The 46692-nt window shown below is 46.5% G+C and carries 37 protein-coding genes; 16 read left to right on the top strand and 21 right to left on the bottom strand.

Annotated features, from left to right (window positions below; all coding sequences use genetic code 11):
• Nucleotides 1-270: 270 nt before the first annotated feature.
• The 8 genes from QT987_RS21645 to ribE form a co-directional block, all read right to left on the bottom strand.
• Nucleotides 271-1602, bottom strand: coding sequence for a glycosyltransferase family 4 protein (locus QT987_RS21645; protein WP_333244174.1), 1332 nt, complete (start codon nucleotides 1600-1602; stop codon nucleotides 271-273).
• 5 nt (nucleotides 1603-1607) lie between these two features.
• The gene (locus QT987_RS21640) at nucleotides 1608-2378 is read right to left on the bottom strand and encodes a class I SAM-dependent methyltransferase (RefSeq protein ID WP_333244171.1); all 771 of its coding nucleotides are present in this window, start codon (nucleotides 2376-2378) and stop codon (nucleotides 1608-1610) included.
• Nucleotides 2379-2400: 22 nt separating this feature from the next.
• Entirely contained in the window at nucleotides 2401-3684 is a 1284-nt protein-coding gene (locus QT987_RS21635; RefSeq protein WP_333244168.1) for a glycosyltransferase, read from the bottom strand.
• Between the two features lie 35 nt (nucleotides 3685-3719).
• Nucleotides 3720-4703 carry a glycosyltransferase gene (locus QT987_RS21630; RefSeq protein ID WP_333244165.1) on the bottom strand — a complete coding sequence of 328 codons (984 nt, stop codon included), beginning with the start codon at nucleotides 4701-4703 and terminating at the stop codon, nucleotides 3720-3722.
• A gap of 60 nt (nucleotides 4704-4763) precedes the next feature.
• On the bottom strand, nucleotides 4764-5987 hold the full coding sequence (locus tag QT987_RS21625) for a glycosyltransferase (protein ID WP_333244162.1): 1224 nt from the start codon (nucleotides 5985-5987) through the stop codon (nucleotides 4764-4766).
• A 33-nt stretch (nucleotides 5988-6020) separates the two neighbouring features.
• Nucleotides 6021-7817: an ABC transporter ATP-binding protein gene (locus QT987_RS21620; protein WP_333244159.1), complete on the bottom strand. Its 1797-nt coding sequence runs from the start codon at nucleotides 7815-7817 to the stop codon at nucleotides 6021-6023.
• A gap of 43 nt (nucleotides 7818-7860) precedes the next feature.
• Complete coding sequence (locus QT987_RS21615; RefSeq protein ID WP_333244156.1) at nucleotides 7861-9006, bottom strand: glycosyltransferase family 2 protein; 1146 nt, start codon at nucleotides 9004-9006, stop codon at nucleotides 7861-7863.
• A gap of 291 nt (nucleotides 9007-9297) precedes the next feature.
• Entirely contained in the window at nucleotides 9298-10011 is a 714-nt protein-coding gene (gene ribE, locus QT987_RS21610) for a riboflavin synthase (protein WP_333244153.1), read from the bottom strand.
• 242 nt (nucleotides 10012-10253) lie between these two features.
• Here ribE and QT987_RS21605 point away from each other — a divergent pair, with 242 nt between their 5' ends.
• The 5 genes from QT987_RS21605 (at nucleotide 10254) to QT987_RS21585 (ending at nucleotide 17455) form a co-directional block, all read left to right on the top strand.
• Nucleotides 10254-10760 carry a bifunctional nuclease family protein gene (locus QT987_RS21605; protein ID WP_015176672.1) on the top strand — a complete coding sequence of 169 codons (507 nt, stop codon included), beginning with the start codon at nucleotides 10254-10256 and terminating at the stop codon, nucleotides 10758-10760.
• Between the two features lie 5 nt (nucleotides 10761-10765).
• Nucleotides 10766-11896: an aldo/keto reductase gene (locus QT987_RS21600; protein ID WP_333244150.1), complete on the top strand. Its 1131-nt coding sequence runs from the start codon at nucleotides 10766-10768 to the stop codon at nucleotides 11894-11896.
• Between the two features lie 559 nt (nucleotides 11897-12455).
• Nucleotides 12456-15683: a PAS domain-containing protein gene (locus QT987_RS21595; RefSeq protein ID WP_333244146.1), complete on the top strand. Its 3228-nt coding sequence runs from the start codon at nucleotides 12456-12458 to the stop codon at nucleotides 15681-15683.
• Between the two features lie 300 nt (nucleotides 15684-15983).
• Nucleotides 15984-16514, top strand: coding sequence for a hypothetical protein (locus QT987_RS21590; protein WP_333244143.1), 531 nt, complete (start codon nucleotides 15984-15986; stop codon nucleotides 16512-16514).
• A 104-nt stretch (nucleotides 16515-16618) separates the two neighbouring features.
• Complete coding sequence (locus QT987_RS21585; protein WP_333244140.1) at nucleotides 16619-17455, top strand: YwqG family protein; 837 nt, start codon at nucleotides 16619-16621, stop codon at nucleotides 17453-17455.
• Nucleotides 17456-17715: 260 nt separating this feature from the next.
• Here the strand turns inward: QT987_RS21585 and QT987_RS21580 are convergent, their stop codons facing one another.
• Nucleotides 17716-18825, bottom strand: a complete 1110-nt coding sequence (locus tag QT987_RS21580; protein ID WP_333244137.1) for an extracellular solute-binding protein — start codon at nucleotides 18823-18825, stop codon at nucleotides 17716-17718.
• A complete protein-coding gene (locus QT987_RS30010; protein ID WP_445299723.1) occupies nucleotides 18822-19028 on the bottom strand; it encodes a phycobiliprotein lyase in 207 nt (68 codons plus the stop codon). The genes QT987_RS21580 and QT987_RS30010 overlap by 4 nt, the downstream gene beginning before the upstream one ends.
• A gap of 54 nt (nucleotides 19029-19082) precedes the next feature.
• On the opposite strand from QT987_RS30010, the gene QT987_RS21570 reads away from it, so the two are divergent.
• Together QT987_RS21570 and QT987_RS21565 are read left to right on the top strand one after the other, a co-directional pair.
• Nucleotides 19083-19241: a hypothetical protein gene (locus tag QT987_RS21570; protein WP_333244134.1), complete on the top strand. Its 159-nt coding sequence runs from the start codon at nucleotides 19083-19085 to the stop codon at nucleotides 19239-19241.
• A 468-nt stretch (nucleotides 19242-19709) separates the two neighbouring features.
• Nucleotides 19710-20108, top strand: coding sequence for a hypothetical protein (locus QT987_RS21565; RefSeq protein ID WP_333244132.1), 399 nt, complete (start codon nucleotides 19710-19712; stop codon nucleotides 20106-20108).
• 280 nt (nucleotides 20109-20388) lie between these two features.
• Here the strand turns inward: QT987_RS21565 and cobT are convergent, their stop codons facing one another.
• The 6 genes from cobT to QT987_RS21535 form a co-directional block, all read right to left on the bottom strand.
• The gene (gene cobT / locus QT987_RS21560; RefSeq protein WP_333244129.1) at nucleotides 20389-21495 is read right to left on the bottom strand and encodes a nicotinate mononucleotide-dependent phosphoribosyltransferase CobT; all 1107 of its coding nucleotides are present in this window, start codon (nucleotides 21493-21495) and stop codon (nucleotides 20389-20391) included.
• A 211-nt stretch (nucleotides 21496-21706) separates the two neighbouring features.
• On the bottom strand, nucleotides 21707-22918 hold the full coding sequence (locus QT987_RS21555) for a transposase (protein ID WP_333244126.1): 1212 nt from the start codon (nucleotides 22916-22918) through the stop codon (nucleotides 21707-21709).
• Nucleotides 22919-23106: 188 nt separating this feature from the next.
• On the bottom strand, nucleotides 23107-23868 hold the full coding sequence (locus tag QT987_RS21550; protein WP_333244123.1) for a DUF2232 domain-containing protein: 762 nt from the start codon (nucleotides 23866-23868) through the stop codon (nucleotides 23107-23109).
• A gap of 179 nt (nucleotides 23869-24047) precedes the next feature.
• Complete coding sequence (locus tag QT987_RS21545) at nucleotides 24048-24545, bottom strand: universal stress protein (protein WP_333244120.1); 498 nt, start codon at nucleotides 24543-24545, stop codon at nucleotides 24048-24050.
• Between the two features lie 90 nt (nucleotides 24546-24635).
• The gene (locus QT987_RS21540) at nucleotides 24636-25349 is read right to left on the bottom strand and encodes a Crp/Fnr family transcriptional regulator (protein ID WP_190663937.1); all 714 of its coding nucleotides are present in this window, start codon (nucleotides 25347-25349) and stop codon (nucleotides 24636-24638) included.
• Nucleotides 25350-25953: 604 nt separating this feature from the next.
• Nucleotides 25954-26274 (bottom strand): hypothetical protein, encoded by a 321-nt coding sequence (locus QT987_RS21535; protein WP_333244118.1) that lies wholly within the window; start codon nucleotides 26272-26274, stop codon nucleotides 25954-25956.
• Between the two features lie 186 nt (nucleotides 26275-26460).
• On the opposite strand from QT987_RS21535, the gene QT987_RS21530 reads away from it, so the two are divergent.
• The 9 genes from QT987_RS21530 (at nucleotide 26461) to pgsA (ending at nucleotide 41323) form a co-directional block, all read left to right on the top strand.
• Nucleotides 26461-27651 carry a transposase gene (locus QT987_RS21530; RefSeq protein WP_333244115.1) on the top strand — a complete coding sequence of 397 codons (1191 nt, stop codon included), beginning with the start codon at nucleotides 26461-26463 and terminating at the stop codon, nucleotides 27649-27651.
• Between the two features lie 267 nt (nucleotides 27652-27918).
• Nucleotides 27919-32259: a hypothetical protein gene (locus tag QT987_RS21525; RefSeq protein WP_333244112.1), complete on the top strand. Its 4341-nt coding sequence runs from the start codon at nucleotides 27919-27921 to the stop codon at nucleotides 32257-32259.
• Nucleotides 32260-32533: 274 nt separating this feature from the next.
• Entirely contained in the window at nucleotides 32534-33244 is a 711-nt protein-coding gene (locus QT987_RS21520) for a sugar transferase (protein ID WP_333244109.1), read from the top strand.
• Between the two features lie 83 nt (nucleotides 33245-33327).
• Complete coding sequence (locus QT987_RS21515) at nucleotides 33328-34173, top strand: ADP-ribosylglycohydrolase family protein (RefSeq protein ID WP_333244106.1); 846 nt, start codon at nucleotides 33328-33330, stop codon at nucleotides 34171-34173.
• 361 nt (nucleotides 34174-34534) lie between these two features.
• Nucleotides 34535-34678, top strand: a complete 144-nt coding sequence (locus QT987_RS21510) for a hypothetical protein (protein ID WP_333244103.1) — start codon at nucleotides 34535-34537, stop codon at nucleotides 34676-34678.
• A 653-nt stretch (nucleotides 34679-35331) separates the two neighbouring features.
• The gene (locus QT987_RS21505) at nucleotides 35332-37044 is read left to right on the top strand and encodes a pentapeptide repeat-containing protein (protein ID WP_333244100.1); all 1713 of its coding nucleotides are present in this window, start codon (nucleotides 35332-35334) and stop codon (nucleotides 37042-37044) included.
• A gap of 159 nt (nucleotides 37045-37203) precedes the next feature.
• A complete protein-coding gene (locus QT987_RS21500) occupies nucleotides 37204-38298 on the top strand; it encodes an RNA-guided endonuclease TnpB family protein (RefSeq protein ID WP_333244097.1) in 1095 nt (364 codons plus the stop codon).
• Nucleotides 38299-38703: 405 nt separating this feature from the next.
• Complete coding sequence (locus tag QT987_RS21495; protein ID WP_333244094.1) at nucleotides 38704-40065, top strand: calcium-binding protein; 1362 nt, start codon at nucleotides 38704-38706, stop codon at nucleotides 40063-40065.
• A 739-nt stretch (nucleotides 40066-40804) separates the two neighbouring features.
• Nucleotides 40805-41323, top strand: a complete 519-nt coding sequence (gene pgsA / locus QT987_RS21490) for a CDP-diacylglycerol--glycerol-3-phosphate 3-phosphatidyltransferase (RefSeq protein WP_333150896.1) — start codon at nucleotides 40805-40807, stop codon at nucleotides 41321-41323.
• 61 nt (nucleotides 41324-41384) lie between these two features.
• On the opposite strand, the gene QT987_RS21485 is transcribed toward pgsA, so the two are convergent.
• The 5 genes from QT987_RS21485 to QT987_RS21465 form a co-directional block, all read right to left on the bottom strand.
• Nucleotides 41385-41594 (bottom strand): type II toxin-antitoxin system HicB family antitoxin, encoded by a 210-nt coding sequence (locus tag QT987_RS21485; RefSeq protein ID WP_333150893.1) that lies wholly within the window; start codon nucleotides 41592-41594, stop codon nucleotides 41385-41387.
• On the bottom strand, nucleotides 41581-41847 hold the full coding sequence (locus QT987_RS21480; RefSeq protein WP_333244090.1) for a type II toxin-antitoxin system HicA family toxin: 267 nt from the start codon (nucleotides 41845-41847) through the stop codon (nucleotides 41581-41583). The genes QT987_RS21485 and QT987_RS21480 overlap by 14 nt, the downstream gene beginning before the upstream one ends.
• A gap of 114 nt (nucleotides 41848-41961) precedes the next feature.
• Nucleotides 41962-43707 carry a diflavin flavoprotein gene (locus tag QT987_RS21475; RefSeq protein ID WP_333244088.1) on the bottom strand — a complete coding sequence of 582 codons (1746 nt, stop codon included), beginning with the start codon at nucleotides 43705-43707 and terminating at the stop codon, nucleotides 41962-41964.
• Nucleotides 43700-44329 carry a hypothetical protein gene (locus QT987_RS21470; RefSeq protein ID WP_333244085.1) on the bottom strand — a complete coding sequence of 210 codons (630 nt, stop codon included), beginning with the start codon at nucleotides 44327-44329 and terminating at the stop codon, nucleotides 43700-43702. The genes QT987_RS21475 and QT987_RS21470 overlap by 8 nt, the downstream gene beginning before the upstream one ends.
• Before the next feature lie 345 nt (nucleotides 44330-44674).
• Entirely contained in the window at nucleotides 44675-46402 is a 1728-nt protein-coding gene (locus tag QT987_RS21465) for a diflavin flavoprotein (RefSeq protein ID WP_333244082.1), read from the bottom strand.
• Between the last annotated feature and the right edge of the window lie 290 nt (nucleotides 46403-46692).

Raw genomic sequence — 46692 nt, 5'->3', positions numbered from 1 at the left:
CTAAGAAACTAACTTACTATTTTAATTGATATGGTGGTATGGGCGTCCCGCCCTTCAAAAATGGTCGGGCTGCACGCCCATCCCACAAAATTGTGGAAGTTATTTAATTCTCATTCCTTAGTTGAAAGAATGAATATATTAAAAAAAATCGTCAAGTTAAATTTATTAGGTCTCCGATAATTGGCAAAAAAAATGATAATAAAACCACAAAAATTAGGCGGAGATAAATTTTTAGGGCTGGGATTTTTCAAGCATTCCCAGTGCTGCGAGTCAGATATGCGGAATGTGCGCTAAAGAGCGATCGCACAAAAACTGTCGCAGTTGCACACCGATCGCCTCCAGAGAAAAATGAGTTTCCACCCGAATGCGAGCGCGCTTGCCCAACTCCCGCCCCCACACCCGATCGTCTAAAACCCGACCGAGCCCCCCCGCCAAAGCGGTTGCATCCTCACGGCGCACAACGATCCCGCCGTCAGCTTCGCCCCCCTCGAAAATATCAGGCACTCCAGGCGCGTCAGCAGCCACAACGGGCAACCCGCAAGCCATCGCCTCCAGCGGTGCCACCGGAAACCCCTCATGCCGAGAAGGCAAAGTATAAACGTCAGCAGCCGAGAGGTACTGTCGCATCAAAGCGCGATCGCGCACATATTTATTCACCCAAACAATGCCCGAAAGCTGCATCTGAGCGATTCGCTGGCTCAACTCCTCCGCGTCGCTACCAGTCCCCACCAGCAACAGCCGCAAATCTCGGCCTGGGCGATCGCGACAGATCCCTTCCCAAGCTTCCAGCAAAATATCTAACCCCTTGCGGCGGATGTCAATCCGCCCGTGACAGGCGACAATTTCAGCGTCACCGGGAAAACCCAGCAGTTGTCGAGCTTCCCCGCGATCCATAGGCTGCCACAGTTCCAAATCCAGCGGGTTAAAAATGCGGGCAATCTTGGCAGGAGGCACGCCATAGCGACTTTGCACGCGCTGTACCTCGGTTTGCGAAGCAATAATTAAACCCGCGCTCGCTTTGAGGGCGATCGGGCGCGACAAACCTTCCCAAGGACTAACCTGAAAATCGCCCCCCTGAAACGTGGCAAAAACAGGCAGCCCCATCCGCCACCCCAACCAAGTGCAAGCGTCGAAGCGCGGGTACTCGTATTCTTGGCAGAGAATCGCTTGGCAGTTTTCCCGTCGCAGTTCTGCCGCCAGCAACCCCAGCGGTGTAGCCAGATAAGGAGTAACGCTTTTCACCCCTGCCAACATCAGACGGCCCAGGCCTCGAACCTCTCCAAACATATCCTGAACCGTCCACCCTTGAGGGTTAACCATCTGGCGACGGACAGCTTGGTAAAGTTGAGGTGCGGGCAGGGTGCAGATTGTTGCACCTGTGTCTTTGTGGGTGTAGCGCACGGGTTCAGCCACGCTACCAGAGATGCAGAATAACACTGTCCGCACCCCTGCCCGTCGCAGCGCCTCAATGTAGCCAAACATCCAGCCCCCCGTCATTTCGTTGCAGAAAGCTTCAAAGGAAACCCCGATGGTATCTAAAAAATCTTCGATTAAATCGCCCCAGTGCAGGAGAGCGATCGTTGGTTCTGGTTGGAAATTCATAAATTTTATGGCTTCTGCCAAGCTGATGCTGTTTCCGTTCCCAGGGAATCAGGTTTGTGCCACCAATAGCTCGTCCACGTTACAGGACTCAGGGCAGTACAGAATAATAAGCGCATGAGGGCAGGCAAGCGAGAGAAGGCAAAATCATGGCAGACTACTGTCAGGGGATTGATAAAAGTAGCAGAACTCTGGTAAGGCAAACCGATTAATCCTGTCAGTTCATCGATCGTATAGCCGCGCCGAACGTGACCCCATTCTGCCATCACCTCTGCTTCAGGCGGACAGAGCGGTTTCATCACGCCGTAGTAGGGAAAGCGCCAGTTTTCATTGGGACTGCTCACTAATAAAAAACCCTTGGGTTTAAGAACTCGCAGCGCTTCAGATACAGCTTTTTGGTGGTCGGGAATGTGTTCGAGAACGTCGAACATCGTCACTGCATCAAAGGACTCATTTTCAAACGGTAAATTGGTCGCGTCGCCACAGATGAAGCGTACTTTTTCCTGCCGATTGCAAGGAACATTTGCATATTTAGGATCGAGGTCAATGTTAGTAATTTGCGCTTGCGGATAAAGTAAAGACGTTAAGCCTCCTTGACCTCCTCCTACTTCTAAAATTTCTTTAAAGGGCATATCTGGCGAAATGCGGTGAATTGCCCGCATCTTTTCTCGGTAAAAGAATCCCAGGGTCAAGGGCTGACCGAAAGGGTTGCGGGCTAAGAAATTGCCCAGCTTTTCTTTATGTGTTTCCGATTTCTTGGTCTCAACAACTGTTGCCATAATCTTCCTATAATTGGAAAAACTATTGATCCTTATTTACACGATTTTTGAGGTAAAAGCTGACTCCCGCAAAGCAACCTAATACCTCTGCCAATAGCGTTCTATTAATCCCTTTAAATCCGGTCAAAAGACCGATTAAAAATCGTTTCACATAATAGAGAGGTAAAATGATGAATAAGCGAAGCAAGTTCCCCCAGTGCTTGTAGCGCCCGAACTGAATCAAAAGGGCCGCGATGTGACCCCGCATATATTGGTACATCTGATGTTTCAAGCTATCGAGATCGCCCCGGTGATAGTGATAAACAACAGGGGTCGGATCGTAGTAGCAAATCCACCCTTCCGCCAGCACTCTATACCATAGCTCTGAATCTTCACTGCACCCAGATGCCCCTGCACCCAAGCGTTCGTCAAAGTCTCCTAGTAACTCAAAAGCTTCACGCCGAAAAGCCATATTTGCTCCTGCACCAATGCGCCAAACGGGAACCCCTAGGTGTTTCGTATCCTTAAAAAATTCAGCGTCAAAAGTCAGAGATCGGTATCCCCAACCAAAGCCAGTATCACCTTTTTGGAATATTAATTGGGCTTCTGTTTCGAGTTCAGCAGGCAGGACGAGGCCGGTTACAGCGATGATCTTGGGTTCGCGGAAGCTTTGTGCAATCCTGGCCACCCAGTCAGGGTGAACGATCACATCGTCATCGGTAAACGCAATAATGTCGCCTGTACAGTGGCGGATGCCAGTATTGCGGGCGACGCTTAAACCAGGGCGAGGTTCTAATACATATTTGACTCCAGGGATCTCAGCCACCAGTTGGCGGGTAGCGTCTGAACTCGGAGCATTATCAATCACGATGAGCTCGTGAGCAGGTTGGGATAAATTTTGCAGGGATTGCAAACATCGCGCCAATTGTTCTGGCCGATTTCGAGTGCCGATTACGACAGAAACAGATGCGCTGCTAGTCTGGTTCAAGCGTTCCTGCAGCTTGGCCAGGGGTTGCTCTAAGGCAGTCAGGGCATCAAACTCAGGGGACTGGTGCCACGCCCGATTTTTTTTGTAAACTTCTGGCAAAGGCGCTTTAAAACCTTGCTCTAGCAGGTGGCTGCCGACTGCAGGCGCGATCGCCAGCGCCGCTAGATTCGCTAGTTGTGAAGCCGAGATTGGCAACTGATCCTCTAAAATCTCCCGTTCGCCAAGGGGGATATTATGCCACCAAAACACTACATATATTCCGGCGTAGTTGGAAATCAAGGGCAATTCAGGAATATTTTCGCTCAATTCGACATTGAGAACTTTCCAAGGCTTGCTCACAGAAATTACCTCAAGAAATATTATTTATGAGCTGTTTAGCCAGCTAATTTTGCACGCCCCAATATCAAGCTGCGTTCTTCTGGGCTCATGCGAACCACACGGCTAATTCCGGCCCACTTACCACGGACAAAACTCCCATTTATCTCCACTTCCGCTGGATTCATCCGCCCCAAAGCTGCTCTTAAAGATTGAATCAGGACATTTTGGGAAGCTTTCACCGCATCGATAATAAATTTCAACAGCCAATCTCGATAAGAACCAGACCAGAGAAGAGAATCGCCCAAAACTTGAGAGGTTCCTAGACCATAGTTAATGTCGATCAAGTATTTTTGAGAAGTACGCCTAGCCGGAATAAAGTGTCTTAACTGACAGTCGGGAGTGTACCACAGGTCGTATCCTGCTCCGTAAATCCGCAAAGCAATTTCCACATCTCCCCCTGATATGAGCTTAGTTCCGATGCGATCTTGAAGTAACGGTTTATCTATCCAGCCAGTATGAGCGAGGGCTGCTCTATTCAGAACTAATCCTGCTCCCACTAAACAAGATTTTTTTTGGGGTTCTGTACCGTGTTCTTGTTGTGCGAAGGAGTACCCATAATTCAATACATATTTGGCTGGTAGAGTTTCCCAATCTAAAATTACTCGACCGCCAAAAGCCCCGCAGTCGGGATGAGCCGCTGCAAATCTAACAGCTTGTTCCACCCAATTTTCTGCCAGGAAGCAATCGTCATCTACAAAAGCAATCCAATCAGCAGTTGTATTTTTAACGCCACAGTGGCGGGCATAGGTTAATCCTTGCTGTGTTTCTGATACTGTAGAAAGCTGGGGAATTTGCCCCAAAACTCGATATTTTTCGACAATTTTCTGCGTATTATCGGTGCAATTATTGTCAACTACTAAAACTCTCCACTCTAGGTTGGGTGACACTCTTTGTTGGGAAAGAGCTGAGAGAGCTTTGTCTAAAACTGGAGCATTGTTATAAGTACAAATTACGATATCAATCGGCGGAAGCTTACTCATATTTAACTATTCTTCCCTGCGTTCAATAGGAAACAGATTTCGGAAAAAACTCTCCTAATTTTAGGCAAATTGCTGCCTAATTTTTTCAATTAGTTTTAAAGAGCGGGGATATTCCCCAAACAGACCTACAACACCGCCCCACAACTCGGCTAGAATCATGGACGGAGGCAATACATGGCACCCTCTGACACTTTTTTGTAACTGATTTAACTGATTGGCAAACCACCAGGCTACAAGCGAGCGCAATTTCGAGCGTTGGCTCGGATCGGTCTGATAAGATTTTACGACAAAAGCCATAAAACCTAAACCCCACGTCCAATACTGGCGGCGCAATTTTTCATATTCCCGGCGGTGTTGGTGAAACACCAGATAGCGAGGCTCATAGACGAGGGGATAGCCAGCGCGAACAACTCGATAAAACATATCTAAATCGCCACCGCCGGGGAGAGGCGCACCTGTATCGAGTGCATCATCAAATCCCCCTAATTTCAGTAGAACATCTCGGCGAAATGCCATATTGCAACCAGCTCCAAATATGCCAGCCCCACAGGGGTATAAGGGATTATAGGGCAAGATTTGACCATAACGAATTTTTTCAAAACCGCGTCGAAAGCCTCCTCTGCTTTCAAATAAAATTTGGGCTTCAGTCACTAACTCATAAGGCAGCACTAACCCTGTAAAACCGCCAGCATCAGGATTTTCTGCCCAAGCTTCCCTCAAGCCTTTGAGCCATTGGCGATCGGGCGTGACATCATCGTCAAGAAAGGCTAATAGTTCGCCATTTGCTTCCTGCAGGGCGCGATTGCGAGCGAAGTCTAAACCTGGTTTTGGTTCCCTGGCATAGCGAACTCCTGGTAGAGAGTCTACCAATTTCTTCGTTCTTTCATCTGAAGGTGCATTATCAACTACTAACACTTCAAAGTAAAGCTTTTCACCCGAAATAGGTGTTTGCAACTTGAGTAAATGTTGCAGGCACCGCGCCAAGTTGTCCGGCCGATCTTTCGTACAAATTGCTACTGTCAGCGGCGGAAAGGGATCGCCATTTTCGGCAGGAGTTAGCTCTTCTCTAATCGATTCCTGAAGTAACTTAATGCCAACCTCCCGTTCAATGATTTTAGCTAAATCTTCAGGAGAAAGGACGGTCTTGGGAGGAAGAGGCTGCATGATCAAACCAACAGCTTTATCTTTGCGCCGCACAACTAAGGCAATTCCTGTATCCTCCTCAGAAATTATCAGATTTGGGAGGGGCTGTGTCACTTCAATGTCAAGGATGGGATAAGGCATAAATAATTCACCAACTTACTCTTAGTTTTTTACTTAGTTTTGTACGTTACGGTGTTGCAAGTGATAAAGCTTGGCGAAGAGGCCGTCGAGTTTCAGCAAATACTGGAGGTTGCCTTGTTCGATCGCCCTGCCATTTTCCATCACAATAATTTTATCCGCATTTTCTATCGTCGATAAGCGGTGAGCAATGACAATGACGGTACGATCCTGGCTGAGGGTATTGAGGGCATCCTGAATCAAGTTTTCGGCAATACTATCCAGAGCATTCGTTGCTTCATCCAGAATTAGAATATCTGGGTTGCGGACAATCGCCCGAGCGAGGGCAATGCGCTGCCTTTGCCCGCCAGAAAGGCGAACGCCGCGATCGCCCACTTTCGTGTCATACCCTTGCGGCAGTTGGCTGATAAAATCGTGAGCATTGGCAAGTTTTGCCGCCTCAAAAATTTCTGCCTCGGTTGCTTCTAAACGCCCGTAGGCGATATTATCCCTCACCGTCCCGCTAAAGATATGGACATCTTGGCTGACAATCGCAATTCGTTTCCGCCAGTCCATTAAATTCAGTTCTTTTAATGAGCAGTCGTCAACATAAATTCCTCCTGACGTTGGCTCGTAAAAGCGGCAGAGGAGGCTGATGATCGTAGATTTTCCCGCACCCGATGGCCCCACTAAAGCAGTCGTTTGGCCGCGTTTTAACTCGACGGAGACAGCCTCTATTGCCGGCCGATCTTCAGGATTGTAAGTTAAGGAAACTGACTCAAAATAGATCGCCTGCTTCAGCTTGTCAAAGGGAACGGTACCAGAGCGGATGTAAGGTTTATCCGAAGTGTCTAAAAAAGACATCACCACTTCAGCAGAACAGGCAGTAGAGACTAAACCTAACCTCGCGATATCTAGTTGTTGCACCTGCGGTTGCAAGCGGTAGAGGATGAATAAAAAAGTCAGCAGCGTTGGCATAGCTGACTGGTTTTGCAGGAGGGCGATCGCCAAAATTGCTAGCAGGAGGAGTGCGGAAAAAACTTCATAGAGCGGATTGATGAGCCCTCCCAGCATATCGAGTTGCAAAAAGGTGTTTCGCACCTGCTGGGAAGCGCGATCGAAGCGTTCTTGCTCGTAAGATTCCCGTCCAAAGGAGCGGATGGTTTTCATCCCCCCTAATCCCTCCCACATTCGGACAGCGAGCTGAGAATTGGCGTCTACCGCTTGCTGTGCCAGATGTTTGACTCGGCGTGTCACCAACTGGATGAACTGTGAGATGAGGAAGAGCGCTATACTGATAATTAAGGTGAGTTGCCAAGAGATGAGCAGTAACAGCGTCGCCAGGACAGTAATCGTACAAGCAGACGTAATCAAGTTAACAAACAAACTCAAAGCTTTGCTAGTCTGCCAACTCTCTGTTGCCAAAATATTCATAATCTTTCCCGATTCGCTGCGCTCTAAGAAAGAGTAGCTAACGGTTAAAGTTTGGTTAAAAATTTGGCAGCGTAATCGGTTGCTAATTCGCGAATTTAACCAAGCAAAAAGTAGAGAATTACTATAGACAATCAGGTTTTTGATGAGGATGCTGACTAAAATACAAAATGGGATGATTAAGGCGCGGTAGCCAGCAGGAACACCAGCGAATATCTGGTTCAGAGAATCAATGAAAGAATTGCCAGTTACAGCCTGAGTTTGTTCTTGCTGTAAAGTTTGCAAAAAGGGAATGAATAAGCTAATGCCAAAGCCGTCGGAAAGGGAAGCAAGCATACCCAAGGAAATCATTGCCGGGATTGCCCAAGGATAAAGCTTGAGGAGGGGTAGCAGAGTTCTAATAGCCTGAATTTCTTTTTTCATAAGACAACTCTGCCTTTGTCGGTGGCGTGGCGCTAATTTTTACTTAAGGGAGCGTGTCAATATTTGGTTGATTTCGCTGGACAAGGAGGGAAATTGACTGGTGAAAAATGTTCCCTATCGTTACCATGAATTCGATCTTTTTGCGCCGGAGCTCTACCAACACCTCCCGGCCCATCGGTTGGTTCTCAGAGTATGGCGTATCTTCTACTCTCACAGGTGCATCTAGAGCATCCTGATGTTTCCCAGACTGGGATAATAGGTTTAGAAGGCTCTTTCCCAATACTATGTAAAAGCCAGAACGTAATAAGGGTGAGATGCACTCAGTTTTTAAAGCTTGGAATAACCAAAAGAGCGCGGTGCGATCGCGGCCGTTGCGGCTGCTTTGGTTCGCTAAGTACAGCAAAAAATTACTGGTAGATAATCGGTGCAGGAAATCGGGAATTTCGGGATGCCGTTGCTTGGCCGCTTGCAGCATCAAAGATTGAGAATTCGCCATTGTCGTATAGTTGGTAGACATAGTGTTATACATTCTGCGATAGCCAATGGAAAATTCCGGCACGGCTCGAAATTGATAAAGCTCTGCTATCCGCAGGTATAAGTCCCAGTCTTCACAGCCTTGAGCATTCCTTTCCTTCAATGTCTTGTCATAAACCCCCACCTTTTCCAAACAACTGCGACGGATCATAGAAGCACTCGCGTTTCCTATAAAGTTGTGGCAGATTAGGGTGGCGTACACGTCACCTTCAATTCTAAAAGACCGGAATCCTCCTGTTAGCAATCCTTTTTCATCTAAGTCCACTGTCCACGAATAGACTACCCCTACTTCTTCCCCTCCCTCCAACATAGATTCAACTTGTTTTTCTATGTTTTCAGGATACCAAATATCATCGGCATCAATGGGGGCAATATATTCTCCTCTGGATTTCTGAATTCCTAAGTTTCGAGCAACAGCGACTCCAGAATTTGGCTGTTTCAGAAGCTGGACGCGAGAATCTTTTTGGCCAAATTTTTCGACAATTTCAGGGGTTCGATCTTGGGAACCGTCATCGACTACTAAAACTTCAATTGCTGGATAAGTTTGAGCTAAAACTGATTTCAGAGTTTCTTCAATAAATGGCTCAGCGTTGTATGCAGGGATAATGACTGAGACGAGAGGTAAATTGGGAGATTTTTGAGAATCTGGCTGCATTGCTTTTTAACAAGATTTTTCAATTTTTTTTCTTTGTAGATTGGCATATCTACCTTACACTCGTCGCAGTCAGGACTTACACAGTCGCTGGAAGAGATAGCCGAGAAACCCCTAATAAAAATTGTACCGCCTTCTCTGTTCAACGTCAATGGTATATAGCACGTATCAATGAGTTGTGCAAAGCAAGAGAATGGTGATAGACTACAACTAAAAGTTATATTCTAAATGATAAAAAGATGCTAGTCGGCCCACAGCTACTTCGTTCAGCAATGATTTTTATTGTTTCATTGATTACATAAATCCGTGTTCTGCTAAGAATTCGGGTGTAATTGTTCCTAAACTGTTGATTGCGGAATCTTCTTCCCAAGGTTCGGGATGGGATTTTGAGCCGCTGCGGAGAAATTTGGCGACATATTTGCCCAGAATATCTGCTTCTAAGTTTACTAAACTTCCTGGTTGCAAATAGCTGAGGTTTGTCTCACCAAAACTGTGGGGAATGACAGCAACTTCAAACCAATTACCGTCAGCATCGCAATCTGCCACGGTTAAGCTGATGCCGTTGACGGCGATGCTGCCCTTGGAAACGATGTAAGGTGCGATTTGACGTTGCCATCCCGAATTTGCTGCTGGTGGGGCAGTAAAGCGCATCTCCCAAGCGTTGGCGGTTTGGGTTGATGTTGCTAAAGTGCCGATCGCATCTACGTGCCCCGTCACAAAATGTCCCCCCAATTTGCTACCGGCGCGCAGGGAGGTTTCTAGGTTCACCAAAGCATCGGGGAATGATCCCAGAGTAGTGCGGCGGAGGGTTTCTGGGGAAGCGACGGCGACAAAACCTTGCGGCAGAACTTCCACTACCGTCAAACAGACTCCATCCACGGCTACGCTGTCCCCAATGGCTAAATCTTGTAAAATCTGGTAGGAGTTGTTTGATGTGCAGGAAATTTGGAAATAATCGTTGCCTAGCGACTTCAGTTTTCCGAGAGATTGAATTAGTCCTGTAAACATAAGTATTTTTCCTTAGTCGATCGCTTATTTACATGAAACCACAGGCACAAACCAGACGCAGGAGGTTTTGCTGTCCCCCTCTCCCCCGGAGTCTATCGAAAATCTAAAATCTAAAATCTAAAATCGATAGTCCCAGATCAGTTGCAGATTCAGGCGAAGATCGAGTCATACTGGATTTAGGTGATCTTTATGTCCAAGTTCTCTACTGCCTTACAGTTTCTTAATTCTATGAGGCCGATCGAATGATTGAAATGAAAGTCGCTGGAATTGCCTTAGATGCAGCCACGCGCAGTCCTATTGTCCTATTGAGAGACGCTACTGAGCGACGGGCTTTGCCTATTTATATCGGTCAGGAGCAAGCAAAGGCTATTATTAGCGCGATCGAAGGCCACAAGCCTCCTCGACCCTTAACTCACGATCTGATGGTCAATTTCTTAGAGGCATGGAGTCTTACCTTGGAGCGTATAGTTATTCACTCGCTGCAAGATAACACGTTTTATGCCGTCCTGATCGTCCGTCAGGGAGAAGTTAAAAAAGAGATCGATGCCCGACCTAGCGACGCGATCGCCCTAGCCCTGCGAACGAACTGCCCCATCTGGGTGATGGAAGAAGTCGTCGCCGATGCTTCGATACCGGTCGATCGAGATGCTGATGAGGCAGAACGCCGGGCCTTCCGGGAATTTATCTCAAACCTCCGTCCAGAGGATTTGATTAAGAGAAGCGGCTTGGGCCCGGGCGAAACTTCCTAAACTTTATGCGCTATCGACGGTTTGGCAAAACGGAGTTGCACCTGTCTGTATTTTCCTTGGGAACCATGCGCTATTTGGCTTCTGAGGAAACTGCCTGTCAGACTGTACAACAGGCCCTGTCTCAGGGAATCAATCACCTGGAAACGGCGGCGGGTTACGGTTGCAGCGAGGAATATCTCGGTGCGGCCCTGTCGGCTGGTTTGTCTGTCCATCGATCGCGCTTCCACGTCACTACAAAAATTTCCCCAACCGAGGATGCAGCAGCAATGGAACGCTGCATCGACGCATCCCTCAAACGCCTGAATTTAGACTATATCGATTGTCTGGCAATTCACGGTTTGAATACTTGGGAACATTTGGCGATTGTGCGATCGCCCACAGGCTGCATGGAAGCTGTACGCAAAGCCCTCGCCGATGGGATCATTCGGCACGTCGGCTTTTCCACTCACGGGCCTCTAGATCTGATTTTGGCGGCAATCAATACAGATTTGTTTGAATTTGTCAATCTGCATTACTACTATTTTTTTCAGCGCAACGCCCCGGCAATTGAACTCGCCAAGCACAAAGATATGGGCGTTTTCATCATTTCCCCAGCCGATAAAGGAGGGCAACTCTACACGCCCCCGGAAACTCTCGCACAATTGTGCTCGCCTTTCTCGCCCTTAGAGTTAAACTATCGGTTTTTACTTAGCGATACGAGGATTGGGACTTTGAGTGTGGGCCCTGCAAATGCCACAGAATTAGAGCAACCCCTGAAATATTGCGATCGCGACTTTCCCCTCACCCACGCCGAAATCGCTGCGTTCGATCGGCTAGAATCGGTTATTGCAGCCACTTTGAAAACCGACAAATGCAGCCAGTGCTATGCCTGTTTGCCTTGCCCGGAAAACATCAACATTCCCGAAGTATTGCGACTCCGCAATCTCGCCGTCGGGTGCGACATGACTGACTTTGGCAAATACCGCTACGCCATGTTTGAAAATGCCGGACACTGGTTTCCTGGCAGCAAAGGCAACCGATGCACCGATTGCGGCGAATGTTTACCTCGGTGTCCCGAAGAGTTAGACATCCCAACCCTGCTCAAAGATACTCACCAGCGACTCGGTGGCAAAGCAGGCAGGCGGTTGTGGGATTGAAAAAAATGTGAAGCAGGGAAAAGGCGATCGAGCGTATCTAAGTTTTGCAATAATTACGCTAAACTTTGGTTTAAGTAAATTTAGGATACAGTCGATCGAACAACTACTTAGTTTGGCGAGTCTATGGGCCAGCCTCCCGCAACATGGCAAAAAGCCTTTTTGAGGAGTGCGAGTATCTTGCACAGCCAAGCCTACATCTAAGCGGGAACTCTCCGGCTCGCACTCTTGTCAAAGCACTCATTTGGATGCTCCCAACACACTTTAAATAGGAGCCGACAGTAGATGTAAAAACAACTAAATAAGACAATCTGATTAACACCGAGAAACTGATTTCTTTGAGAATACCCCAGTCATTTTCTTGCTGGGTGGGCGCGGGCGATACCGAATAATTTTATGACGATTGATTAACCCAATTAGATATAAAATCTAAAATCGTTCAACTGAGCGCTCACGCCGAAGTCTTAGCTCTAAAATCTAAAATCTAAAATCTAAAATTGATTGATTGCCTTCCCGATTAATTGATGGCCTGTCATCTACAACCGATCCCGCATTTACTACTATGGCTCATACTCAGTTAAACGACAGCCAGCAAAATTGTCGGCAACAAACTAAAGTTGCGACTTCCGAAAGAAGATTGAAAGCAGCTTTCAAGCCCTGTACCTACAAGTTATCTGTTACCAAAAAACAGCTAATCGGACTGCTGACTTTACAAACAATCTTGCCAGTCGGACTAACGGGAGCAGCACTTTGGCTAACATCGGCAGTTGGAAGCAACGAACTGCAAAATCAAGCTAAATCTGAACTGAGCCTTAGTGAAATTAACTACAATCTCCAACTCAATCGCGCCGCCGATCGTTTGCAAAACTCCTCTGACAGCAAAACGATCGCCCAAATAGCCTTATCTTACAACAGCGGTAAAAAATTATCATATTTGCACAAATCTGTCAATCAAATTCTAGAAAATCAAGTCAAAACAGGGGAAATAGACAGCGCGGCCTTAGTTGGAAAAAACAGGCAGATAATGGTTAGCGTCAACTCTAACCAGAAGGGAAAAAGTTTTAACCTGCAACAAATAGTCGATCGAGTATTCGCTACAAAAAACCCAATTACCGCTACCGAAATCATTGCTAAATCAGAATTTCAGGAACAATTGGGATCTTTGTCGCCCGGAAAGGGCGATCGACCTGTTCTCCTCCACTACGCAGCAATTCCCATAAAAGATCCCAAAAATCAGACAGTGATTGCGGCCTTAGTGTTAGAAAAAATTATCAGCCAAACTTCGGCGGTTGCTAACACCGAAACCCTCAAATTACAGGGCGGCGGATATCAGGCTATCTACGCACCGCTGGCTGACGGCAAATTTGTTTTGGCTTCGCAAACATTTACAAAAAACCAACAGTTACCAGACTTGCTGGCAGAGAAATCGCTGCTGAAATCTGCACTCGCAGCAGGCGGCAAACCAGTCGCCGGAAACGTACAAACAGGCAGTCAAACTTATGCAGTAGCTGCCAAATCCCTTGGCAATTTAGGGGGAAAACCCGCAGCAATTTTAGTGCGATTTATCCCCAAAAGCTCGATCGCAACTTGGTGGGAAAACAACTGGCTGCTGGCCATGTCTGCGACTGCCATTGTTCCCTTCGCCTTGGGAGTTGCCGTCACTCGCCGGATTGCCAAACCCGCTAACTCGGATTTATCAACAGCAGAGGGGAATTGGGCATTTAACTCCAGCGCCGAACTGCCGCAGCAATCGCGGACATTTGATATAATTTATGACAATTTAAATTTCGGCGAATTCCCCGATTTATTTCCCAAAAAATCGAGTTTAGATGGTCAATTAGCCGTAGATTTTCGATATAATAAAAAATTGGCGGGCGCTCGCCCGATCGCAAATCCCCACATCCCGCTCGCTTTCCAACCCCTAGAATTGCCCGAAAACTCCGTCTCAAACCAGTCGCGGCAGGTAAATACAGAAAATACAGAATTAGAAAAAAGCGCGATCGCCTTAAATCTAGTCCAGGAAGCTTGGCAAGACTTAAATCGCCTCAACTTGGAATTGCAGCCAGAAATAGTCGATCGCCAAAACACTCAAAAAGCCCTGCGAAAGAGCGAAGCACTGCTGCAAGCGATTTTAGACAACTCAACAGCAGTAATTTACATCAAAGACCTTGACGGAAAATACCTGCTCACCAACCGCCATTTTGACAATTTGTTCGACATCACCAAAGAGCAAATAACAGGTAAAACTGATGGCGATATTTTTCCCCTAGACTCTTCAGCAGCCTTGCGAGAAAACGACCTGAAAGTTCTCGAATCCTCCTCGCCTCTAACCATCGAAGAAATCATCCCTCAAGACGACGGCCCGCACACTTATATTTCTCTGAAATTTCCCCTCTGCAACTCCAAAGGTAAAGCTTATGCAGTCGGTACAATTTCTACAGATGTGAGCGATCGCAAACTGGCCGAACTCACCCTAGAAAAAGCCAAAGCAGAACTAGAAATAGAAGTCGAACAGCGCACCCTATTCCTCAAACAAGCCAACGAACTCTTGCGGTTTGAACTCGCCGCCAGAGTCCGCGGCGCCATCACAGTCAGACAAATGACGGCTCAAGTAGCCCGACACGCCAGAACAGTTGACGGCATTCTCGGCGCTTCTCTTGACCTAATTTTTCTAGTAGATCGATCGGGAAAATACACCTATGTCAGCCGCACCGCCGCTCAAGCTGCCGGCATGAACCCCAGAGAAATGATTGGCAAAACCTGGCAGGAATTAGGCTGGCCGCCAACAATTATGCAGCGGGTTCACCAAGAATGCGACGGCATATTTGCCACAGCCGAGCCCGTGAAAGGCGAAGTAATTGTCCCCACCGCAAGCTGGGGAACCCGCGACTACGAGTACATTCTCAGCCCGCTTTGTGCGACAGACGGCAGCGTCGAAGCGGTGGTGGCGACACTGCGGGATATCACTGAACGCAAAGACGCTGAGGAAGCATGGCAGTTGGCTAAAGAAGCCGCAGAACTCGCCAACCGCGCCAAGAGTGCTTTTCTGGCAAACATGAGCCACGAGTTACGCACTCCCCTCAACGCGATTATCGGCTACAGCGATATGCTAGCGGAAGATGCCGAAGAGTTAGGCAACTTACAGGTAGTCTCGGATTTAGACAAAATTCGCACTGCTGGCAAACACTTGCTGCGCCTAATTGACGACATTCTCGACATTTCCAAAATTGAAGCTGACAAGATGGAGATTTACCTCGAAAGCTTCGATGTTGGAGGCTTAATCGAGGAGGTGGTAACAACGATCAAACCGCTAATGGATAAAAACGGCAATACTTTGCAAGTATTGAGTTCTGACAATATCGGCGCGATGCACGGCGATTTGATGAAAGTGCGGCAGGTAATGCTGAATTTGCTTAGCAATGCTGCTAAATTTTCTGCTAATGGGACGATCGTGCTTACCGTCGAAAGAATTACCAGTGAAGAATTAAAAAATAAATATCAACCGAGAGTTTCTCAACTGTTAATTTTGGATGCAGAATTTTTAATTTTCCGAGTGACGGACACGGGCATCGGCATGACACCAGAACAGCAAGAGCGACTGTTCCAACCTTTTACTCAAGCCGACAATTCAACTACTCGCAAGTACGGCGGTACTGGTTTGGGATTGACTATCAGCCAGCGTTTCTGTCAGATGATGGGCGGCGATATTGAAGTTTATAGCGAGTTGAATTGCGGTTCTACTTTTACTGCTTGTCTGCCTGCTTCATTGTTTAGGCGATCGGAATTTTAATAATTTTGCAGAAATAAGAGCAAGAAGAGTCGGCGGTTGAAACCGCTACTATACAAACAATGTCCGCCTTCGCGGACTGAAGGATAATAAAATTAACTGGTTCCCAGGCTGGAGCCTGGGAACCTAAATCTAGAGGCTCTGCCTCGCTTGGAAACATGGAGGCAGAGCCTCCGGATCTGCGTTACTAGGCTCCAGCCTAGTAACGAGTAATTTAAAATTATCTGCGTTTATCCGTGTTTATCTGCCTTACATCTGCGGTTTCTGTATCAATGAATGATTTATGCAATCTTGTCTAATAATATGATGAATTACCACAAAATGCGCCAGGAAAATCAAGTTTATCGCCGCAAACACGGCATTTTGACAAAAAGTTTATTTTTGTTCCTGATTGCGGGTTCTGCGTGCCTCGGAGCCTTGCTGTGGGAGCAATCTGCGGCCTTTTCCCAGGAGCCGGTCTGCCCGACTGGCAACGCTGCTAATTTCCCGCCGCCTCCGCTTTCGCAAACCGAAAAAAGCGTGCCGAGTCTGTGGTTAGCTCAAAAACAGTTTGGCGGCAAATTGCTCGATCGCTGGTTTGTCGATCCCGGCAATACTTGGGTAATTCTCATAGTCAATCGCCAACTTTGGAGTTTGCTCGATTATATGGAACGCTATCAGTTTGTTAACCGCTTTGGCACTGTCGCCAACGATTATGGTTACAATGTGCGAGTTTGCAACCGTCAAGGGACAGCTTTGGCAGTTTATTCGTGCAAGGGCGATCGGCTTAACTGTCGGATTGAGTTAGAATCTCTCTCAAATCCCGGTATTCGAGGAAGGGTGAAAGGATTTTAGTAGGGTGCGTCAGCCGCGAGTAATTTTCTGGATAATCGATAAATCAAGAGCTGACGCACCGTGCATTTGAGCTGACAAATGCAGTTTATAATACGTAGTAAAAAATGAAAACAAACCTTGATCTTCCTGCTGAAATAGAACCGTTTCGCCAAGAAATTGAAAGTTCAGAAAAGCCTGTTATCAAAATCACTTACGAACGAAAGGCGACTGATTTCTGGTCAAGCAAATTTGGCGGAGTGCCTTACTTGCCGAAAGGTTACGATTTTCCCAAAGATAGTGATGGAAAATATATGCACCTTTTGGCACAACTCAATTTTGAGGAAATCTTTGCCCAAGTGCCATATTTAGCGCCTTTCCCCAAAAAAGGAATTTTGCAGTTTTATATCGGTGACACAGATTTTTATGGCATGGATTTAGACAAGTTGGACAATCAAAAAGATTTTAAAATATTGTATTTTTCCGAAATTGACACAAATAATTGTCAAACAGATTTTGCTTTTTTGTTGAATCAAGAATTGGAGGGCTTTTCACCTTTAAACTATAAATACGTGAATAATTCGCAAGAATGTTTGGCTTTACAGTTTAATCCTGACAATGAGTGGGTTTGTCGATCAGACTATCAGTTCAAACATTTTTTTGAAGCAGCGAAAAGAGAAAATTTATCGGATTTAATGAGAGCAAATAACTACAAATTAGAAGGCTGGTATCATGCTAATATAGGTAATTATCAGACTAAAATAGGGGGTTATGCCTACTTTACACAAGATGACCCACGTGAGGAGAGTCAGCAATACAAAGACCATAAAGTTTTGCTCTTACAAATGATGAGTGATAATCATATTTGTTGGGGTGATTGTGGAGTAGGCAACTTTTTTATTCGCGCTGAGGACTTGAAAAAATTAGATTTTTCTCAGGTGATTTATAATTACGATTGTCATTAAAATGGTAGCATCCCAGTGGGATGCTACCATTAAACTTTTTCGTTACAGTCCGCAGTAGTAGGGTGCGTCAGCTAAGGTTATTTTTTGAAGTGTTGAGAATTTAAGAGCTGACGCACCTTACAGCTACAACTAAAATGCGTCAGTTTTGATGATTTTCTAAGCGCGTGTGGGCTGGTGACTGACGCACCCTACAATTAAGGTGCGTCAGTTTTGATGATTTTCTCGGCGCTTTTGGGCTGTTGACTGACGCACCCTACATTTTAACTTCTCACTACTTGCCTAGTTTCTTGCCAGAGCGATCGATATTGGGCAATCCCCGCATCCCCAAACGGCAGCAGAAAGTCGCTAGCAGCAAGAATCTTAGCATCCGGCAACAACACAGAATTAGTGCGAACAGCTTCCGGCAAATCTTCGGGTTTCATGCCGACAATTATCGGCGAACTAGCCTTAGCCAGCAAAGATAATTGAGGAGCAACCCGAGGCTGCAAGCAAAAATCAATCCATTTTTCCACTAAAGAAACTGGATTCCCTGATGCTGGTTGTACCCACAAATCTGTCCACAGTGCAGTTCCAGAAACCGGAACTACTAAAGCAATATCTTTTTGAGTTTGCAGCAGCGGCAGCAAGTCCCCAGAAGAACCTACTGCCAACCAAGTATCGCCTAAAATTAATGGTTGCAGGTAAGCGTCAGAACTATAAAGTTTAACTTGTTGGTGCAGATTTGCGAGTTCTTTTTTGAGATTTGGGACTTGATCTAATTGCTGCGTATTGTAAGATTTTCCGAGTTTTTTTAATGTTAAACCGATAACTTCTCTGGCACTGTCTGGCAGAGAAATTCGATCCCGCAATTCGGCTCGCCACAAGTCTTTCCAATCTGTCGGAGTCCACCCCAAAGCCTTAAATTTGTCGGTTCGATAGGCAATTACCGTACTTCCCCAGCGGTAAGGTGCGCCCCAAATTTTACCTTTAGGATCTAATTTCCCGTCATCGTTGCGCCTGACCAGTTGTTGCCATCTTTCGGGCAATTGTTCCCAATTATCAAACTTAGCAGGATCGATCGGCTTAATCAATTTTTGCCTAATTGCCAAAGTCAGCCAGTAATCTCCCAACATCACCAAGTTAGCTTGATTTTTTGATTCGGGAACCCGTTTCCACTCCTGCAACAGGGCGAATAATTCTTTTAATTGTGCTTCTTGCCTTACCTGTAACAGCGGAGACGGTTGTACATCGCGGCTAAATTTGCTTACCAGTTGGGCCGGAATACCGTTTTTGAGCGATCGAATTTTGAGAATCGGCTTCGAGTCGCAGCCTGCCGCCAATTGACTTAAAGTTAGGGTGGCGGCCCCCAATAGCAAAGACCTTCGTTTCACCTGTCAATCCGCTTTTCTAAATATTGACCCATCGTTTTGTGTTCTACAGCCGGGGAAATAATTGTTTGTCGAGTCCGGTAGTTGGCGCCGATTTGTCTTATTTCTTTTTCAAACACAGAGCCATTGTACTCGGTTCTGCTGCGAAGAGAGTCTGTTTGACCGAAACCATCCAGGATACAATCCCCCGAATTTATCTCGCGCAAGTCAATGCTTCAATTCTAAAATCTAAAATCTAAAATCTAAAATCGCGCAATCGATTGGCTCTTGCCCTGATTTTACCTTCTACCTTGTCGATCGAGCTTTCCGATGCCGAAAACTCCCTCAACTTAACGCCTAATTTCTCTGCTGCAAGTTCCTTTGAGCCTGTTGTGCTCGCCAGCCGGGTCGATCGACTGCATCTGTGTTACATTTTTTAATATAACGAAACAACGAGAGCGCTGCCATCTGCCGTTGGATGAGGCTTTTTACACAACCGAAGTAAAAAATCCTTTTTAAATCGGTGACAGCTTAATAACTAAAAAAACTAAAAATCCACTCATCTAAATCCTGAAAGCACGGGCGAGAGCGAAGTCAATCTAATAGGACGCTGTGCGATCCGACTCTCATAAACCAGATTTTTTAACTCTGATTGAAGGTTTGAACGAAGTATGGGGGTTAACCCACCCGGTTCCTGTGTCTAAGACTATCTAAAACCTAAAATCTAAAATCTACAATCGACTCACCAATGGCGATCGATTATCTTCAAGCTGGCTCCCTAAATCTACCGTCAGGATTGGGAACACAACAATTAAGTCAAAAATTAAATAATTTAGTGATAAATCCAAGTTATGTAAAGATTTACCTAAAATGTAAAGATATTAAGTTACGAGCCAAAGGATAATTGTATGGAAGCGCTCCGCCAGCAAGTTACAGTATTGAGCCAACAAGTCGAGGCCCTCTACAAACTCATAGAAAACCTCAATGAAAAGCTCTTGGAGTCGGCCAAGGAGACGAAGCTGACTCAGCAACAGAGAAACGATCGCTCTGGAACGCTAGGAAATGACCAAACCTCGCCCTATCAAAGCTACAGCACTCTTGACGGCCTCCTCGAACACAAAGACATACTGTTAGATGACAGCTACTTCGACAAGAATTCTCAAAGCCTGGAAAAAGAGCTGAGCGCAGAGATTCAAATCCAGCGCTTAACTGCTCAGCTAACAGCAGCTTACAATCGAATTGCCGCCTTGGAAGAACAGTTGCTCTCCAAAAGAATGCACTCGCAACATCTAGGCGGGCCTAATTAAATATTGCTAGCGGGGATCGGGTAGTAATTCAAAAAAAATACAAGTTGCGTTGATTTATGCTCGTCTACTTATAGATTCATTGCATAGAGTTTTTTATCTCCCGCAATTAGCAGGGGGAATACTGCATGAAAGGGAGATATTGTGTAGAAATAGGAAGGCTATTTCTTTGGTGAACAAGATTTTTTTACAAACCGCAGAGGGCGCAGAGGACGCAGAGAGAGAAGAAAGAGAAGAAAGAGAGAAGTTCACAAATCTGGCATCGATTGTTATAACTATCTACTTAATGTTTAATCTCACAGCGCGAGGCTAAAGCTTCAACAGCGTGGAGGAGTTGAGTGGGAGTCCAATTTGCAGTCAAGCCACTGGCGATCGCACACGCTCCCGCACCGACACCTTCCTTAACATAGCCGCGATCGTAAGCTTGCAGTTGCCCGTAGCGAGAGCCCGCAAAACTTAGCTGCGCGGCGAACAGAGGCACACCGCCGATATCATTAGCAAGTCCTACAGTGTCTCCTGTAGGGTCTTCGGCTACCCAGCGCGTAGTCCCCACCGCAACTTGTTCGGGACTCCATAGCAGAGCATATTCACGGGCTAAGGCTTCCATCAAAGCGTACACCGCCAGCATTTGCGTACCCCCGGCCAGAAGCACCCCGCAAGTCTGACTCGCGGCGATCGCCATTGCCGCCACCGCTATTTGCATCGGATCGCCCACCGCCGCTACCAATTCCAGGGGAGTGCTGTTTTGTCCGTTAATTTCCCACTCAGCATTATTGAGTCCCGCTGTCACCGCAGCCAATTTTTGAGCGTGATTGCAGCGAGGATGAGAACTATTAACTTTGCCCGCCGCTGCAATACCCAAACCCATTAACACGCCCAAAGCAGTAGTCGTTCCCCCAACTACGCACTCGCCTAAGATTAAATAACTGCCATTAGTTTGAGCAGCCAATTTAGCTCCCCAAATTAATCCTTGTTCGAGCAAATGTTTGACTGTTTCGAGTTCTAAAGCATTCCCAGAAATCAGACACTTTGCCGGAGTGCCCCCCAAGTCAATTGCAGGTACGGGAGGTGGGAGGGGCAAACCAGCATTAAATAGGTAAAGCGGAAGTTCCAAAGCTTCGACTACAGCGCGAGATATTAGTACCGGCGAGGCACCCGCTTCTAGGGGCGGCAAAGGATATTGGGGCGACGGTTGGGGGCCGTTATACAAAAATTCTGCATCGGCTAAACAAGTAAATTGTCGATCGTGCGGGGTTGCTCCTGCTGCTGAAATCCCCGGAATTAAGCCTGTCGCGGTAAATCCTAACACGCAGGCAAATATCGGTTTTCGTCCTCGATAGCGATCGAGCCACCGCTGCCCCTGTTCAATTTCTGTATAAATACCAATCATAAATTAGTCATTAGTCAGTAGTCATTAGTCATTAGTCAGCAGTCATTAGACCTCTGCAATAATTATTGTGGAACAGGCATCTTCCCTGTTCAAGACTTGTTTTGCAGGAGAGGTCTATTAGTTATTAGTCATTAGTTATTTAGTAGCAATTAGCAATGCCCCATGCCCCATGCCCCATGTCCAATAACTACTCTTCTTGACACTCCCCTGGCTAAAGCCGAGGGGATTCTTGATTCGCAGAATCAACTTGCCGATGCAGAATTACTTCAACATCGGTAGCGGTCAACTCTCCACAAGCGTTCGGATCTAAGATCCAAGTTCCGACGTGCCCCGCCGTACTTAATCCCCGACTTAGGATATTTCTACCTGCGTTGTGATCGCGATCTAATACACATCCACACCGACAAGCGTGAGTTCGCGTTGATAGACTTTTCTTAACAATGGTTCCGCAGCTAGAACATTCTTGACTCGTCCCGTGGGCTGGCACGGCAATTGTAATCCTTCCGAATACTTTACCGAAATATTCCATCCACACTCGAAACATATACCAAGATGCGTCGTTAATCGATTTAGCTAAGCAGTGATTCTTCACCATGTTTTTGATTCTCAAATCTTCATAGACTACACAGTCGTTTGACTGGATGACGCATCTTGCTAATTTCACAGCAAAATCTTTACGCTGTCTACTTATTTTGAGGTGGCGTTTTCCTAGAATTACCCTAGCTTTTTTTCTATTTTCTGAACCTTTGACTCGCTTTGAAAGCCGCCTTTGGGCTTTCTTTAGTCGGCGCTCTCCTTTGCCCAGAAAACGCGGATTTTCGACTGTAACACCATTAGAGTCTGTGTAGAACTCTTTGAGCCCCACGTCTAATCCAATAGCATTACCTGTAACTTCAATCTTCTCGGAACGGTCAACTTGAACGCAAAACTGGATGTAGTATCCATCGGCTCGTTTGACTAAGCGTACTCGCTTAATCTGGGTAAGCTGATAAAAATGTAAGTCGCGCGTCCCTTTCAGCTTAAGTTTTCCGATGCCTTTTTTATCGGTAAAAGTGATAGATTTTCGGTCAGTTGCCATCCGCCACCCGGTCGTTTTATATTCGACCGACCGATTGTCTTTCTGAAACTGCGGAAAACCCTTTTTCCCGGTAATTTTATTTTTACAGTTGTCGTAAAATCGGGCGATTGCCGACCACGCTCTTTCTGCGCTTGATTGTCGAGCCATGCTGTTGAGTTCATCGCAAAACGTCCATTCTTTAGCTAAAACAGCACTGTACTTATTCAAGTCATACTTGTTGACTTTTTGGTTTTCCATCCAAAAGCGCAATGCTTTGTTACGGATGAATTGTACTGTTCTAATTGCTTCGTCTACAGCGGCAAATTGCTGCTTTTTTCCGTATGCTTTGAATTCAAAAACTAGCATGACTTCGACCTCATCACGATATGCTTATGCTAACAACATCGGCTTAATATCACTTGAGTTGTTCACAAAGCTTTACACGTAAGTTTCGTATACTATAAAGTTAGTCGTAAAAACTTGGTTCTAACAAAGGAAATGGGAGGCTTTAGCCTCCTTCTGTTTTTCTTCCCCGGACTAAAGTCACGGGGTTTTCATGCTTGATCGTTATAATCGATCAAAACTTCCACCCAGCTTGGTGGGCGCGGAATTGGGTTTCCCAAACGATCTAATAGCAGCAAAGCTACTAAATGCACTACAAATAAATAGACAATATTGTTAACCAAAATCATCCCGGCTGCGATCGCCCCAATTGTGTCCAAACTCGGTACATTAAGCCAGCCCAGCTTCACAAACACCCATTCCACCATCTCTGTTACCTGGGCCGTTACGTAAACCCATAGATCCTGACCCACCAAGGCTGACAGCAGCCAAAACCGAAAAAAGAAGCCGACAGTACCAATGAGAGCACCCACACTAATAGAGAGTGACCAACTCGCTTTGCGCCTCCAAAGTCCTCCCAGTGCAACTCCCATAATTCCAAAAGGCATCACGTATAAAATGCTCCGCGTCGGGCCCATTAGTACCGACAGCAGCAAACCCGATACCAAAGCTGCCATCCAAGCTGCTCGGTTGCCCCAGCGCAAGTAAACCAGGGCGATGGGTATCGGAAAAAAAACCCGCAGCAAAGGCCCCAGCGGAAAGTAATAATTTACCAGCCAAATTAAGCTAGCGGTACTTGCCAAAAAAGCCGTTTCTACCAGCCTTAAAGGCGCTTCCCCAGAGATGTGCTTCCCCGGATCGGGATTTGGGCGATCGCCAGTCATTGCTGAAATATCGGCGGTTTGGGGCTCGTTATTTGTACTGGGTGAACTACCCGAATTAGACGCAGCATCTGCTGACAAAAAATCACTCATCCGATTTTAGATTTTAGATTTTAGATTTTACGGGACTGGCCCCCGATAACGGCTGATTCCCGGTTTCAGTGTTTGGATGCCTCGCCGCCAAATTTAATATTGCTCGCAGAAACCGGGAATCAGCCAGGAGCGCAAGTCTTATTTTCGATCGATTTTTTCAGCAAACATTTTCAGCAGCATTATTTTTCAATTTTGGCTTCCTGGATTACCAAAACCGAACAAGATGCGTGGTGAACGACATAATTGCTGACACTGCCGAGGAAAGCTTCTGCGAACCCCGTGCGGCCGCGCCTCCCCAATACTATTAAATCTGCGCCCCAATTTTCGGCGGCTTCACAGATACAATGCCCCGGATTGCCGTCCTTTTTGCAGTCAAATTCTACCTGCAATCCTTTTTTTGCTGCAGCGTCGCAGTAATTTTTTAGCAAACCCGAAGCGTGTTTTACGTCGCTTTCCAGCCGCAAACGTTGAGCTTGATAAGCTTGATCCATTAACTCGACATTCATGCCCAAATCTACCGGAATTGGCACTGCCGTCTCCCCCATGGTGCTGACAGTAACGCAGTTAAATAGCATCACCTGGGCGCGATCGTTCAGAGCTAATTCTAAAGCTTGCGTGAAGACACGGTGGCCCAGTTCAGAATCATCTAAGGCGGCGAAAATTTTCTTAAAACTCACAGCTTTACCTCCTGCAGGAAATCATTAATATCACTTAGTTAACAGAGAGTGCTTTTGAATTAGATTCAATAAAAGCAAACTCTGATACTTCTAGACTAACAGACGCTCTAAGGCGTGCAGGTCGGGAATGCACAAAACGTCACGTTCGCGCTGAATAGTTCCTTTTTTTTCCAGCTTGCTGAGCACTCGCGTTACTGTTTCGCGAGCCAGCCCGCTGAGGCTGCTTAATTCTCTGTGTGGCAGGTTCGGTATTTCTGTACCTCCTGTTTCCAGGATTTTTTTGCCTTGCCCTTCGGCCAAAAATAAGAGAATATCTGCTACTCGCGAGGTACTGTCGGACTCTCGTAAACGCAGGCGGCGGTTGACTTGTCGCAGGCGACGCGCCATCAGTTGAGCTAGGCGAATGCCTGCTAGAGGCTCGGTATGAATGAGCTGCACAAAATCCTGAGATGGCATATTGCCGATCAGTGTCGGGGCTAGGGTGATCACATCTGTCGATCGCGGTGCTTCTTCGATCGCGGCCATTTCCCCGAATAATTCTCCTTTCCCTAAAATATTCAGTGTTACTTCTTTTCCGTCTAGGTTGTAGGTGCGAATTTTCACCCAACCATCCAATATAAAATACACTGATGTTCCCCAGTCATTTTCGAGTAAAATCACTTGATTTGACGGATGACTTCGGGTAACGATGTGGACAGTTGCTCTCTCGATTACAGGATCGGGTAATCCTGCAAAAAAAGGAGTAGAAACTATCAATTGATTTATATTAGAATTCGGGTCTCGGGTGTTAAAGCGGTCTTCCATGAGGCCATCATTTTAATTTATGCGCTTGAGCTGCGCTGGGCAGTTACAAATAGCTTGCAGCCGAGTCATTCGATTTGAGATTCCAGATTTGAGAAACAAGGATCTAAAATCGGCAATTTTACCTCTAAAGTTTTGCGGTCAAAGGCTCAATATGGTAATTAATAGCCTCAAGCTCTGATTGGGAGCTAGAAACTAAAGAATATACCATAATTTTTTAGATACATACCACTGAGCAAATTTTATTAACAAAATTTTAGCTATGTGGCAAACGACTGAGCCGATCGAATTACCTTTGAAAGCACTTCGCGAAGACAAGCTTAACACTGCTGAGAGATTTGTTGTCACTCGGCCTTGCTTTCGAGAAGGCAGAATCCACGATCGCAAGGGGTGCCACGGCAGACAGATCCCAAATCCAAGCAACTGCCTGGAACCTGGCCAATGTCAGCACGATCGGCAAAATCCACAGCCATTGCGAGCCTAAAGGCTGGCGCTCTTGGCGAGCGAAACCCACCCACTTCCCAGCAAACTTTTCTGCTACCCCAAGATTATTGTACCATTAGTATCTAGCCATGAATACAGATAAAAGGCTATAATAAAAGGTTACTCAAACCAACTGTACGGGGACAATCCCGAATCCCGGCATCCCAACTCGCAAATTGTTTGAGGTTTTTTCCCAGTCGGTGAAAGATCGAGAGAGAGTGGCGCGCCGCCACGCTAGCCAAACTCGGGGTGACGGGTGTGCGATCGGCAGTTGTAGCGGGTGAGGACAAAAGTTTGTGCGATCGCAGCTATCCCGACCAGGAATCGGCCTCGGGCCGGCAAACAGGAAACCACCCGGCAGAGAATTCGATCGCATTTGCAGTTGATAGAAACGGGCATTTGGTGTGGAAGTACCGGCTAACCTATCATAGACAATAGAAGTCATCCAAAGACAAAAGGTTAATTAACACTTGTCACAAAATATTAGTTAATTATTGACTGACTCGCATTCAGATTCTCAAAAAACAGGGTTGAAAACCCCGTCCTAAAAGGACGGCTTTAATTGTAAAGCTTTGTTGCAATACCAAGTGCCCTATGCTGAATTGTGTAGCCTAAGATAGGAGGTAAAACCATGCTAGTTTTCGAGTTTAAGGCCTACGGAAAATCAAATCAGTTCAACGCAGTAGACGAAGCAATTCGTACCGCAAAGTTTGTCCGCAATAGCTGTATAAGGTATTGGATGGACAACAAAAAAGTGGACAAATACGATTTGAATAAATACTGCGCGGTACTGGCGCGTAATTTCCCGTTTGCCGACGAACTCAATTCAATGGCTCGACAAGCCAGTGCAGAACGAGCATGGTCTTCTATCTCCCGATTCTATGATAACTGCAAGAAGGGTATTGCGGGGAAAAAAGGGTATCCACAATTCCAGAAAGATGGTCGCTCAGTTGAGTACAAATCGACGGGGTGGAAACTTGCTAACGATCGAAAATCAATCAACTTTACCGACAAAAAAGAAATTGGGCGGTTAAAACTAAAAGGCACACGCGATCTACATTTTTACCAAATCAGCCAAATAAAAAGGGTGAGATTGGTCAAACGTGCTGATGGCGTGTACGTTCAATTTTGCGTGGATGTTGATAGAAAAGAAAATACAGAACCCTCTGGTACTACGATCGGATTAGATGTGGGTTTAAAAGAATACTACACCGACTCGAACGGAACTACGGTTGAAAATCCTAGATTTCTGAGAAAAGGTGAAAAAGTCCTCAAACACTCTGGGCGTCGTGTATCTAGGAAAATAAAAGGTTCAAAAAACAGGGGCAAAGCTCGGCAGATTCTAGGCAAGCGCCATCTTAAAATAAGTAGGCAACGTAAAGACCATGCAATAAAACTTGCACGGTGCGTAGTTGGGTCAAACGACTTGATAGCCTACGAAGATTTGAGAATCAAAAATATGGTGAAGAATCATTGTCTGGCCAAGTCTATTAACGACGCATCTTGGTATCAATTCCGTATCTGGCTTGAATACTTCGTCCAAGTATTCGAGAAAATCACGGTTGCGGTGAATCCACAATACACCAGCCAAGAATGTTTTAGTTGCGGTGAAATTGTCAAGAAAACGCTATCTACTAGAACCCACGTCTGTAAATGTGGTTGTGTCTTAGATCGTGATGAAAACGCAGCTAGAAACATCCTAAGTCGAGGATTGGGTACGGTAGGGCATACCGGAACTTTTGGCCTTGAGCCAAGCAACGCTTTAGGAGAATTGACCTCTACTTTGGTTGGAGAAATCCTGCCTCAGCAAGTTGGCTCGTAGATTAAAGAATCCCCGCGCGTAAACGCCGGGGAGTGTCAATCTATCTATTGGCATCGCTGCCGCCTGACAATCAAGCATCCAGGATACAAGCCTCCGAAATTATCCGTGGAGAAATAAAAAACCTGTATCCGCTGAAACTTGCCCCCCGAAATTATCCGTGAGGTCAATGCTTCAATCTAAAATCTAAAATCTAAAATCTAAAATCGATTGACTTCAGTCTTTTTTTGGTAAAGTTTCTCCCAAGCCGCATTCCCAGAGGTTCCGCCCTTGAATTCTCAGAAGTACAAAATTCAAGCACTGATTGCTGAGATAGACGAGGTACTCAGCAAGCCCGCACCCCGCTTGCCTTGGACGGGTTCTCTTGATACTGTCCACCAGCGCCAACTTTTAGAGCGAGTTCGCGCTTATCTGGTTTCCTCAGACTCAAAGCTAACGGCCCCAAAGGCCGCGGCCCGCCAAAATGTCCGCCCCGAACCAGTTCCAGTACCCAAAGTGCCTCTGCCCCCCCCTGGCCCCTCAGCAGCAGAGCAAATCATGCTGGCAGTAACCGGAGAAATCAGCCACCTGCGTTCCAGCCTGACAGGGCCGCTCCAAGAAGACATAGAAGCTCTGCGGCAAGAGCAGCAAGCTCTCATTCAAGAAATCAAACAGCTAGAAGCAAAACGGCAGCAGCAACAATCCCTAGCTCAGCAACAAGCCAACCAACAGCAAATCATTGCTGAATTTTTGCAGGTACTGAGTGCCCGCTTGGAAGAAACCTTGACTAGCGATTTCTCCCAAATTCTAAATTCCCTAGAAAATCAGTTATTGCAAAGTATCTCAGCACCATACTCTTTGGGCAGTGCGCCTGATGAAGAATCGGCTATTGACGTAACACTTCACCGACAAACCTCAGAAGAACACCCGCTGCTGACGCCGGCTCAGAGGTTGGAGCAAATGCAACTTTTCCAATCTCATGCTGACAGTCTGCTGATGAGTCTCGATTCGAGGATGGCTATCGTGTTCGAGGCTTTGCAAGCAAATCTGCAAAGCTATCAAGCTTCCTTGAGACAAGAACTCGAAAATATGTACGGTTTGAACCAGCAGAGCGAGGCGATGTTCGCGGCTTTGGTCAACCACTTAGCTGCACAGTTGGGGCGAGAAGCTTCTTCCTACGTTCAACAGCCGATCGATTTAGCAAATAATCTCGAAACCGTCACCCCAACCGCAGCCGATCGATCTCCTGTCGCTCCCGCCCTTTCAAATACTGCAGAGACTCAGACGGGAGACTCGGTGCAGGAAATTCGCACCGGCGAATTCGGAGAACAAGACAGATTTCCCTACGCCGGTACAGAAATTTCTCCGCAATTCAGACAGTTGAGGCGCGACCGCGACCGCATTCAAGCCCCAATTTTGCTCCCGGAGTTGGAAGATAATTTGTTGGGTTCTACACCCGAAATATCTCGATATGCAACTGGGTTGGCTGGCGGTGAATCGGAAAATAGGTTAACAGAAACAAGCGAAGAGATTGAAGATTTGTATGCAAGTTTGTTTGCAGGAGAAGCGGTTCCTGAAGTAGAATTACAAGTCGAAAATTTTCCGGTAGAAAACACTGTTATTGAGACAAAAAGAGAAGGTGAAGAATATCAAGCAACGACGGATAAGGAAACTGCCGAATCCCTAAAAATTACCGAAGAGTTGTTTGTGAATCTGCTAGATGAAGGCGAATCTCTGGAAGAGATTTTAGTAGATGAAGATTCGGATTTTGTAATGGGTAATTCTGTAGAGTCTCTAACTTTAGATAGTGCCGATTTATTTGAACCGCAAGTGGCAAAAGTACCTCAAGTTTCAGCACCACCAGCCTCAACCGCCGAGGTGCAACTTGACGCGGACGATCGAGAAAATCTAGAAACGGGTCAAAACCTCAGCGAGCAGTTCGGCGCTACAGAGCCTCAATCAGCAGCTTTGCCGTTGAGAACGCCTGCCGAAATTAGCCCAAACCTCCCCAGTGCCGAGTCTCATGTGCCAAGTATCGGTGAGGTTCAAACTGGCGAGTCCGGCACTTCGTCGCAGCGACTCGATGAGGAGTACATCCAAGCTTCGCCGGACGAGGATTTGCTGCCGATCGAGGAATTAGAAGATGACCTCGATCGAGCTCTAAATTTGGACAACAACACTCTGGAACTTTTGGAGGCAGACCTCTACAATCTGGAGGAAGTGGAAAATACTAGCTCCCGGCGATCGAATTTCTCAGTCGCTAACAGCTTGGATTTATCGGCGAGTTCCCCCGAAGGCATTGCAAACAATCCCTTTGCCGAGGTGGCAGAGGAAGAACTCGGCACGCTGGAGGATTTGTTCTCCGATGTTTTGGAACTATCCTCGGATGATCAACCTTTTGTTTTGGAAGACGAACTTGAGGATGATTTGTTGGCTGAGGAAGACGACTCGAATTTGACGCTAGACGAGATTTTGGCTAGTTTGACCGAAACCGATCGACCTTTGACTGATTCTCCCCCTCCAGAAACTGCCGAAACTAACGAACTGCGATCGAGTCCTCCAGAAAGTCAAAAAAAAAACCTAATTTCGACAGAGAGTAAAGCAGGAGTTGTTGAGGGGAAAACCGATTTTAGCGAGTTTGCCGAAACACAGCAGCAAGACTCGGCTGGGCATTCTGCAGCAGGTGCGATCGCCCCATCCCGACAACGCCGGAATTCTAGCTGGTATTTGGGCATTGATTTTGGTTCCAGCGGCCTGTCTGCGGCTTTACTCGATCGCACCAGTGGCGAATTGCACCCGATTTACTGGGAAGCATCGCAGGCTGAGGCTTGGCCAGCAGACGCCAGTTGTCGGATTCCCTCGGCTGCGGTGCTGGCCCAAACATCCCCAGGTAGCCCAGGGTCAGAGGTGACAGTCAAGTCGGTGGGATTCCGACCCCAGGCTTTGCCTGCAGGAGAATTTTTACTGGAAAATTTTAAATTGCCTTTAAAGGTGGGCATTCCTTATCAGCGGGAGGCTGCTGGGATGTACGAACCGCTGTTGCAGTGGGATCCCTTGCAGGCTTTTTCGATCGCCTTGCCGCTGCAATGTGTGCGGGCGCTGCTGGCTACTTTGAATCCGAGTTTGCGGGGACAAAAATTTGCCGAATCGGGGGAAATTTTGGATTCTGCACCAAGGGCGAATTTTGCAGGATTGCCAGTTTCTAATTTAATTTGTAGGGCTTCGGGACTGACGCCAGAAACTCTTGATGCTGCGCTTTTAGACTTGCAGGGTGTAATTTTGGGGACTCCGGCCGGCTGGTCGGATGTTTATCGGTTTAATCTGCGGGAGGCTGTTTTGGGCGCGTCTCTAGTGGCTTCGAGTTCGCAAATTTTTGTGGTGGAAGATGCGATCGCCACTTTGCTTGCTGCTGTAACTCCTGTGAAAAATGACATGGAAGTCGAGTCGTCAGCCGTGGATTCTGCTAACGGCACTGAAGAAGCTGCACCGCTGACTGTGAATGCTTCGTCTTTTAGCGGGGGAACTTTGATTTTGAATGCGGGGGCGGCGACGGTGGAATTAGCTTTAGTTGAGTTGCCGTCTAATCTTCAAGATTTAACTCGTGCTGATTTTACTTGCCAGAGTTTTGGTTTTGCTGGCGATGCTTTCGATCAGGATATTATCTGTCAGTTGTTGGCTAAAAATGAAACCTGGGGAATGTCGATCGATTTGCCACGTCCGGGGCATCCTGATTTGCCGAACCGCTATCAATTGCAGCAGCGGTTACAAGGTTCTGCTTTTGGCCTGCAATTGTTAGAAGCGGCAAGGCACATAAAAGTTATTTTGCAACATCAAAAAAGTTTTAGTTTGGATATTGGTCAGCAGCATTGGGATGTGAAGCGCAAAGATTTGGAAAGTCTGGTTTTAGTGCCTTTTGTGCAGCAGTTGAACCGCGAATTAAATGCTTTGCTTAGCCGCGCGGGAATGTCGCCAGCGGGAATTAATCAGGCGATTTGTGCGGGGGGTATGGGTGCTTGGCCTGCGATCGCCCGCTGGTTGCGACAGAAGCTGCCCAATGCGATCGTGGTTCAAGACCAGGAATTGCAGGGCGATCGAGATATTTTTGAGATTCACAATTCTGCCTTAAATTCTGTATCTCAAAGTACAAATTTCCCCCAAAAAATTGGTCGAGTTGCCTGCGGGTTAGCGAGTTTGGCTCTCTATCCTCACATTTTGGATGTGTCGCAGCAGCAGTACAGCGACTTTTTTCTGCTGTGGGAATTAATGAAGGTTTTGGGCGGGGAAACTTTGAGCTTTCAGGAAATTTTGCAGTTGTTGGAGGGCCAAGGCGTGAATACCCGCACCTGCGAACCCCGGATTTTGCGGATTTTGGAAGGAAATTTGCCGGCGGGACTTGTGCCTGCGGAGGAAGATTTCATGCTGCTTGCCGAGGAGTCAAGGCAAAATCCTGATTGGGAAGAAATTTGGGCTGAGCCGCTTTTCTTTGAAGATGTCTCACGCGGTTATCGGTTGAATCTCGAACACGCCTTTGTTGTTCGCAAATATTTAGGCAAACTCGCCTCTAGCAGCCAGCAAAAATTGTTAGAGCCGCTAACACTTGCTTGGGATGTTCGCACCGATATTTATCGCTAAACGGCAAAAAACCCGGTTTCTCAGTATAATCCTCCCTGTCTTCGGGGAAGAGTCCTAGCCGAAACCAGGTTTTTTGGCGTCCCGGACTAACTTTTTTCTGTAAATTTACGTAAGTTTACAGAAACTTTATACGTTTTCATAAAAAATACATAGAAACTTTATAAAAGTGTGATTGCTTTTTAAAGATTGTGCAAAGCTGAGTATTTCAGGTTCTGCAGATTTGGGATGGCTAATAAGATGGACGTAAGAGATCGTTAAAGTTGAGAGAAATCATATGAAATTTCCGATGGGTGTCTCGTCGAAATCATCATTATCAGAAATGCTGTCCTTATTTTTTCAAGAATCTACTTACAATGTCTGTGTATCAAAACAACAGGCTCACCGATCCGTAACGAGCAAGGTAAAACGGTCGATCGATATTTTGGGTGCGCTGCTGGGACTGGCAATTGCTGCTGTGGTGGCGGTGCCGGTGGCTGTGGCGATGCTGTTGGACAATCCGGGCCCGCTGCTGTACAGTCAAGTCCGCTGCAGCTTCAAAGGGCGACATTTCAGAATATGGAAATTTCGATCGATGGTTGTCGGTGCAGAAAATCTCAAACATTTAGTTAGCAACCAAGCCAAGGGTCACATTTTTAAGAATGAAAATGACCCGCGAATTACGCGCGTCGGCCGCTTCTTGCGGAGCACGAGTTTGGACGAGTTGCCTCAATTCTGGAATGTGTTAGTTGGCGACATGAGTTTGGTGGGAACTCGACCGCCAACTCCCGATGAAGTTGCTGCCTATGACGAGTTCCACTGGCAACGTTTAAATGTCAAACCCGGTCTGACTGGGGAGTGGCAAGTCAACGGACGGTCTAGAGTTAAAGACTTTGACGAGATTGTCCGCATGGATCTCGACTATCAGGGCAAGTGGTCTATTGTCTACGACATCACTCTGATTTGCAAAACAATTTTGGTTGTCTTCAGCAAAAATGGTGCGTGTTAATAGACTTGCTGTTTTGGGTTGTTTTTTGATTTTAAAATTTAGGAAAAAACACGGGATGAAATAGTAGGAAACAGATTAAATATATGTTAATAGAATTAGCGATTGGTGACGCTTACGGTGCGGGTTTTGAATTTGTTGACCAGCAGACGATCGCAATGTACAACAATCTCAACGGCTACATCCAGCATCCCCGTCACGATATCCAGCCTGGATGTTACACGGACGATACGCAGATGAGTTTAGCCGTCGCAGAAGCTATCGTCAGCCGAGAACCTTGGACGCCCGAACTTTTAGCCAGCAAATTTGTTGCAGCTTTTCACCGCGATCGGCGATTTGGTTATGCTGGTAAAATGTACAATTTTTTGCTGCAAGTTCAAGACGGCAAAGAATTCTTAGAAAAAATGCACTCCGCTAGCGATAAAAGCGGATCGGCGATGCGATCCGGCCCCATTGGCATTTTTCCTACTATTGAAAAAGTCATCGAAAATGCCACCATTCAAGCTGCAATTACCCACAATAGTCCAGATGGCATTAATGCAGCTATAGCGGCCGCTTTGATGTCCCATTACTTTATTTATCAGCTAGGTTTAAAGAAGAATTTGGGAAATTTTCTAGAAAAGCACGTCCCTGGTGAGTGGTCGATACCTTGGCAAGGAGAAGTCAGCGCTAAAGGTTTGGTCTGTGTTAGAGCAGCTATTACTGCTGTCATGCTCCATGATAGTATGAGCAAACTGCTCCAAGCTTGCATTGCCTTTTCGGGAGATGTCGATACAGTAGCAACTATTGCTTTAGCTGCTGGTTCCTGTAGCAGTGAAATTGCCCAAGACCTGCCAGAAAATCTGGTACAAGGATTAGAAAATCTATCTTACGGCAGAGATTATATCATAGAACTGGATCGACAGTTAATGAATTGCAGGAGCGACTTCTGACCGAAAGCATCCAGGATACCCGCCACGTGATTCATGTGTCCAGAAATAAAAAACCTGTATCCGATAAAGGAACCCCCGAATTTATCCGTGGGGTCAATGCTTCAATTCTAAAATCTAAAATCTAAAATCTAAAATCGCTTGACTTCTTCCTGATATCTGTTACATCCGTTAAATCCCCATTCACTGCGCGTTGCCGAACTTCTTTCTATTATGAATTTGCCTAATTTGATTACTTTTTCTCGCTTGCTGGGAGTGCCTTTTGTGCAGTAGTTTAACTGTGAATTGAATACTTTGGTCAGCCGCCGCCGCGCAGGAATGTCGCCGGTGGGGATTAATCACGCGATTGGTGCGGGGGTTATCGGTGCTTAGTCTGCGCCACTGGTTGCTGCAGAAGCTGCCGAGTGCGATCGTGGTTCAAAACCAGGAATTGCAGGTCGATCGAGATATTTTTAAAATCCACAATTCTCCATTAAATTCTGTATCTCAAATTACCAAATTATCATAAAAAAAAATAGTCTATTTGCCTGCCGGTTGGCGAGTTTTGCTCTCTATCCTCTAGCAGCAGCAATGCCAAAAATTGTTAGAGCCACTCACAATTACTTGGGATGTTGGCACCGATAGTTATCGGTAAATATATAAACTTATCGAGCCCCCTTAGATAAAGATCGTAGGACTTAGGCAACTGTCACACTTATGTCACTTGTATGGTGCGTCAGACATCTTTGTTATTAGGCGATTATCAAGGCTTTCAGATTTCTGGCAACCCTACCAATTGTGCCAGTTGTGTAAGTTTTGAATAAAAAACAGCATACCCAGAACCCGCAGCACTTACAGCAGAATTCAGGAGTCAAGAGCGTTGCCCTGACGAAGGCCATAACAGCGAATAGCCAGAATTATTTTGTGTTTTTTCCGTAACAATACTTAAATTTATTCTAAAAGTTATGCTTTCTTAGAATAAATTTACAAGAATTTTATAAAAGTGTGCTTTTTTTTAAAGATTGTGTAAAGAAGAGCCTTTGCCGCTTGTGGGAAATTTGGGGCTCTCATAGGATGTAGCCAGATTCAGCTATTACAAATATTTGAGTCTTTAGTCTTAATTCAAGACCAATTCTTTCATGCTCATCAAAATCCTAAATTTTCACTTTTTGGTAACTACAAATGGTAGCGCAAGACTTTAGCAATCAAAACTTGGTCGGTAATAACTTTAGTGGGCAAAACCTGAATGGTTCCACATTCTTCAAAGCCCGACTGGAAAACGTCTTGTTCAGGCGCAACGCTCAAGGTACACGCACTCAACTCAGAGGTACCAACTTTGAAGAAGCCTTTCTACTGAATGTAGATGCAACGGATGCGATTTTTGCTGCCAATACCAACTTTGAACCGGCGAATTTTTATAAAGCGACCTTAGAAAACGTCAATTTCAGTCGCGCCAACCTAACTGGAGTAAATCTGTCGCTGATCAGCACAAAATTCATCAACCTGTCCAACGCCAACCTGACAAATGCCATTCTCCATGAGGCTAATCTCAGCGGCGAACAGTCGGAGCGACCGAATCTAAGAGGAGCAAACTTTACGGGTGCTGATTTCTACAAGGCGAAGCTGAAAGCGGCTGACTTTACGGGCGCCAATTTGACCAATGCCAAATTCCAGGGTGCTGAGCTGGAAGGAACCTTGTTGATCGATGCGAACTTTACTGGCGCTCAATTCGACCCATCAACTAATTTCACAGACATTATCCTCAGCAACTCCATCTTTGACCTTGCCAACCTGAGTGACGTTAATCTGACGGATACCGACCCACCCGATGGATTGACACTGACAACTTCTCGCTTTCGCGGAGCCAATATGACTGGCTTTAGTGCCGAAGATGTCAATCTGGCTGGTGCTGACTTCAGCGCCCATGCAAATGGTACGCGCACTCAAATGGGTGGTGCTAGTTTCGCAGATTCTGAGTTGAACAACGCGAACCTGACTCAGGTGATTGCAGAAGGCATATTCCTGGACGGTGCTGATTTGAGCAATGCAATCATGGTTGCTGCTGATCTCAGCAATGCCAACCTGGGTGGAGCAATTCTCGTTGGCGCTAACCTGACGGGTGGAGTTGAGTTAGACAACGCTTTTATTGAGAAGAGTAATGTTGCTGGAGCTAATTTTACAGGGGCAAACCTGGCAGGCGCAAACCTGAAGGAGGCGGTTGGAGATAACCTGACCAAGTTTAGAAACGTCAATCTGTCAGGTGCCAGCCTGGAAGTGGGGAGTTTTATCGGTGCCGACTTCACCAATGCCAACTTAAGCAATGCCAACCTGGTCAAAGCCAACTTCACCGATGCCACGATGGTCGGGGCGAACATGACCGGGGTCAATGCAGTGGATGTCGTGGGTCTGACGATGGGGACTAGCAGTAACGATACCCTAACTGGAACCGGCAGCAAAGATAATATCTTCGGGCTCGACGGCAATGACTCCCTCAATGGCGGTGATGGGGATGATTACCTGGATGGCGGCAGTGGTGCTGATATCCTGACAGGCGGCCCCGGCAATGATGGGTTGTTTGGTGGTGCGGGAAATGACACCCTCACAGGCGGTGGTGGCAGAGATACCATTCACTACCGCAGTGGTCATGGTTCCGATCGCGTGAATGGTTTCACCCTCGGCTCCAGCGGAGACATCCTATCATTCAGTGGCATTGCAGCGATCGATGTGGTGCCATCTGGCGCGAACACTCAATTGCGATTGGGCAATGGCATTGCTGGCGATGCCGGTTTTGGCACAGGCGCGCTGTTGATCACCCTAGCTAACACTTCATTTACTGCAGCTCATATCAACACCAATACCAACTCTGCCAACAGGCCCATCTTCCAGTTCTCGTAAACTCAATTCGGAGTCTGTGTAATGGGTGCTCAGAGTTTATTTTTTCTATCGATGCCTCGCTCCCCCCCTTTTTTCAAGGTTGGAAGGGGGAGTAAGACTTAAGTGTCAAATAGTTTGTTAAACTTGTCCATAGTTGATCGCTATTGAGGAAGTTTAAGTATGTTTGCCATTAAACGAGCGCTCAAATTAAATAACAAGGAAGCGACCTTGATGGCGAAGCACGCAGGATTTAGGCGCGTAGTTTTTAACTTTGGGTTGAGCTTGCGGACTCAAATGTATGGCGAGGGAAAATTTACCGACTCGAAGGTGATCAACGAAGTCAAGAAAGTTCTCACCAACCATGTCAAGAAAAAGCCTGAATTTGCTTGGATGAACCAATTGTCTAGCCGAGTCTACCAAAATGCTTTGATCGATCTCAAAGATGCGTTTAGTCGCTACCGTTCTGGGAAAGCAGGTCATCCAAGATTCGCTAGTCGCAGGGACGGTCAATCTTTTACGGTCGATTCGTCTCACGGCAAAGTTTTGCTAACTGCTGGCAGAACGATTAAGATTCCTACATTGGGAACTTTTAGGCTTTTTGAACCCCTAGAATGTAGCTTCGTCTCTCAAACTTTCACGATTTCAAAAGAAGGAAATCGCTGGTTTGTCTCCTTTTGCGTTGATGCAGAACGCCTACCTGTTCAGCCGTCTGAAAGTTCTGTAGGAATAGATATCGGTATTAAGTCTTTTGCCACGCTGTCAACCCAGCAAACTTTTGATGCACCAAAGCCGTTGATAGGCAGTGCGAAAACCAAGCTTGCCACTTTGCAGCGCAAAGCATCAAAGCAGGTGCGAGGCTCTCAAAACCAGCGTAAAACCTACAGTAAAATCAGCCGACTCCATGCGCGGATAGCTCGCATTCGCTTAGATTTCCTTCACAAGTTGACAACTTACTTAGCTAAAACATTCAAGTTAATTAAGATTGAGAACTTAAACGTTCATGGAATGATGGCGAATCACAAGTTAGCTGGAGCAATATCTGACCTTGGATTCTACGAGTTCAAACGTCAACTTGACTACAAGTGTCAAATGTATGGAGCTAATTTAGTATTGGTAGACCAGTGGTTTCCTAGTACCAAGACTTGTTCCAATTGTGGCACCAAAAAAGATATGCCACTAAGCATTCGGACTTTTGACTGTCCTGCTTGTGGCATATCTTTAGATCGGGACTGGAACGCAAGTCTAAACATTTTAAACTGGGAACCCTCGGCTTGAGGGGGATAGCCTACTTATCTTGGGATTAGCCGTCTACCCAACAGCGTAGGAAGTAAGCACAAACTGTGTCTAAAAATGAGTTTAGATAAGTTTAAGTAAGTTTTACAAAGCAGGATTGCCAGCGGTAACGAAGCACCGAGTTCTAGCGTGCATTAATAACTTTGGGGCTATGTGCCAAGTTCACTTGATATACCTCACTGTCTTTTCATGAGCAGTGATTCCTTGACGCGACCTTGAGATGTGGTACCGAGGTAGTCTTACCTTCTCTCCACGTTTGTTTAGAGTCTCCCAATGCCCTGTGGCGACTTGTTTAAATTCTAGCATCAAACCGTCAAACAAAGGACGGGGTTTAAGACCCAAATTTTCGATAACCACGAGAAATTTACCTAACACTAGGAGAAAATTATGGCTACCAGAAATGGAACTCCAGAATCCGATACTCTGACCGGAACCAATAACGCCGATGTGATTCGCGGCTTTGGCAAGGAAGATCTGCTGTATGGCTTAGGCGCTAACGACAGCATCTACGGTGGAGACGACAAAGACACTATGTATGGTGGTGCTGGAGCCGATCGACTCTTTGGAGAAAACGGCGAAGACGATCTATATGGTGAGGATGGTAACGACTTCCTCTACGGTGGGCTGGAGAAGGACAACCTGTATGGTGGAATCGGAGCCGATCGACTCTTTGGAGATTCAGGCGAAGATTCCTTGTATGGCGAGGCTGGCAATGACACCCTGTACGGAGGATCAAATGCCAACGATGCCAACGATGGCAAAGATTATCTTGATGGTGGGGCTGGAAAAGACCTAATCTATGTGGGTTTCGAGGACACAGGATTGGGTGGTGTTGGCGATGACACCGTAATTGGCGGCTTTACCGATGACGTGATCTACGGCGATGACTCAGAAGGTTTAGTGTTTGGGGGAGCGGATTCCCTGGTTGGCGGCGACGGTAACGACACCCTCTACGGAGAAGCCGACAGCTTAGCGAGTGGCAGCAACGATACCCTCGATGGTGGCATAGGCGACGACGCCCTCTACGGCTATGCCGGAGATGACCTCCTCAATGGTGGGGATGGCATTGACTTCCTCGATGGTGGCGATGGCAATGACATCCTTGATGGTGGCACTGGCTCTAGTACCCTGTTAGGTGGCGCTGGCTTAGAAACCATCAGGGGTGGCGCTGAAGGCGACTTCATTGATGGCGGAGAGGGCAATGACAACCTCAATGGTCTGGGTGGCAATGACACTATCTATGGCGACGCCGGAGTTGCTGAAACACTGGCTGGCAATGACATCCTCAATGGTGGCGCAGGCAATGACTTCCTAGATGGCGGTGCAGGTGTCGATCGCATCATCGGTGGTGCTGGCATTGACCTGCTTTTTGGCGGCGAAGATGCGGAAACTCAAACCGCCCGCGACACGCTAACCGGCGGGGCTGACACCGACTACTTCCAGTTGCTGTACACAGCATTTGTGCCCGAACCAATCGATCCCGGTGAGCCGGTCGTTCCTGCTCCTGCTGGTGACTACATCGTGGACTTCGTGAAAGGGACTGACTACTTCTTACTGGAGGGGATTACCTTTGAGCAGCTATCGTTCCAGAACATCTCGCTGACAGTTAACGGGGTTGCTACTCCGAGTACCCGGATCTACGTCACGCCTGAAGCCGGAATTCCGATTTCTCAAGCGGAAACGCTAGCTGTGGTTCAAGGAGTGCGTCAATTTAACGCCTCGCATTTCGTTGAGGAACCACTCATTTAATTAACCTGAGATGTTGCACCATTCTCAATAAGCTTTTTATGAACAGGCTTTTCGGCCTGTTCCACAAGAAAATTCACTCTTTGTGGAACAGGCCGAAAAGCCTGTTAAGCGAGAATAGTGCCAGATTTAAACAAATTTTAAGCCCCAAACCAAGCGCAAGCTGGCTTTATACACGGTAAATAAGTTCATGTTTTCTTGCCACCACCGCACAAATCTATATTCTGTCCCTTGACAGTTTTTATCTCCTGCTGTCTCTTTAAAGGCAGCAGGAGTTTCGTCTTTGACCAGGAATCCGCAGATCCTTTTTCTTGATGCCCATTTACCTGCCCAGTTTCGCCATGAGGTAGCCGCGATCGCCAAAGATTACCCTGAGCTAGTGAACTCTGTTTCCGAATTTTTCTAGCCAGTTACGATCGCCAATCGGCAGTAAAAATCGAATTCGATCGGGTGAGGCGACACAACAAATTGAGCCGATAAATTATCCAATAGACCTCTTGCAAAAGTCAAAAACTCACCCCCCTCAGTCCCCCCTTGCGAAGGGGGGAAGCAAGAAAAATTAGGCTCCCTCCCCGCGACTTCGGGGAGGGTTGGGGAGGGGTCTCAGCATTTTTGCAAGAGGTCTAATCTTGTGACTACTCTAATCAGAATGTTTTGAAATTAAGTAAATCCACCTGATTATCAGTCGTGTAAATGTTAAATTAAGGAAAGCCTTCGTAGAGTAGCCCTTAATTTTTGATTTATGAATTTGCCTAATCTGATTACTTTTTCTCGCTTACTGGGAGTACCTTTTCTGCTCTACGGTTTGTACGACCCAAGCGCTCAAAGCCGCTGGATTTGCACCGCGATTTTTGTGGTAGCTGCGGCTACTGATTGGCTGGACGGCTATTTGGCTAGGAAGCTGAATCAAATTACCGATTTGGGAAAGTTTCTCGATCCTTTGGTGGATAAATTGTTGGTGCTCGCGCCGCTTTTGGTATTGATTGAGTTGGGGAAAATCCCGGCTTGGGGAGTGTTTTTGATTTTTGGTCGGGAGTTGACAATTGCGGGGTGGCGTGTTAATAAAACTACGATTTCTGGAGCTAATATTTGGGGGAAGTTGAAGACGGTGAGTCAGATTGTGGCGATCGCACTTTTAATTGCTCCTCTGTCGGAAGCGTGGAATTTTCCCGCATTAATTGCTTTTTGGGTTTCTGTGGCTTTAACTTTGATTTCGGGCGCTATTTATCTGTGGCCGGAAAAGACTGGTGAGGAAAAGTAAGCTACCTTCTTGATTACTCGTTCCCAAGCTATTCCTGGTAACGAGTTAAATTCCTATTAAACTAAGCCGAAATCAAGCGACCTTTCGGTTGAGGAATAGAACGCCCCAATTCCTGAGCAGTCTCAATCCACTCCTGCATAACAATCTCGATATTTTGTAGTGCTTCTTGATAAGTTTCGCCATCCGCAGCGCATCCGGGTAATTCCGGCACTTCGGCAATAAATGCTTGGTCTTCTTGACTCCAGTAGAGGATAATTTCATAGCGAAGCATCGTTTTCACCTCCTAGTTGGTGTTTGAGAATTACCTCACGAATTTGCCTGACTTGATAAACTTTGGCTTGCGAGCCTTTGGGTTGAATATTTAGGATTTCTTCAACACCATCTTTAGCAAATATGTGGTGACTGCCGCGAATCCGTTCCTCAAAGCCGAGTTTGCGTAAAAGTTGGCAAAGTTGAGCAAATGGTATATTGGCGTCGGAATTACCAAGTAAGATTTTAGCTAGCAGTTTGTCTGGTTGACTCACGCTCTATCCAAGTTATCAGTTATTTTATGATGACATATTTCTGAGTTGGCGATCGAAAGTCATTCGTCAGAAATCAGAAGCCAGAATCAAAAATTCTGACGAATGACAAATTCCTTAATAATGACTCCCAGATTTCCGGTAATGCACCGCTGTTACGCCGTCATTATTGAGCAAATGACCGTTTTCAATCGCCGCATAAACTACCCAGTGATCGCCGCATTCCATCCGACTTATCACTTGGCATTCCAGATAAGCTAGAGCATCAGTCAAAACTGGACAGCCGTTGCTAGCTTCCATTGTTTCGACTCCGGCAAATCTGTCTTCTCCCGGAGCAAAGTTTTTCATGAAATACTTCCGCAACTGTCGCCCTTCGGCTAAGATGTTGAGCACAAACTTATCTCCGGCGTACATCAAAGCTTCGATCGATCGATCTTTCGCCACCGCAATCGTCACACCGGGCGGATTAAACGTTGCTTGCGACACCCACGAAGCCAGCATCGCACTGGCGACTTCCCCCCGCTTCGCCGAGAGTACGCACAGCGAACCAACCAATCTCCCTACTGCTTGTTCAGTGCGATCGCTCCCCGCTGCTAACTGGGGTTTCGGTGCCCGCAATTTTTGCGATCGAATCAAAGCTTGAGCAAAATCAGTTCCCGCTTCTTTGCACTCGTGAATTGTGGCCGCCGTCGGCTTAAATTTGGCTCGAATCGGCTCAAATCCAATTCGATAGCCGGCATCTTTCAGCTTGTTTTCCACTAAGTCGATCGCCTCTCCACTCCAGCCAAAAGAACCGAAAACCCCCGCTAGTTTGCTCTTAGTTGCTGTAGATAAAACAATTCCCAAAGCAGTTTGAATTTGCGTCGGAGCGTGTCCTGCTAGCGTGGGAGTTCCGATGATAAATCCCGCGCATTTTTCGATCGCCTCTTGAATTTCTCCCGGTTCGGCAAATTCGCAGTTAATACTTTCCACCGCCACGCCGGCTTTCGTAATTCCTTTGGCGATCGCCTGCGCTAAAGTAGCCGTATTTCCGTAAGCCGAAGCATAAATCAAAGCAACTGTCAAGTCTTTTGAATTTTGTTGCTGGCTCCATTCCCGATACAAATTGCTCAGTTCATTAAGGCCGTAACGGACGATCGGGCCGTGACCGGGAGCATAAAATGCTGCGGGTAAATCGGCGAATTTATCCATTGCCGTCAGCACTTGTTTTGCCTGAGATGCGTGCAGGGAATCGTAATAATAGCGCCGATCTTCGCTGTAAACGCTCCACCCTTCATCGAATACTTGGTCGCCGCAAACGTGAGCTCCAAATAGTTTGTCAGTGAACACGATTCGAGTGTGCGGATCGTAGGTGCAAAGTTGGTCAGGCCAGCGAGGAGTCGGAGTCGCGATGAATTTTAAGGCGTGACCTTTTCCTAAATTGAGAGTTTCCTCTCCCCGAACGACCATAATGTTTAATTCTTGGTCTGGAAAAGCGGCCCGCAAACTAATTGCGGCGGGATTCGTGCAAACCAAAGCTACTTCAGGAGCCAATTCTAACAGAGCTTTAATTGTTACTGACCTGTTAGCATTGAAATGCCCCAAAATTATGTAATCCAGCTTGGTCAAGTCCACCCGTTGCTGTAAAAAATCGATGTAATTTTGAGTAAAAGATTCCCCTGGCGGATCGAACAAAGCAGTTTTGTCAGCTTGAATAATATAGCTATTGGCTGTCGTCCCCTTTTGCAGCGAATACTCGACTTCAAATTTGAGTCTGTCCCAAGTGCGCGATCGCACAATAAAAGTATCGAGTGCGATCGGGATAAACTGCACATCGCGGGGTTTGGCATCCGATGCGAGTCTAGGAGTCAAAGTATTAGTCATTTATTGCACCTATGAGAAACTGAACTACAGAACTTCTTTTGATTTCGTGCCAAAACTTGGTATCTACAATGTCAAACCTTGCACCTCTCCCCTGTAAATTGGTATCCAGGTCAATCAGAAATTCCCTGGTTTTCAAATCGTCGCCAATTTGGATAAAGCTCACTCCAATTTCTTCATCTTTATCTATTTTATTTGCCGCACTTACAAGAATTTCGGCAACAGCAGCGGTATTTTCGGGTTTTTGATCTAAAACTGCAACAATTATTGTTCCGTTTTTCCCTTTGGCATTTGGTTTGCTTGCAAAATAATCACTAAAAGTTGCTTTCAGAGCTTCTTCTAAATTAATTGCAGTGGGGTTTTCTGAATCCGGTTCCGTATTTTGTCGCTGCAAAATTTCAGCTAACCGAGCAACATTGGAATTTTTATACTTCCACATAGGAGTAGAAGCTTCGTAAACGGTGATGCCGTCGCTGTCAAATTGCTGACATTTTTTTGCTAAGTCGATCAGAGATGCCTGTGCTTCTACCCAATCCTCGTACCAAGGATGGTGAGGGTCTCTGCTGGCATCGCTTCTGGCAATAATAATTGTGTAATCTCGGTCTTCTAAAAGATTGGCAGGCATTGGCAATTCCCCTATTAAAATGAAGTCTAAATGACAACGGTTTGCCCGGTTTGCTGCTTGTGGCGCACCCAACACCCAGAACCCGGTAAGGTGCGCCACAAGCACCCAACCTTGAGAGTTTTTGCGTAGCCAGTTGAGTCCTGGACTGTAATTGTAGGGTGCGTCAGTAGATAGTCGATGATGAAGTCGAATAAAACATCGGCTGACGCACCTTACTAATACGTTGGGGGTGTGTAGACTCAGACAGTCAATCAATATATCGTTGAATTTCCCCTTTGCACCTGACAACAGTCAACTGACAACAGTCAACTGTCAACTGTCAACTGTCAACCGTCAACTGACTTCCTAATAGTGATTTCCGACTTTGCGGTGGTGAACTGCCGGCAGTGCATCGGGATTGGAGACGCGGCCGCTATCGACGATCGCATATACGATATGATGATCCGAAAGTTCCATCCGGCTGACTACTTCGCATTCCATGTAAGCTAAAGCATCTGTCAGAATTGGAGAACCGTTGGTTGCTGGTTGAGTTTTAACTCCGGCAAATCGATCGGCACCAGGAGCAAAACGCTTTAAAAAGTGCCTCATCAAAGTTTGATAATTGCCTTCTTCCAGCACGTTGAGAACAAATTTATCTCCCGCGTGCATCATCGATTCGATCGCCCGATCCTTCGCAACTGCTATTGTTAAACCCAGGGGTTTAAAGCTGGCTTGCGTTACCCAAGAAGCTAGCATCGCACCGCTAACCTCGCCTTTTTGAGCGGTGATGATGTACAGTCCGCCGCTGATTCTTCCCAAAGCTTTATCGAGGTCGCTGTCGAGGGATTTCATCTGTTTGACAGCCTTGTCCCGCGTCAGCCACTGTCCCAAGTCGGTGCCGGCTTCGTCGCAAAGTTGATAACTCGCTTCAGTCGGTGATTCTTTAATTAAAATGTTGGGAAATGCTTCTTTTAAACCCAACTCTTTGAACTTGTTTCGCAGCGGGTAAATAGATACATCATCGCCACCACCGGATTCGCACAAACCGAAAGATTGTTTGTTGTTAGCTGCAACTAAAATTGTGTTGATTGCGGCTTCGGCATTTACAGCAGCAGTACCGCCACTCGGTGGCGAACAAATTACGATACCGACAGCATTACTGACAAGTTCCGCAACTTCTTGTAAGTCGGCGATTCTCAAATCCATCATTTCCACAGCGACACCTGTTTTGGTGATACCGTGGGCGATCGCTTGGCTGAGTCGATCGCTAAATCCGTAGTCGGAGGTGTAAAATACCGCTACAGTGGTTTCTGCCTTAGCTTGCGCTTGGCTCCACTTTTTGTAGCGTCCGGTAAGTTCCACCACATTGTGCCGCAGCAAGGGGCCGTGACCGGTCGCAACTGTACCAATTTCTCCCAATTCTGCCATCCGCTTCATCGCAGCGAGTACCGATCGAGCATTGGGAGCCATCAAACACTCATAATAAAAGTGGTAATCTTCCTCAACTGCTGCTAAATCGTCATCAAAGGTGCTGTCGGAACAGTAGTGCATCCCGAAAGCATCGCAGGTGAACAGCACTTGAGTTTTGCTGTCGTAGCTGAAAATAGTATCAGGCCAGTGCAAGTTCGGCGCTGATACGAATTCGATAATGTGACCGTTTCCTAAATCTAGTTTGTCCCCGTTTTTGACCACCAATCGCTCAAATGGTTGGTGTACAAGGTTTTCTAAAAATTGAATTGCTACTTTCGCCCCCACGACAATCGCTTGGGGTGCCAGCGCCAGCACGTCTTTGACTAAACCGCTGTGGTCTGGCTCGGTGTGGCTGATAATTAGATAGTCAATCTCTTTGGGGTCAATTTCGCCCGTTAGAGTTTCCATGTATTGCTGGCGAAACTTCTCGTGCGAGGTATCGACGAGGGCCGTTTTTTCAGCGCGAATGATGAATGAGTTGTATGTTGTACCGTTTTTGAGTCCGAATTCGATGTCAAAGCGGTCTCTATCCCAATCCAGGCATCGAATTGCCGTTGTGTCAGAGGCAATTTCGACTTTTTCCACCGTCAATCTGCGTTGGACTCGTTCAGTCAGCGCTACCATCAGTGCCTCCTTGTCTTTTACCCATTACCTTATTGTCTTCATTCTGACACGTTTTTTTTGTAAATCTTTATAAAATTTCCTATCACTCAGTTAAGCATCCCAAAACTGATCTCTATGTATTGACAAAAAGCTAAGATGTGTGGTATGGAAACCGAGTTCGATCGGTTGGGCGATCGAACTTGGTTTTGCATGGAAATTGCGATCGAGCAGTCAGTTAGGATCGCGAATTAAATAACTTACAATTTTAATTGTTATTGTGGGATGGGCGTCCCGCCCGTCCTTTTTGGACG

Origin of the sequence: Microcoleus sp. SVA1B4, from assembly GCF_036700545.1 — a bacterium.
Taxonomy (GTDB): Bacteria; Cyanobacteriota; Cyanobacteriia; order Cyanobacteriales; family Microcoleaceae; genus Microcoleus.
This window is presented reverse-complemented; position numbering and strand designations above follow the sequence as displayed.

Coding starts and splice junctions, on each gene's coding strand:
- QT987_RS21645 (WP_333244174.1), bottom strand. CDS start 1,602: ATGAATTTCCAACCAGAACCAACGATCGCTCTCCTGCACTGGGGCGAT.
- QT987_RS21640 (WP_333244171.1), bottom strand. CDS start 2,378: ATGGCAACAGTTGTTGAGACCAAGAAATCGGAAACACATAAAGAAAAG.
- QT987_RS21630 (WP_333244165.1), bottom strand. CDS start 4,703: ATGAGTAAGCTTCCGCCGATTGATATCGTAATTTGTACTTATAACAAT.
- QT987_RS21625 (WP_333244162.1), bottom strand. CDS start 5,987: ATGCCTTATCCCATCCTTGACATTGAAGTGACACAGCCCCTCCCAAAT.
- QT987_RS21620 (WP_333244159.1), bottom strand. CDS start 7,817: ATGAAAAAAGAAATTCAGGCTATTAGAACTCTGCTACCCCTCCTCAAG.
- QT987_RS21615 (WP_333244156.1), bottom strand. CDS start 9,006: ATGCAGCCAGATTCTCAAAAATCTCCCAATTTACCTCTCGTCTCAGTC.
- ribE (WP_333244153.1), bottom strand. CDS start 10,011: ATGTTTACAGGACTAATTCAATCTCTCGGAAAACTGAAGTCGCTAGGC.
- QT987_RS21605 (WP_015176672.1), top strand. CDS start 10,254: ATGATTGAAATGAAAGTCGCTGGAATTGCCTTAGATGCAGCCACGCGC.
- QT987_RS21600 (WP_333244150.1), top strand. CDS start 10,766: ATGCGCTATCGACGGTTTGGCAAAACGGAGTTGCACCTGTCTGTATTT.
- QT987_RS21595 (WP_333244146.1), top strand. CDS start 12,456: ATGGCTCATACTCAGTTAAACGACAGCCAGCAAAATTGTCGGCAACAA.
- QT987_RS21590 (WP_333244143.1), top strand. CDS start 15,984: ATGATGAATTACCACAAAATGCGCCAGGAAAATCAAGTTTATCGCCGC.
- QT987_RS21585 (WP_333244140.1), top strand. CDS start 16,619: ATGAAAACAAACCTTGATCTTCCTGCTGAAATAGAACCGTTTCGCCAA.
- QT987_RS21565 (WP_333244132.1), top strand. CDS start 19,710: ATGGAAGCGCTCCGCCAGCAAGTTACAGTATTGAGCCAACAAGTCGAG.
- cobT (WP_333244129.1), bottom strand. CDS start 21,495: ATGATTGGTATTTATACAGAAATTGAACAGGGGCAGCGGTGGCTCGAT.
- QT987_RS21555 (WP_333244126.1), bottom strand. CDS start 22,918: ATGCTAGTTTTTGAATTCAAAGCATACGGAAAAAAGCAGCAATTTGCC.
- QT987_RS21550 (WP_333244123.1), bottom strand. CDS start 23,868: ATGAGTGATTTTTTGTCAGCAGATGCTGCGTCTAATTCGGGTAGTTCA.
- QT987_RS21540 (WP_190663937.1), bottom strand. CDS start 25,349: ATGGAAGACCGCTTTAACACCCGAGACCCGAATTCTAATATAAATCAA.
- QT987_RS21535 (WP_333244118.1), bottom strand. CDS start 26,274: ATGACTTCTATTGTCTATGATAGGTTAGCCGGTACTTCCACACCAAAT.
- QT987_RS21530 (WP_333244115.1), top strand. CDS start 26,461: ATGCTAGTTTTCGAGTTTAAGGCCTACGGAAAATCAAATCAGTTCAAC.
- QT987_RS21520 (WP_333244109.1), top strand. CDS start 32,534: ATGAAATTTCCGATGGGTGTCTCGTCGAAATCATCATTATCAGAAATG.
- QT987_RS21515 (WP_333244106.1), top strand. CDS start 33,328: ATGTTAATAGAATTAGCGATTGGTGACGCTTACGGTGCGGGTTTTGAA.
- QT987_RS21505 (WP_333244100.1), top strand. CDS start 35,332: ATGGTAGCGCAAGACTTTAGCAATCAAAACTTGGTCGGTAATAACTTT.
- QT987_RS21500 (WP_333244097.1), top strand. CDS start 37,204: ATGTTTGCCATTAAACGAGCGCTCAAATTAAATAACAAGGAAGCGACC.
- QT987_RS21495 (WP_333244094.1), top strand. CDS start 38,704: ATGGCTACCAGAAATGGAACTCCAGAATCCGATACTCTGACCGGAACC.
- pgsA (WP_333150896.1), top strand. CDS start 40,805: ATGAATTTGCCTAATCTGATTACTTTTTCTCGCTTACTGGGAGTACCT.
- QT987_RS21485 (WP_333150893.1), bottom strand. CDS start 41,594: ATGCTTCGCTATGAAATTATCCTCTACTGGAGTCAAGAAGACCAAGCA.
- QT987_RS21475 (WP_333244088.1), bottom strand. CDS start 43,707: ATGACTAATACTTTGACTCCTAGACTCGCATCGGATGCCAAACCCCGC.
- QT987_RS21470 (WP_333244085.1), bottom strand. CDS start 44,329: ATGCCTGCCAATCTTTTAGAAGACCGAGATTACACAATTATTATTGCC.
- QT987_RS21465 (WP_333244082.1), bottom strand. CDS start 46,402: ATGGTAGCGCTGACTGAACGAGTCCAACGCAGATTGACGGTGGAAAAA.